50 protein-coding genes (2 of these 50 cut by a window edge) are annotated in these 56,809 nt (G+C 71.9%); 22 read left to right on the top strand and 28 right to left on the bottom strand.

The features are described 5' to 3' along the window. The 3 genes from AHOG_RS13440 to AHOG_RS13430 all read right to left on the bottom strand — a co-directional run. A protein-coding gene (locus AHOG_RS13440; protein ID WP_211290645.1) for an ABC transporter ATP-binding protein crosses the window boundary here: on the bottom strand, positions 1 to 1,269 show its 5' portion. It extends 633 nt beyond the left edge of the window; the window shows 1,269 of its 1,902 coding nt (coding positions 1-1,269); it begins with the start codon at positions 1,267 to 1,269; the stop codon falls past the left edge of the window. Between the two features lie 411 nt (positions 1,270 to 1,680). Next, positions 1,681 to 3,252, bottom strand: coding sequence for an MFS transporter (locus AHOG_RS13435; protein ID WP_093941659.1), 1,572 nt, complete (start codon positions 3,250 to 3,252; stop codon positions 1,681 to 1,683). 392 nt (positions 3,253 to 3,644) lie between these two features. After that, the gene (locus AHOG_RS13430) at positions 3,645 to 4,454 is read right to left on the bottom strand and encodes an isocitrate lyase/PEP mutase family protein (RefSeq protein WP_093941658.1); all 810 of its coding nucleotides are present in this window, start codon (positions 4,452 to 4,454) and stop codon (positions 3,645 to 3,647) included. A gap of 281 nt (positions 4,455 to 4,735) precedes the next feature. Here AHOG_RS13430 and AHOG_RS13425 point away from each other — a divergent pair, with 281 nt between their 5' ends. Next, positions 4,736 to 5,455: an ArsR/SmtB family transcription factor gene (locus AHOG_RS13425; protein WP_093941657.1), complete on the top strand. Its 720-nt coding sequence runs from the start codon at positions 4,736 to 4,738 to the stop codon at positions 5,453 to 5,455. 196 nt (positions 5,456 to 5,651) lie between these two features. Here AHOG_RS13425 and AHOG_RS13420 read toward each other — a convergent pair whose 3' ends face one another. Beyond that, positions 5,652 to 6,317 carry a winged helix-turn-helix domain-containing protein gene (locus AHOG_RS13420; RefSeq protein ID WP_093941656.1) on the bottom strand — a complete coding sequence of 222 codons (666 nt, stop codon included), beginning with the start codon at positions 6,315 to 6,317 and terminating at the stop codon, positions 5,652 to 5,654. A gap of 95 nt (positions 6,318 to 6,412) precedes the next feature. Here AHOG_RS13420 and def point away from each other — a divergent pair, with 95 nt between their 5' ends. After that, complete coding sequence (gene def / locus AHOG_RS13415; protein WP_093941655.1) at positions 6,413 to 7,078, top strand: peptide deformylase; 666 nt, start codon at positions 6,413 to 6,415, stop codon at positions 7,076 to 7,078. A 339-nt stretch (positions 7,079 to 7,417) separates the two neighbouring features. After that, positions 7,418 to 8,080: an endonuclease V gene (locus AHOG_RS13410; RefSeq protein WP_093941654.1), complete on the top strand. Its 663-nt coding sequence runs from the start codon at positions 7,418 to 7,420 to the stop codon at positions 8,078 to 8,080. Between the two features lie 199 nt (positions 8,081 to 8,279). Here AHOG_RS13410 and AHOG_RS13405 read toward each other — a convergent pair whose 3' ends face one another. Next, the gene (locus AHOG_RS13405) at positions 8,280 to 8,732 is read right to left on the bottom strand and encodes a GNAT family N-acetyltransferase (RefSeq protein WP_093944430.1); all 453 of its coding nucleotides are present in this window, start codon (positions 8,730 to 8,732) and stop codon (positions 8,280 to 8,282) included. Between the two features lie 116 nt (positions 8,733 to 8,848). Further along, a complete protein-coding gene (locus AHOG_RS13400) occupies positions 8,849 to 10,060 on the bottom strand; it encodes a citrate/2-methylcitrate synthase (RefSeq protein ID WP_093941653.1) in 1,212 nt (403 codons plus the stop codon). 90 nt (positions 10,061 to 10,150) lie between these two features. Between AHOG_RS13400 and AHOG_RS13395 the strand changes: the two genes are divergently transcribed. Both AHOG_RS13395 and AHOG_RS13390 read left to right on the top strand, forming a co-directional pair. Next, positions 10,151 to 11,314, top strand: coding sequence for a citrate/2-methylcitrate synthase (locus AHOG_RS13395; protein WP_093944429.1), 1,164 nt, complete (start codon positions 10,151 to 10,153; stop codon positions 11,312 to 11,314). A gap of 88 nt (positions 11,315 to 11,402) precedes the next feature. Continuing rightward, positions 11,403 to 12,209 (top strand): LLM class flavin-dependent oxidoreductase, encoded by an 807-nt coding sequence (locus AHOG_RS13390; protein WP_093941652.1) that lies wholly within the window; start codon positions 11,403 to 11,405, stop codon positions 12,207 to 12,209. An 80-nt stretch (positions 12,210 to 12,289) separates the two neighbouring features. Here the strand turns inward: AHOG_RS13390 and AHOG_RS13385 are convergent, their stop codons facing one another. Further along, positions 12,290 to 13,009, bottom strand: a complete 720-nt coding sequence (locus AHOG_RS13385) for an HAD family hydrolase (RefSeq protein WP_281258095.1) — start codon at positions 13,007 to 13,009, stop codon at positions 12,290 to 12,292. Positions 13,010 to 13,407: 398 nt separating this feature from the next. Next, complete coding sequence (metH, locus tag AHOG_RS13380; protein ID WP_093941651.1) at positions 13,408 to 16,971, bottom strand: methionine synthase; 3,564 nt, start codon at positions 16,969 to 16,971, stop codon at positions 13,408 to 13,410. A gap of 50 nt (positions 16,972 to 17,021) precedes the next feature. On the opposite strand from metH, the gene AHOG_RS13375 reads away from it, so the two are divergent. Then, entirely contained in the window at positions 17,022 to 17,927 is a 906-nt protein-coding gene (locus AHOG_RS13375) for a PAC2 family protein (RefSeq protein ID WP_093941650.1), read from the top strand. A 186-nt stretch (positions 17,928 to 18,113) separates the two neighbouring features. Here AHOG_RS13375 and AHOG_RS13370 read toward each other — a convergent pair whose 3' ends face one another. Together AHOG_RS13370 and AHOG_RS13365 are read right to left on the bottom strand one after the other, a co-directional pair. After that, positions 18,114 to 18,437, bottom strand: a complete 324-nt coding sequence (locus tag AHOG_RS13370) for a DMT family transporter (protein WP_093941649.1) — start codon at positions 18,435 to 18,437, stop codon at positions 18,114 to 18,116. A gap of 64 nt (positions 18,438 to 18,501) precedes the next feature. Next, positions 18,502 to 19,629, bottom strand: coding sequence for a carboxylate-amine ligase (locus AHOG_RS13365; protein ID WP_211290592.1), 1,128 nt, complete (start codon positions 19,627 to 19,629; stop codon positions 18,502 to 18,504). Between the two features lie 551 nt (positions 19,630 to 20,180). Between AHOG_RS13365 and AHOG_RS13360 the strand changes: the two genes are divergently transcribed. Next, on the top strand, positions 20,181 to 20,888 hold the full coding sequence (locus AHOG_RS13360; RefSeq protein WP_093941647.1) for a SanA/YdcF family protein: 708 nt from the start codon (positions 20,181 to 20,183) through the stop codon (positions 20,886 to 20,888). A gap of 175 nt (positions 20,889 to 21,063) precedes the next feature. Here AHOG_RS13360 and mshC read toward each other — a convergent pair whose 3' ends face one another. Continuing rightward, positions 21,064 to 22,302, bottom strand: a complete 1,239-nt coding sequence (gene mshC / locus AHOG_RS13355; protein WP_093941646.1) for a cysteine--1-D-myo-inosityl 2-amino-2-deoxy-alpha-D-glucopyranoside ligase — start codon at positions 22,300 to 22,302, stop codon at positions 21,064 to 21,066. Positions 22,303 to 22,773: 471 nt separating this feature from the next. Between mshC and AHOG_RS13345 the strand changes: the two genes are divergently transcribed. From AHOG_RS13345 to AHOG_RS13325, 5 genes are all read left to right on the top strand, one after another. Then, on the top strand, positions 22,774 to 22,983 hold the full coding sequence (locus AHOG_RS13345; RefSeq protein WP_157736802.1) for a hypothetical protein: 210 nt from the start codon (positions 22,774 to 22,776) through the stop codon (positions 22,981 to 22,983). A gap of 354 nt (positions 22,984 to 23,337) precedes the next feature. Further along, positions 23,338 to 24,336: a bile acid:sodium symporter gene (locus AHOG_RS13340; RefSeq protein WP_093941643.1), complete on the top strand. Its 999-nt coding sequence runs from the start codon at positions 23,338 to 23,340 to the stop codon at positions 24,334 to 24,336. Positions 24,337 to 24,612: 276 nt separating this feature from the next. Then, complete coding sequence (locus AHOG_RS13335) at positions 24,613 to 25,224, top strand: TetR/AcrR family transcriptional regulator (protein WP_169725859.1); 612 nt, start codon at positions 24,613 to 24,615, stop codon at positions 25,222 to 25,224. Between the two features lie 124 nt (positions 25,225 to 25,348). Then, the gene (locus AHOG_RS13330) at positions 25,349 to 27,031 is read left to right on the top strand and encodes an MDR family MFS transporter (RefSeq protein ID WP_245856733.1); all 1,683 of its coding nucleotides are present in this window, start codon (positions 25,349 to 25,351) and stop codon (positions 27,029 to 27,031) included. Between the two features lie 114 nt (positions 27,032 to 27,145). Then, on the top strand, positions 27,146 to 28,189 hold the full coding sequence (locus AHOG_RS13325; RefSeq protein WP_093941641.1) for a DUF6461 domain-containing protein: 1,044 nt from the start codon (positions 27,146 to 27,148) through the stop codon (positions 28,187 to 28,189). 176 nt (positions 28,190 to 28,365) lie between these two features. Here AHOG_RS13325 and AHOG_RS13320 read toward each other — a convergent pair whose 3' ends face one another. Beyond that, positions 28,366 to 28,845, bottom strand: a complete 480-nt coding sequence (locus AHOG_RS13320) for a hypothetical protein (RefSeq protein ID WP_093941640.1) — start codon at positions 28,843 to 28,845, stop codon at positions 28,366 to 28,368. A gap of 417 nt (positions 28,846 to 29,262) precedes the next feature. After that, positions 29,263 to 29,784 carry a nuclear transport factor 2 family protein gene (locus tag AHOG_RS13315; protein WP_093941639.1) on the bottom strand — a complete coding sequence of 174 codons (522 nt, stop codon included), beginning with the start codon at positions 29,782 to 29,784 and terminating at the stop codon, positions 29,263 to 29,265. 86 nt (positions 29,785 to 29,870) lie between these two features. Here AHOG_RS13315 and AHOG_RS13310 point away from each other — a divergent pair, with 86 nt between their 5' ends. Then, entirely contained in the window at positions 29,871 to 30,455 is a 585-nt protein-coding gene (locus AHOG_RS13310; RefSeq protein ID WP_093941638.1) for a TetR family transcriptional regulator, read from the top strand. A 380-nt stretch (positions 30,456 to 30,835) separates the two neighbouring features. Here the strand turns inward: AHOG_RS13310 and AHOG_RS13305 are convergent, their stop codons facing one another. Together AHOG_RS13305 and AHOG_RS13300 are read right to left on the bottom strand one after the other, a co-directional pair. Next, complete coding sequence (locus AHOG_RS13305) at positions 30,836 to 32,866, bottom strand: VWA domain-containing protein (RefSeq protein ID WP_169725858.1); 2,031 nt, start codon at positions 32,864 to 32,866, stop codon at positions 30,836 to 30,838. A 23-nt stretch (positions 32,867 to 32,889) separates the two neighbouring features. After that, positions 32,890 to 34,308, bottom strand: coding sequence for a sigma 54-interacting transcriptional regulator (locus tag AHOG_RS13300; protein ID WP_093941637.1), 1,419 nt, complete (start codon positions 34,306 to 34,308; stop codon positions 32,890 to 32,892). A gap of 227 nt (positions 34,309 to 34,535) precedes the next feature. On the opposite strand from AHOG_RS13300, the gene AHOG_RS13295 reads away from it, so the two are divergent. The 3 genes from AHOG_RS13295 (at position 34,536) to AHOG_RS13285 (ending at position 36,139) form a co-directional block, all read left to right on the top strand. Then, complete coding sequence (locus AHOG_RS13295; protein ID WP_169725857.1) at positions 34,536 to 35,294, top strand: HipA family kinase; 759 nt, start codon at positions 34,536 to 34,538, stop codon at positions 35,292 to 35,294. Next, entirely contained in the window at positions 35,291 to 35,674 is a 384-nt protein-coding gene (locus AHOG_RS13290) for a DUF3037 domain-containing protein (RefSeq protein WP_093941636.1), read from the top strand. The genes AHOG_RS13295 and AHOG_RS13290 overlap by 4 nt, the downstream gene beginning before the upstream one ends. Before the next feature lie 216 nt (positions 35,675 to 35,890). After that, a complete protein-coding gene (locus AHOG_RS13285; RefSeq protein ID WP_093941635.1) occupies positions 35,891 to 36,139 on the top strand; it encodes a hypothetical protein in 249 nt (82 codons plus the stop codon). A gap of 174 nt (positions 36,140 to 36,313) precedes the next feature. Here the strand turns inward: AHOG_RS13285 and AHOG_RS13280 are convergent, their stop codons facing one another. The 5 genes from AHOG_RS13280 to AHOG_RS13260 all read right to left on the bottom strand — a co-directional run bounded on the left by AHOG_RS13280 (position 36,314) and on the right by AHOG_RS13260 (position 39,971). After that, on the bottom strand, positions 36,314 to 37,114 hold the full coding sequence (locus AHOG_RS13280) for an SAM-dependent methyltransferase (RefSeq protein ID WP_245856731.1): 801 nt from the start codon (positions 37,112 to 37,114) through the stop codon (positions 36,314 to 36,316). Between the two features lie 256 nt (positions 37,115 to 37,370). Beyond that, complete coding sequence (locus AHOG_RS13275) at positions 37,371 to 37,838, bottom strand: cytidine/deoxycytidylate deaminase family protein (RefSeq protein ID WP_093944423.1); 468 nt, start codon at positions 37,836 to 37,838, stop codon at positions 37,371 to 37,373. 146 nt (positions 37,839 to 37,984) lie between these two features. Next, positions 37,985 to 38,371: a GNAT family N-acetyltransferase gene (locus tag AHOG_RS13270; protein ID WP_211290643.1), complete on the bottom strand. Its 387-nt coding sequence runs from the start codon at positions 38,369 to 38,371 to the stop codon at positions 37,985 to 37,987. 224 nt (positions 38,372 to 38,595) lie between these two features. Next, complete coding sequence (locus AHOG_RS13265) at positions 38,596 to 39,390, bottom strand: SCO1664 family protein (protein ID WP_093944422.1); 795 nt, start codon at positions 39,388 to 39,390, stop codon at positions 38,596 to 38,598. A gap of 14 nt (positions 39,391 to 39,404) precedes the next feature. Beyond that, positions 39,405 to 39,971, bottom strand: coding sequence for a DUF3090 domain-containing protein (locus AHOG_RS13260; RefSeq protein WP_075740638.1), 567 nt, complete (start codon positions 39,969 to 39,971; stop codon positions 39,405 to 39,407). Positions 39,972 to 40,086: 115 nt separating this feature from the next. On the opposite strand from AHOG_RS13260, the gene AHOG_RS13255 reads away from it, so the two are divergent. Further along, complete coding sequence (locus AHOG_RS13255) at positions 40,087 to 42,051, top strand: S9 family peptidase (RefSeq protein ID WP_093941633.1); 1,965 nt, start codon at positions 40,087 to 40,089, stop codon at positions 42,049 to 42,051. Then, positions 42,048 to 42,974: a S66 peptidase family protein gene (locus AHOG_RS13250; RefSeq protein WP_093941632.1), complete on the top strand. Its 927-nt coding sequence runs from the start codon at positions 42,048 to 42,050 to the stop codon at positions 42,972 to 42,974. Before AHOG_RS13255 ends, AHOG_RS13250 begins: the two co-directional genes overlap by 4 nt. 538 nt (positions 42,975 to 43,512) lie before the next feature. Here AHOG_RS13250 and AHOG_RS13245 read toward each other — a convergent pair. After that, positions 43,513 to 44,076 (bottom strand): TIGR03086 family metal-binding protein, encoded by a 564-nt coding sequence (locus AHOG_RS13245; RefSeq protein ID WP_093941631.1) that lies wholly within the window; start codon positions 44,074 to 44,076, stop codon positions 43,513 to 43,515. A gap of 238 nt (positions 44,077 to 44,314) precedes the next feature. Here AHOG_RS13245 and AHOG_RS13240 point away from each other — a divergent pair, with 238 nt between their 5' ends. Further along, positions 44,315 to 44,992 carry a class I SAM-dependent methyltransferase gene (locus tag AHOG_RS13240; protein ID WP_211290591.1) on the top strand — a complete coding sequence of 226 codons (678 nt, stop codon included), beginning with the start codon at positions 44,315 to 44,317 and terminating at the stop codon, positions 44,990 to 44,992. 78 nt (positions 44,993 to 45,070) lie between these two features. Here AHOG_RS13240 and AHOG_RS13235 read toward each other — a convergent pair whose 3' ends face one another. The 3 genes from AHOG_RS13235 to AHOG_RS13225 all read right to left on the bottom strand — a co-directional run bounded on the left by AHOG_RS13235 (position 45,071) and on the right by AHOG_RS13225 (position 46,675). After that, positions 45,071 to 45,454 (bottom strand): hypothetical protein, encoded by a 384-nt coding sequence (locus AHOG_RS13235; RefSeq protein WP_093941630.1) that lies wholly within the window; start codon positions 45,452 to 45,454, stop codon positions 45,071 to 45,073. Positions 45,455 to 45,736: 282 nt separating this feature from the next. Then, a complete protein-coding gene (locus AHOG_RS13230; protein ID WP_075743805.1) occupies positions 45,737 to 45,937 on the bottom strand; it encodes a cold-shock protein in 201 nt (66 codons plus the stop codon). Between the two features lie 291 nt (positions 45,938 to 46,228). Next, on the bottom strand, positions 46,229 to 46,675 hold the full coding sequence (locus tag AHOG_RS13225; protein ID WP_245856728.1) for a very short patch repair endonuclease: 447 nt from the start codon (positions 46,673 to 46,675) through the stop codon (positions 46,229 to 46,231). 412 nt (positions 46,676 to 47,087) lie between these two features. On the opposite strand from AHOG_RS13225, the gene AHOG_RS13220 reads away from it, so the two are divergent. Further along, positions 47,088 to 48,179, top strand: coding sequence for a DNA cytosine methyltransferase (locus AHOG_RS13220; RefSeq protein WP_093944419.1), 1,092 nt, complete (start codon positions 47,088 to 47,090; stop codon positions 48,177 to 48,179). Positions 48,180 to 48,570: 391 nt separating this feature from the next. Here AHOG_RS13220 and AHOG_RS13215 read toward each other — a convergent pair whose 3' ends face one another. Genes AHOG_RS13215 through AHOG_RS13200 form a run of 4 tightly spaced genes read right to left on the bottom strand, consistent with a single transcriptional unit; the run spans position 48,571 to position 54,492 of the window. Beyond that, on the bottom strand, positions 48,571 to 50,580 hold the full coding sequence (locus AHOG_RS13215) for an ATP-binding cassette domain-containing protein (protein ID WP_221438357.1): 2,010 nt from the start codon (positions 50,578 to 50,580) through the stop codon (positions 48,571 to 48,573). Between the two features lie 6 nt (positions 50,581 to 50,586). Next, entirely contained in the window at positions 50,587 to 51,615 is a 1,029-nt protein-coding gene (locus tag AHOG_RS13210) for an ABC transporter permease (RefSeq protein WP_169725855.1), read from the bottom strand. Beyond that, a complete protein-coding gene (locus tag AHOG_RS13205) occupies positions 51,612 to 52,664 on the bottom strand; it encodes an ABC transporter permease (RefSeq protein WP_093941629.1) in 1,053 nt (350 codons plus the stop codon). Before AHOG_RS13205 ends, AHOG_RS13210 begins: the two co-directional genes overlap by 4 nt. Before the next feature lie 4 nt (positions 52,665 to 52,668). Beyond that, positions 52,669 to 54,492 (bottom strand): ABC transporter substrate-binding protein, encoded by a 1,824-nt coding sequence (locus AHOG_RS13200; RefSeq protein ID WP_245856726.1) that lies wholly within the window; start codon positions 54,490 to 54,492, stop codon positions 52,669 to 52,671. A 352-nt stretch (positions 54,493 to 54,844) separates the two neighbouring features. Here AHOG_RS13200 and AHOG_RS13195 point away from each other — a divergent pair, with 352 nt between their 5' ends. Continuing rightward, on the top strand, positions 54,845 to 55,672 hold the full coding sequence (locus AHOG_RS13195) for a M55 family metallopeptidase (protein ID WP_093941628.1): 828 nt from the start codon (positions 54,845 to 54,847) through the stop codon (positions 55,670 to 55,672). Positions 55,673 to 56,448: 776 nt separating this feature from the next. Continuing rightward, positions 56,449 to 56,809, top strand: the 5' portion of a protein-coding gene (locus tag AHOG_RS13185; protein ID WP_169725854.1) for a DHA2 family efflux MFS transporter permease subunit. The gene runs 1,232 nt beyond the window's last position; the window shows 361 of its 1,593 coding nt (coding positions 1-361); the start codon lies at positions 56,449 to 56,451; its stop codon lies off the right edge, out of view.

Genomic DNA, 56,809 nt, shown 5'->3' with positions numbered 1-56,809 from the left:
GGCGATGGTGGACTTGCCCGCGCCGGAGGAACCGACCAGGGCGACCAGCTGCCCCGGCTCGACTCGGAAGGACACGTCGTGCAGCACCTGGACGCCGCCCCGGGAGTCGAGCGCGGCCACCTCCTCCAGTGACGCCAACGACACCTTGTCCGCCGCCGGATAGGCGAAGCCCACCTTGTCGAACTCCACCGACACCGGCCCCTCCGGCGCCGGGCGGGCGTCGGGCTTCTCGGCGATCAACGGCTTCAGGTCGAGCACCTCGAAGACCCGTTCGAAGCTGACCAGAGCGCTCATCACCTCGACACGGGCGCCCGCCAACGCGGTCAACGGGGCGTAGAGCCGGGTCAGCAGCATGGCGAGCGTGACGACGGCCCCCGCGTCCAGACTCCCCGCCAACGCGAGGTAGCCGCCGAGGCCGTAGACCAACGCCAATGCCAGCGCGGAGACCAGGGTCAGCGCGGTGACGAACACCGACTGCACCATCGCTCGTCGAACACCGATGTCCCGCACTCTGGCGGCACGGTCGGCGAACTCGCGTGACTCGTCGGCAGGCCTGCCGAACAGCTTCACCAGGGTGGCGCCCGGTGCCGAGAACCGTTCGGTCATCTGCGTGCTCATCGCCGAGTTGTGGGCCGCCGCCTCCCGCTGGAGTCTGGCCAGTCTGGCGCCCATCCGACGGGCCGGGATGACGAACACCGGAAGCAGCACCAGCGAGAGCAGGGTGATCTGCCAGGAGATGCCCAGCATCAGCACTAAGGTCAGCACCAGGGTCACCAGATTGCCGACGACCCCCGAGAGGGTGTCGCTGAACGCGCGCTGCGCGCCGATGACGTCGTTGTTCAGTCTGCTGACCAGGGCGCCGGTCCTGGTGCGCGTGAAGAAGGCCACCGGCATCCGCTGCACGTGGTCGAAGACGCTGGTGCGCAGATCGAGGATCAGACCCTCGCCGATGCTCGCCGACAGCCAGCGGACGACGAGCCGCAGCCCGGCCTCGGCGACGGCGATGCCCGCGATGAGCACCGCCAGCCACACGACGACGTCGGCGGGCTCGCTCCGCACGATGGCGTCCACGACTCGGCCCGCGAGCACGGGGGTCGCGACGGTGAGCACCGCGGTCACGATGCTGAGCACCAGGAACTGGACGAGGCGGCGGCGATGTCGTCGGGCGAAGCCGCCGATGCGACGCAGGGTGGCGGCGGAGAAGGGCTTGCGGTCGCTGCGCTCGGCTCTGGTCACGCTGTACAGCGAGTGCCAGGCCGTGGTCTCCATGCTCATGGCGGGCTCCTGATCGGTTCGGGGACGGTGATGGGTGATCGCTACGGTCGCGCTCGCCCGCGGCGGTGGTGGACTTGCAGGATCGCCTATCGCGCCGACAACGCACCCCGCGGCGGACGGGCCGTCGGAGTAGCGGAGAGCCGTCCGTGCCGGAGTCGGACGATCCGGAACGTATTCCGTCCGTCTGTACGAGTCCGATGTCCGGCCGTCTCGAAGGCCGGCGGGCGCGAGCCGGGCGTCCTGCCCGACGGGCGGATGCCTCCTCCATCTCGGACGGATCGGGCACCCGCGGGTCCGTGCCGCTCGTCGTCGGTCTGTCGGCTTCCCGGTGGCTTCCTGTCGGACTTCGCGGACTCCACGGGTGCGGCGGCGCCGTCCGGTCTGCGTCGCTCTCGCCGGGTGTGGTCAGGCCGGGTCCGGCTCCCGCTCGACGGCCTCCGACGCCTTCGGCTCGAGTGCGGGCGCCGCCGAGGCCGTACTACGACGGAGCAGGGCCCCCACCAGGACGGCGACGCCGATGATGATCACGCTGCTGGTCGTGGCGACCACGCGCAGCCCGTCGACGAAGGCTGTGCGAGCGGCCTCCAGCATCGCGGCCGCCTCGTCCCCGGACAGCAGTCCCGCCGAGGCGACCGCGCCGCCGAGCGTCTCCCGCGCCGGGTCCGCCGCCGACGCGGGAAGGCCGGCGGGCAGCCCGTCGGCGATCGCGGACCGATAGACGACGCCGCCGAGACTGCCGAGCACGGCGATTCCCAGCGCGCCGCCGAGTTCACCGCCGGTCTCGGAGATCGCCGAGGCGGCGCCGACGCGGCGAGCCGGCGCCGCGCCGATGATCTGATCGGTGGCGAGGGTCATCGTCGGTCCCAGGCCGAGCCCGATCAGCATGAAGCCGAGGACGTAGATCGACAGGCCTGCCGTGTCGATGCTCGCGAGCACCAGGCCGCCGATCCCGGCGAGGGCCAGCCCGGTCGCCATCACCGGTGCGGGCCGGGCGTGCCGGGTGATCACCGGGACGAGCAGCGTCCCCGCCGTCGAGGCGAGCACGGACGGCACCGTCCACAGCCCGGCCTGCAACGGCGAGAGTCCGAGCACGAGCTGGAGGTACTGCGCGCCGAGCAGCTGTACGCCCGACATCGCGAAGATCGCCAGGAACTGGGCGGTCACCGAGACCGAGAACGCCGGGACGCGGAAGAGCCTCGGGTCCAGCAGCGGGTCGGCGAGGCCGCGCTGGCGTCGCACGAAGACGATCGCCAGGGCGACGCCCGCCGTCGACGCGGCGAGCTGCGGCCAGCCGAGGCCGTCCTCGGCGAGCGCCTTCAGCCCTCCGACCACGAGCAGGATCGCGACCAGCGACAACGACGCGCTGATCAGATCGAGGCGTCCCGCTCCCCGGTCGCGCTGCTCGGGCAGGAGGAACGGCCCGACGGCGAGCAGCAGCACCATGACCGGCACACCGAGCAGGAACACCGAGCCCCACCAGAAGCTGTTCAGCAGCACACCGCCCGCGAGCGGGCCGATGGCCGTGCCCACCATGAAACAGGTCATCCACACGCCGATGGCCGCTCGCCGCTGCGCCGCGTCCTCGAACATGACTCGGATCAGCGACAACGTCGAGGGCATCAGGGTCGCGCCTGCCACGCCGAGCAGCGCCCTGGTCACGATGAGCATCTCGGCGCTGGTGGAGAACGCCGCCAGCACCGAGGCCAGCGCGAAGGCGGTGGCGCCGACGAGCAGGAGTCGCCGTCGACCGATGCGATCGCCGAGAGCGCCCATGGTGACCAGCAGGCCCGCGACGAGGAAGCCGTAGACGTCGATGATCCACAGCAGCTGCGCTCCGCTGGGGGCGAGGTCCGCGGTCAGGGCAGGCACCGCGAGATGCAGCACGGTCATGTCCATCGCTATGAGCAGCGTGGGCAGAGCGAGCACGGCGAGGCCGAGCCACTCCCGTGTGCCCGCCGACGGCGGTGCGTGCGTCATGACGTTCCCTTCGTCTCCGCGCGGACCGGTGCCGCGGCGTGGAGACCGACGCTAGAACCTCAACATTAATTCAGGTCAAGCGGCGTGGGCGGTTCGGGCGATCTCCGACGCTACAAGCGGGGACCGACATGATCACCGCCGTCGCCCGGCCGCGCCGAGCGACGGCGTGGTGGAAGCGCCCCGGCGGCTGTCACGCCCGGCACGTCATACCCGGTAGGGCTGCCCGGCGGTGAGGATCCGGAGACGACCGCGAGCCGATCCGCCCGCCGAGTCGTCGCCTGCGACTCCCACTCGGCATGTCGACGATCGCCGGACGACGACGCCTCGGCCGGTCGCACCCGCCCTCGCCGAGGACCGGGATACGCCGGCCGGCATCGAGCCCTGCGCGGTGATCACCGCTCGGGGCGGCCGCGCCGCGCCGCGAACCGATCGAGCGCGGCGTACGAGTAGGCCGCCGAGTCGATCGGCCTGCCCTCGCGCAGAGCCGTCGCCGTGTCGACGGCCGCCGCCACGGCGGTCCGGAAGAGCAGCGATCCGGTGCTGATCCTCCGCACGCCCAGCTTGGCGAGGCCGCTGACGTCGAGGCCGCCCGGTACGGCGAGCACGTTGAGCGGCACTGACAGTTCTCGGGCCAGCAGCGCGATGTCGGCGGGTTCGGTGATCCCCGGCACGAAGATCCCGTCGGCACCCGCCGCCACATAGCGGCGAGCCCTGCTCAATGCCGCCTCCACCGACGGCGGCTCGGCGACCAGCCAGTGCGTGTCGACGCGGGCATTGAGGAACAGGCCGGGGGCGCGGTCGGCGATCGCGGCGATCAGTGCGCACTGACTCTCCACGGCGGCGAGGCCCTCGGGGCGGCCGTCCTCCACGTTGATCCCCGCGATCCCCGATTCGGCCAGTTCGGCGGCCCAGTCCGCGACGTCGGACGCCTCCGTGTGCAGGCCCGCCTCGATGTCGACGCTGATCGGCACCGGCAGCTCCACGAGCACCGCGGCCAGCGCCGCGGTCTCGGCGAGGGTGTCGCCTCGGCCGTCCCGCAGCCCCGCCGAGGCGGCGACGCCGAGGCTGGTGGTGCCGACGGCGGAGAACCCGGCCGCGGTCAGCGCCGCGCCGGAGGCGTGGTCCCAGGCGTTGGGCAGCAGCAGCGGCGTCGGCCCGTGATGCAGGGCGCGGAACACCCGGAACGCCTCGCTGCCGTTCATGTCGCCTCCCGTGGTCTCGATTCCAAGCCGTTCCCGGCGCCGTGTCCGCCGAGGTTCGCCATCGAACCGCACGGCGCACGGCGGGATCCGCGGGAGTCTCGCCGCCCGCCTTCCTCCGGGACGACGCTCGGCCTGCCGACCACCGCCTTCGGCCGTGTCCGCGACGGCTGGTCCGCCGTGACCGGCGCGCGGTCGCCGTCCCGGCGATCCGCCGTCGATCACGCACACTATGGTCACGCGGGTTCGGCCGTCGCCGAAGCGTCGTCGAGCAGGATGGGGGCATGGACACGGCCCATCGTGGTCGCGCGCTCGCGGAGCTGACCGGGCTGCTGGCCGACCGCACTCGCGCGACCTTCTGCCTGGCGTTGTTGGACGGACGAGCGTGGACTCCTTCGGAGCTGGCGCGTCATGCCGGAGTCGCGCCGTCGACCACGACCGAACACCTGAACCGCCTGGTAGCGGGCGGGCTGCTCGTCGAACGGCGGCAGGGCAGGCATCGCTACGTCGAACTGGCGAGCCCTGCGACCGCCGCCCTGCTCGAAGACCTCGTCGCCTGGCTTCCGCCGCAGCCGGAACGGCCGAGCGGGCTGCGTGCGGTCCGGGCCGCGACGGCGACCGCCCTCGCCAGGACCTGCTACGACCATCTCGCGGGGACGCTCGGTGTGTCGATCACCGAGTCGATGCTCGACGCCCGGCTGCTCGACACCGCGGGCGGCCTCACCCTCACCCCGGCGGGCCGGGAGTTCCTGGTCGACGTCATGACGCTGCCCGAGGAGGCGCTGCGCCCCGGCCGCAGGCCCGTGGTGCGCGGGTGCCTGGACTGGACCGAGCGCCGCACCCATCTGGCGGGCGGTGCGGGCGCCGCCCTGTGCGGACGGCTGCTGGCACAGGGCTGGATACGGCGGGTCCGGCCGGGCCGCGCCGTGCGGCTGACCGCCGTCGGGGCAGCCGGACTGCACGACACGCTCGGGCTCGACGTCCACGCGCTGGGACTGTTCTGAACGCCGCGGACCGCGCACGCCGCAGGCGACTGCTCAGGAGCGGTCTCGGACTCGGGGCACTCGACTCGTCGCCGGTCCGCGGCGTCCGCGCCCTCTCGTCCGGACCAGCCGTCGGCCAGTCGGCCGGTACGCCGCGGTTGGGGTACGGCGCGGTCGTCGGCCGTCGGCCCGCGACGGCCCGACGCGCCGCGACCGGTCATGTGCCGGGGCCACCGATGTCGGGAGCACCCCCGTGCGCGGCACCCACCTCGACCTCCGCATCCGCGATCAGCGGGAACAGGCGCATCACGGCGGCCACCGGCACGGCCTCCTCCGGTCGCATCTCGGCGCGGGTGTCGCGCCCGCGGTACCGCGCGAGCAGCTGCCGGACGGCGTCACCCAGCTCGGCCAGCTCTTCCGGCGTCAGGTACACCACGGAGCTGAACGCCTCGTCGCGCTGCCAGTCCGGGGGCGCGGCCGCACGGTGCGCCAGCCACCGGCGGTGGCTCTCGTCCTCCAGTCCTCGGGCCAACTCGCCGAAGTCGCCGTCGGGCCGGTCCTCGGCGGCCGAGTCCTCGGCGGCCCGGGACGCCGCATCCGCCGAGGCGGGGCGGGGCGATCCGGCCCTGCCACGCAGTCGCCACGGGCGGGCACGGCCGCCCTCGTGGGGAGCCTCCTCGACATAACCGTGACGGGCGAGGCTCCGCAGGTGAAAAGAGCACAGCCCGGAGCTGTAGCCGAGTGCCTTGGCGGCCTCGGTCGCGGTGATCGTCTCGGCGTCCTTCAGCAGGTCGAGCAGCGCCACTCGCACGGCGTGCTCGGGAAGATCCTCGGCGGGTGCCGAGGCGACCGGACTGGAATCGAGGATGCCATCGCTGCTCATTTTGCAAAGTCTGCTACTTTGCAAAGCGTCCGGTCAACTTCTGCGGCCACTGGCACAGCACGCCGGGCCGCTCCCGCAGAGAGGGCTCTCGTCGTATGACCGTGGGTTCGGATCGTCCCCGCTCCGTCGATCGCCGAGTACGTGTGCTGGGCAAGCCGATCGACGGCGCCTTCCCGCGTCGGGCCCCCGAGGCCGACCGCGGTTCGGTGCTGCGGGTGACGGTCGTCGGTGAAGAGGTCCTGCACCGGCCCTGCCAGGACGTCGTCGACTTCGGCACGCCGGAACTGGCTCGCCTGATCGACGACATGTTCGCGACGATGTACGTCGCCGAGGGCGTCGGTCTCGCGGCGAACCAGGTCGGCGTCGACCTGCGACTGTTCGTGTACGACATCCCGGACCTCAGCGGTGTCCGCCACGTCGGCCACATCGCCAACCCGGTGGTCGAGGACATCCCCGCCGCGGAACGGCGACTGGCCGACGGCATGGAGGGCTGTCTGTCGGTGCCCGGCCCGTTCATGACGGTGGCCCGGCCGGATCGGGCCGTGGTGCACGGCCAGGACATGCATGGCGAGCCCCTCACGTTGACGGGGGACGACTTCTTCGCCCGCTGCCTCCAGCACGAGACGGACCACCTCGACGGCAGGCTCTACATCGACCGGCTGTCCGGCCGCGATCGTAAGACGGCACTGCGGGAGATGAACGAACGACGCGAGGAGATCTTCGCCGAGCGAGCCGCCCGCGCGGAGGCGTTGAAGGGCTGAGCCTCCCCGCCCGGGGTCCACGCGCGAACAGGGTCGACGCACCGGCCCCCGATCCGGCCGCCGTGCCGGAGGCCGTTCGGGCCGGACCGCGTCGCACCCGCCGGGCAGGGGTTGGTGTCCCGGTGAACGGGGCACGCCGATCGTCGCGGCCGAACGGCCTCGGCGCGGGCCCGGTCCGGCGGCCGCGATCACCTCGCCACGCCACCAGGGCACCCGGCCGCTCTCGCCGTCGGCGGCTTCGGCGTGCCGTCGACGCGCCGGATCGAGCTCCCGTCCACCGACCCGCGGCGGCGGCCACGCCGCGGTCGCGACGTCCGTTCACACACCTAGCATTCCCTGATGATCCGGGTTCGTGATCTCCACTCGTGGCCGTCGACGGAGGCCGAGGCGATCGCCGTGCAGGAACGCCTGCGGCCGCTGGTCCGGCAGACGGGCCTCGACCGCGCGCCTGCCACCGCCGCAGGCCTCGACGTCGCCTATGTCGGCGACGACGGGGCACTGGTCGCCGCCGTCACCGTGCTCGACGTCACGACGCTGACGGTGCTCGACAGCGCCGTGGTCCACGCCACGACGTCGTTTCCCTACGTGCCGGGGCTGTTCGCGTTCCGCGAGGCGCCCGCGCTGCTGCGGGCGCTGGAACGGCTGCGAGTGACGCCGAACGTGCTGGTGTGCGACGGCCAGGGCCTCGCCCACCCGCGTCGTTTCGGGCTGGCCTGTCATCTCGGTGTGCTCACGGACCTGCCGAGCATCGGCGTCGGCAAGAACTCTCTGGGCCCCTACGATCCACCCGGCCGGGAACGGGGCGAGTGGACGCCGCTGCGGCTGGACGGCGAGGTGGTCGGCCGGGCGCTGCGCACCAGGCCGGGGGTGAAGCCGGTGTTCGTCTCCGTCGGGCACCGCGTCGACGTCGAGTCGGCCTGCGCGCTGGTCCTGCGACTCACCCCGCGATACCGACTGCCGGAGACCACTCGCACGGCCGACCGCCTCGGCCGGGCAGGCTGATCACGAAAGCGACGGCCGACCCGCGATGGCCGCGCACGCGGACACGACGCCGGACGCCGCCCGCTCCCCGGTGGCCGGAGGCGTCGCAGGCGGTGGCCGCCTGCGACGTCGCGTTGCGCGCCGACCAGGGTCCGAGGCGCGACGACACCAGAGCCGACCGCCGCGGAGTCCCCGGCCGGGCCGCGGTGGCGGGGTCTCGTCAGTCCAGGAGGCGTTCGCCGACGACCTGCCCGTGGAACGTCTCCCCGGTCGGGGTGAAACCGATCCGGCGATAGAAGTCCTCGGGGCCTGCCGGATGGACCTCCCACATGACGGTGACGCGCCGCTGTCCACGTCGCCGTGCCTCGGCGCAGAGCTGTTCGACCGCGAAACGTCCGTAGCCCCGGCCCTGCCGACCCGCCGCGATGTTCAACCGCCAGACGCCGCAGCGGAACAGCTCCACCGGATTCTCCGGATCGAAGCCCGCCATCACGAAACCGACCAGGTCGTCGCCGTCGTAGACCAGGCGCGGCCAGGTCGTCTCCGGCTGTGCGTAGGCCTCGGCCAGCGAGACGGCGACGGGTGCGACGACGGCCTCCTGCTCGGGTGCGACGGCGAGCGCACAGGCCTCTCGCACGTTCTCGGGGGTGACACGGTCGAGTCGAAGGTTCATGGCGGCATCCTGCACGCGGGCACCGACGAGACCGGGCGCTCGACAGGACCGTCAGTGCCGAGACGACGATCGACACGGGCGTTCGCGCTCCGGCGAGAGTCGTGCGTCGTGGTTCCTCAGTGAGCGGGCCGGGCTCCGGTGTAGACGCCGACCGGTCGGAACCGCAGCGCGGGCTCGCGGTACTCCTCGATCGCGTGGGCCAGCCAGCCGACGGCCCGGGAGACGGCGAAGACGGCCTCACCGGCGTCGGGCCGCATGTCGTAGGCGTGCATCATCGCCGCGAGGGCGAGATCGATGTTGGGGAACGCCGACGGGTTCTGATCGCGCAGCCGCTCCGTGACGGCGTCCAGGGCACGCAGGGGCGTCTCCGCCTCCCCCGACTCGCGGAGCAGCGTGATCAGGAGCTCCGCCCGCGGATCGCGGCGCTGGTAGACCCGATGACCGAAGCCCGGCACGGTGCCCGAGGTGCGGAGCCGGTCCGACAGCGCGTCGATCGGATCGGACAGCGCCTCGCCCAGGAAACGGTAGGCGAGGCTGCTCGCCGCTCCGTGTCGGGGCCCGTCGAGGGCGCCGAGTCCCGCGGAGACGACCGCGTACGGGTTGGCCCGCGTGTTCGCCGCGATCCGCGCGGCGACCGTGGACACCGCGAGGTCGTGGTCGGCCAGCAGGATGAGGACCGCCGTGAGCAGTCGAGCCCGCACCGGCCGTGAGGTGAGGACCGGCCACACTCGCAGCGCGACCGTGTCGCCCTGGGGGGCGTGCGGCGCGTGCGCGGCGGCCAGGACGCCCAGCAGCGTCTCCCCCGCGCGGATCACCGATTCCGGGCTCAACGCGAAGCGCAGCGGGTCCAGCGCGCCCAGGGCGACGACGGCGACCCGCAGTCGGTCGGTCAGTCGCGCGGTCCTGGGCAGCACGGCGATGGCGGCCTCGGCGGACTCGACGAGATCGGCGGGCGCGGGGAACGGCGGCCGATCCGCGAGATCGCCGGTCCAGAGCAGGTGGGCGACGGACTCGACCGTGGTGGTCGTGGCGAGGTCGACCGCGCGATGCCCTCGGAAGTACAGCTCGTCGTCGGCGATCAGCGTCAGCTCGGTGCGGATCCGTTCGACCGCGCCGGAGGCCTGCCTGCCGTCGCGACGCCGGTCGGCGAGTCCCTCGACCTCGTCCTGCCGGAACACGCTTCCGCGTCCGCCTCTGGCTCGCACGCTGCGCAGCAGGCCTCTGCTGACATAGGCGTAGACCGTCGCCTCCTTGACGTCCAGGCGATGCGCCACCTCGGCGGTGGTCAAGTAACGCGAATCACCTTCGACGGCGGTGGAGTCGGCCATGACCTGCGATCCTCCCGTTCATATTGACTGCATCAATATTGACAATACAGGAGTGCCGAGTCGACAGTGCACACCACCAAGGAGGTGCACATGTCTGTCACTGTGGACGGATCGATCGAGGTTCCCGCAGGCCTTCGCGACGTCGTCGTCACGACCACCGAGATCGGCGACGTACGGGGAAGAGAAGGCTTCTACCACTACCGGCAGTACTCGGCGATCGACCTGGCCGCGTCGCGTTCCTTCGAGGAGACGTGGTTCCTGTTCGTCGAGGGCAGGCTGCCCGACCCGGCGGAGCTGACGCGCTTCGTCGCCGAGATCGCCCCCCTGCGGGTGCTGCCCGAGCGGCTGCGCGCCCTGCTGCCCTCGATCGCGGCGCTCGGGCCGTCCGCCGACCCGATGTCGGGGCTGCGGACGGCCCTGTCCGCGCTGGGCGCCGTGCACGATCTGCCCGCGCTGTGGGACGCGCCGCCGGAACGACGGCGGGCCGACGCGCTGCTCGTGTGCGCCGTGACGCCGACGATCCTCGCCGCCCTGCACCGACTTCGTGCCGGACTGGAGCCGATCGAGCCTCGCCCCGAACTGTCGCACGCCGCGAACTGGTTGGCGATGCTGGGGATCGAGGACCCCGCCCCCGCGCACGTTCGTGCCGTGGAGACCTACCTGATCGCGACCGTCGACCACGGTTTCAACGCCTCCACCTTCACCGCCAGGGTGGTGGCCTCGGCGGGCGCCGACGTCGTGTCGGCGGTCACCGCCGCGATCGGCGCCTTCACCGGTCCGCTCCACGGCGGAGCCCCGGATCGGGCGCTGGACTCCGTCGACGACATCGGCACGCCGGACCGCATCGACGACTGGGTCCGTGCGAAGGTCCTCGCGGGCGAACGCATCATGGGCTTCGGCCACGCCGTCTATCGGACGAACGATCCGAGGGCCGTGCTCCTCCGCGAGAAGGCCGCCGAGCTGGGCGGCCCGTTGGTCGACTTCGCGACGACCGTCGAACGTCGGGTGGTCGAGATCCTGGCGGAGCTGAAGCCGGGCCGCGAGTTGTACGCGAACGTGGAGTTCTACGCGGGCGTGGTGATGGAGCTGTGCGGCATCCCGCGCCCGCTGTTCACGCCGACCTTCGCGGTCAGTCGGGTGGTGGGCTGGACCGCCAACATCCTGGAGCAGGCCGAGGGCGGCCGCATCATCCGTCCCGCCGCGCGCTACGTCGGCCCGGACGCCCCGCAGCCGTTGCCGTTGCCGTTGCGCTGAGCAGGACCTTCGACGCGGCACCGGGCGGGCCCGGCCCGCCCGGTGGCGTCAAGGAATAATCCGGCGGAGACCACGGTTGCCACCCGGCATGATCTTAGAGATTGGCGTGATCCTCCCGTCCTCCACGCCATACCCTGATCAGCCGATATCCAACGAGATCGGTGCGAGCGCCCGTTTCGCCGAGGAGGTCGGGCTCGACTCCGTCTGGTCCACCGACCATCTGGTGGCGAGCGCCCCGATGCTGGACAGCACCGTGGTGCTGGCCACCGCGGCGGCGGTGACCGAGCGGATCACCATCGGATTCGGAGTGCTGCTGCCCGCCCTGCGGCAGCCTGCCTGGGCGGCGAAGCAGGTCAGCACCCTTCAGCTGTTGTCCGGCGGTCGCGTCGTGCTCGGCGTCGGCACCGGCAATCCCGCCCACGGCGACATCGGCTGGCGGGCCGCCGGGGTCTCCTTCAAGGACAGGGGGACTCGCACCGACGAGGCGTTGCGGGTGCTGCCCGGCCTGATCGGCGGCCTCCCGACCGTGCTGGCCGACGGGACGGAGGTGACGTTGACGCCCGGATCGGCCATGCCGCCCGTGTTGGTGGCGGGCGACGGCGACCGAGCCCTGCGCAGGGCGGCGGAGTTCGGCGACGGCTGGGTGTCGCTCGGGCTGCCCGCGACGGAGGTGGCCACACGGCTCACCAGACTGGCGGAGCTGGCCGCGGACCACGGGCGCCCGGTGCCTCGCGCGACGGTGGTGGCGCCCGCGCTGGACGCCGACCCCAAGCGGGCCGCGGCGCAGCTCGCCGCGTACGCCGATGCGGGCACGGAGCGGGTGATCCTGCCGCCGACCAGGGCCGGCTGGCGGCGGGACTACGAGTTCGCCGCGGCCCTGAAGGCCGCGAGCTAGCCCGGTCCCGTACCGACACGGACCGGCGCGGCGCGGGATACGGCCGGGTCGGCGGCCCGCGTGGGCCGGCGGGCTGCCGCTCAGACGGCGGGAGCGGGCAGCAGCCCGGCCAGGAAGGCCGGATCGACCCCGATGAGCGACTCCCGAAGCACCCGGCGTTCTCCCGATTCGACGGGCACCTCGCAGGGCACCACCAGCACCGTGCAGCCCGCGGCGACCGCCGAGGCGACGCCGACGGGCGAGTCCTCGACGGCGACGGTGTCGGCGGGGTTCACTCCGAGCGCGGCGGCGGCCTGGAGGTACGGCGCGGGGTGCGGCTTGTTGTGCGGCACCTCGTCACCGAAGACGGCGGTCGTGAAGAGTTCGGAGCCGATGGTCAGCAGCGCGACCTCGCCCAGGGACCGGATCGTGGAGGTCACGAGTGCCATCGGCACGCCGGTGTCGTGCACGGCGTGCAGGGCCTCCTGCGCGCCCGGACGCCAGAGCAGGTCGGTACGGAACAGCTCGCGGGTGAGATCGGCGACTCGGGCCCCGGCGGAGGCGACCGTGTCCGGTGTGACGGGGAGGCCCAGGTCGGCGAGCAGGATGCCCATGCTGTTGCTCATGTTGGAGCCCACCATCGCGGCTCGTGCCTCGGCGCTGATCACGCCGCCCAGTTCGGCGGCGGTCTCCTCCAGGGCGATGGCCCACAGCTTCTCGGAGTCGAGGAGGGTGCCGTCCATGTCCCAGAGGACGGCGGCGAGCCGCCCAAAGGAGTGAGCGGCGAGCCGCCCAGGGGAGCCGGCGGCGAGCCGCCTCACGGAACCGGTGGCGGGCCGCCCGAGAACGTCGGCGGCAGGCCGCCCGGCGGAATCAGCCGATGCAGCCGGGAGACTCCCGGACGAGGCCGCCGCAGTAGGCTTCGGCGGCCCGACGACGAGCGGGCTCGGCGAGGTGCCGTCGACGGCCGCCGCCTCGGTGACGCGGGACGAGGACGGCGCCGCGAGCGGGTCGGGCGCCCCGCCGGCGCTCGGCGCCTCGGCTTCGACGGGTCCGGCAGGGGTCTCGGCGGCGGTCCGCTCGGGGGCATCCGTGGCGGGCCTGGCTCGGCCGTCCTGCGGGGACGGTCGGGACACGTGTGCTCCTCTGGTCTCGATCCCCGCGCGGACGGCGGCGGGGGGCGGGAAGCAGCTCCTCGACCCCCGCACACCGCGCGGGATCAGGTGTTGAAGTAACCGGCCTCGGGATGGTGGGTGACGATCGCGTCGGTGGACTGCTCCGGGTGCAGCTGGAACTCCTCCGACAGCTTCACGCCGATCCGCTCCGCGTCGAGCAGCTCGACGATCTTGGCACGATCCTCCAGCTCGGGGCAGGCCCCGTAACCGAGGGAGAACCGGGCTCCACGGTAGGCGAGGCGGAAGTACTCCTCGACCTCGGCCGGGTCCTCGTCGGCGAGCGTGCCGCCCGACGACCAGTGCAGCTCCTCCCGAACCCGCCGATGCCAGTACTCGGCCAACGCCTCGGTGAGCTGGACGCCCAGGCCGTGGACCTCCAGATAATCGCGGTAGGAGTCGGTGGCGAACAGCTCGGCGGCGAAGTCGGCGATCGGCTGTCCCATGGTGACCAGGGTCAGCGGCAGGACGTCGACCACGCCCTCCTGGAGCGCGAGCTCCTTCGGTCGGAAGTAGTCGGCCAGGCAGAGTCTGCGGTCCTTGGCCTGCCGGGGGAAGGTGAATCGGAAGCGCTCCGGCGCGTCGGGGCTCGGCTCGGTCAGCACGACGACCGAGTCGCCGTCGGCGACGCACGGGAAGTAGCCGTAGACCACGGCGGCGTGCGCGAGAATGCCCTCCGTGGACAGCCGGTCCAGCCAGGCCCGCAGCCGGGGACGGCCCTCGGTCTCCACCAGCTCCTCGTAGCTGGGTCCGCCGCCGCCCTTGGCTCCGCGCAGGCCCCACTGCCCGAGGAAGGTGGCCCGTTCGTCGAGCATCGCCGCGTAGTTCGCCAGCGGGATGCCCTTGACCACCCGATTCCCCCAGAACGGCGGCGTCGGCACCGGGACGTCGGTGGCGACCTCGGAGCGCGCGGGCCGCACCACGTCGGCCTCCGCCTCGGCGGCCTTGGCCTTGCGTTCCTCGGCGATCCGCCGGGAGCGCTCGTGCCGGGCACGCCGTTCGGCGATCCTGGCCTCCTCCTCCGGGTCGGCGATCACCAGACCGCCCCGCTTCCTGGTCATGATCCGATCCATCAGCCGCAGGCCCTCGAAGGCGTCCCTGGCATAGCTGACGTGTCCCGAGTAGACCTCGGAGAGATCGTTCTCCACATAGGAGCGGGTGAGCGCGGCACCGCCCAGCAGGACGGGCCAGCGGTCCCCCACTCCCCTGGTGTTCATCTCCTGCAGGTTCTCCTTCATGATCACCGTCGACTTCACCAGCAGACCGGACATGCCGATGACGTCCACCCGGTGTTCCTCGGCGGCGTCGAGGATGGCGTTGATCGGCTGCTTGATGCCGAGGTTGACCACCTGATACCCGTTGTTGGACAGGATGATGTCGACCAGGTTCTTGCCGATGTCGTGCACATCGCCCTTGACGGTGGCCAGCACGATGCGGCCCTTGCCCTCGGAGTCGCTCTTCTCCATGTGCGGTTCGAGGTGGGCGACGGCGGTCTTCATCACCTCGGCGGACTGGAGCACGAACGGCAGCTGCATCTGGCCGGAGCCGAACAGCTCGCCGACCGTCTTCATCCCGGACAGCAGCGTGTCGTTGATGATCGCCAGCGCGGGCCGTTCGAGCAGCGCCGCGTCCAGGTCGGCCTCCAGGCCCTTGCGCTCGCCGTCCACGATGCGACGCTGAAGCCGGTCGAACAGCGGCAGCGCGGCCAGCTCCTCGGCTCGGGAGGCCCGCGCCGAGGACGCCGTGGCGCCCTCGAACAGCTCCATGAGTCGTTGAAGCGGGTCGTATCCCTCTCGCCTGCGGTCGTAGACCAGGTCGAGGGCGACCTCCCGGTGTTCGTCGGGAATACGGGCCATCGGCAGGATCTTCGAGGCATGGACGATCGCGGTGTCCAGGCCCGCGTCCACGCACTCGTGGAGGAAGACCGAGTTGAGGACCTGCCGGGCGGCGGCGTTGAGGCCGAAGGAGATGTTGGAGATGCCGAGCGTGGTCTGCACCGCGGGGTGCAGCCGCTTGAGTTCGCGGATGGCCTCGATGGTCTCCACGCCGTCGCGTCGGACCTCCTCCTGACCGGTGGAGATCGGGAAGGTGAGGCAGTCGACGACGACGTCCTCGATGCGCATCCCCCAGTTCGTGATCAGGTCGTCGATGATCCGGGTGGCGATCCGCACCTTGCCCTCGGCGGTGCGGGCCTGACCCTCCTCGTCGATGCACATGACCACGACCGCGGAGCCGTGCTCGGCGACCAGCTCCATGGTCCGATGGAAGCGGGACGTCGGCCCCGTGCCGTCCTCGTAGTTGACCGAGTTGACGACGCAGCGCCCGCCGAGACGTTCCAGCCCCGCGCGCAGCACCTCCGGCTCGGTGGAGTCGAGCATGATCGGCAGTGTGGAGGCGGTGGCGAGCCTGCCCGCGAGTTCGCTCATGTCCGCCGCTCCGTCGCGGCCGACATAGTCGACGCACAGGTCGAGCAGGTGCGCGCCCTCTCTGGTCTGCGCGCGACCGATCTCGACGCAGTCCTCGAAGCGGCCGTCGAGCATCGCCTCCCGGAAGGCCTTGGAGCCGTTGGCGTTGGTGCGCTCGGCCACCATCAGGACGCTGGCGTCCTGACGGAAGGGCACCGCCTGGTACAGCGAGGCGACTCCCGGTTCCGGGCGGGGTCTGCGCGGTGTCGGGGTGAGCCCGGCGACGGCGTCGACGACCGCGGTGATGTGCGCGCCGGTGGTGCCGCAGCAGCCGCCGACGAAGCCCACGCCGAACTCGGTCACGAAGCCCGCGAGAGCCTGGGCCAGCTCCTCGGGGCCCAGCGGGTATTCGGCGCCGTCGGGGCCGAGCTGGGGAAGTCCCGCGTTGGGCATCACCGAGAGCGGAATCCTGGCGTGCTGCGAGAGCTGCCGCAGGTGTTCGCTCATCTCGGCGGGCCCGGTGGCGCAGTTGAGCCCGATCAGATCGATTCCGAGCGGTTCCAGGGCGACCAGGGCGGCGGTGATCTCGCTGCCCAGGAGCATGGTCCCGGTGGTCTCCACCGTGACCTGCGCGATCACCGGGACGGTGATGCCCTCGGCGGCCATGGCCCGACGCGCGCCGAGCACGGCGGCCTTGGTCTGCAACAGATCCTGGCAGGTCTCGATCAGGATGACGTCGGAGCCGCCGGTGAGCAGCCCGCGCACCTGTTCGGCATAGGAGTCGCGCAGTGTCGCGTAGCCGACGTGCCCGAGGGTGGGCAGCTTGGTCCCCGGTCCGACCGACCCGAGGACGAACCTCGGCTTCTCCGTCGTGCTGAACTCGTCGGCGGTCTCCCGTGCCAGCGCGGCACCGGCATGCGCGAGTTCTCGAATACGGTCCGCAATGTCGTAATCAGCCAGATTAGCGAGGTTTGCCCCGAATGTATTGGTCTCGACGGCGTCGGAGCCTGCCTCGAGATATCCTCGATGCACGGAGCGAACGACGTCCGGCCGAGTGACGTTGAGGATTTCGTTGCAGCCTTCCAGGCCTGCGAAATCATCGAGTGTGAGCGGCCAGGACTGCAGCATCGTCCCCATCGCCCCGTCGGCAACCAGGACCCGGGCGGAGAGGGCGTCCAGAAACGGCGACGTGACACGATCCGACATGCGCCCAGCCTACGGTCTTCGGCGTCGGGCCAGGGTCGTAGTCTTGAGCGGTGACCGACCCGGAATTGAGCGCTGACGAGGCCGAGGCGACGTCGCCGACCCTGACCGACCCGGTACTCGTGGCCGCGTTCGAAGGGTGGAACGACGCTGGTGACGCGGCTAGTACCGCTATCGAGCACCTACAACTCGCCTGGGATGCCTCTCCCCTGTTCGAGCTCGATCCCGATGACTACTACGACTTCACGGTGACTCGACCGACCATCCACCTGGTGGACGGTGTCACCCGACGAGTTGAGTGGCCCACGACGAGAATGACTGTCTGTCGCCCTCCGGGTGCAGCCCGTGATGTCATCCTCCTCCACGGCATCGAGCCCAACATGCGCTGGCGCTCGTTCTGCACCCGGCTCGTCGAGGAGATCGAGAAGCTCGGCGTCACGACCGTCATCACCCTCGGCTCGCTCCTCGCCGACACGGCGCACACGCGGCCGGTGCCGATCACCGGCAGCGCCTACGACAGCGAGGCCGCCACCCGGTTCAACCTGGAGCGCTCCCGGTACGAGGGTGCCTCGGGCATCCTGGCGGTGTTCCACGACTACTGCGTGCAGGCGGGCGTGCCCGCCGTCTCCTTCTGGGCGGCCGTGCCGCACTACGTCTCCCAGGCACCCGCACCGAAGACGACGCTGGCCCTGCTCCGCCGTGTCGAAGACGTCCTGGACATCGAGGTGCCGGTCGGCAGCCTGCCGGAACAGACCGAGGAATGGGAGCAGACCGTCTCGGAGATGGCGGACGAGGACGAGGACGTCGCCAACTACGTGCGTGCCCTCGAGGAACGCGGCGACGAGATCACCCTGACCGAGGCCAACGGCGACGCCATCGCCGCCGAGTTCGAACGCTACCTCCGCAGGCGACACCGGGGCGGCTGGGGCACCGGCGGGAAGGGCGGCGGATCGGCCTGATCCCGGTCCGCCGCAGGCGCGGCGGTGCACCGGCCCCCAGGCGGCAGGCGAGGGCCTGCCGCCTGAAACGGTGCCCGCCGCCGCGGGCCGTCCTTCTCGTCGAGCCCTGGCGCACGGGCCTGCCGATCACACCGCCGCGTCGAATCCGCCCCGGCGCCGTGAGGGATCGCGTCCACCGCCCGGGTGCTAGTGCGCCGCGCCGAACTCCAGGGCGAGGACGCCGCCGATGATCGCCATGATCCCCAGGCTCTGCACCCAGGTCAGCCCGTCGCCGAGGAAGACCGCGCCGATCACCGCGACCAGGGCCACTCCCACGCCCGCCCAGATGCCGTAGGCGATGCCGAGGGGCACACCGTGGACGAGCGTCCTGGACAGCAGGAAGAAGGCCGTGGCATAGCCGATCACGGTGATGATCGACGGGACGAGCCTGGTGAACCCCTCCGACAGTCGCAGCGAGATCGTCGCCGTCACCTCGGTCACGATGGCGAAGGACAACAGCAGATAACCCACGGCGACACTCCGTCAGTACTGGACAGCTCGCCAGGACTCTAGCCTGTCGCCCGCACCGTGGTCCTCACTCCGATGCCGTTCCCGGCGGCACCGGGTCCAGCCGCGACGCGACGTGGGCGGCCAACAGCTCGACCACATCCGAGGCGGCGCCCCGCCTGCCGAACGCGGCACGCTGACGGGCGGCCGCCGATCCCCGCCGCCTGCTCGCGGCCAGCAGCCGCGACACGAGGACCTCGTCGCCCATCGCCACCAGGCCGGGCCGGGCCCAGGCGATCAACCGGTCGATCAGCAGGCTCGCAGGCAGCAGTCGTCCCGACACCGGGTCCAGACCCATGCCGTCCACCCCGTCACGGGCGGCACGCCAGAGTGCCAGCCGCAGCATCGAGTCGCCCGCGGCCGGGGCGGGAAGGCCTGCATCGACCCTGGCCAGCGCCGTCGCGGCCAGTCCCCGCACCACCAGGGCGAACAAGACCGCCTCCTCGACGGTCGGCATCACGTCGGCGACGCGGATCTCGATGGTCGGCAGGTGCGAGGAGGGCCGGATCATCCAGTAGACCATCCCCCGATCCAACGCGGCTCCCGAAGTCAGCAGGCCTCGAACCTCGGCCTGGTACTCCGCCGTCGAGCCGAACACCGGCGGCGGCCCCCCGGAGGGCACCTGCCGCCAGAGGATGCTCCGCCAGCTCGCGTACCCGGAGTCCCGTCCTCGGAAGAACGGCGAGTTGGCGCTCAGCGCGAGCAGTCCGGGTAGGAAGGCGCGAAGCTGATCGCTCACCGCGACGGCGTGGTCGAGGTCGGGCATACCGATGTGCACATGGCAGCCGCAGGTCAGCAGACTCTCCATCACACCGCCGAGCTCATGGGCGATACGTCGGTAGCGACGAGTCTCGGTGAGGGCGTACGGCAGGCTCGGCTCGTGAATCGGCACGCCGGACGCCAGTAACGTCTGTCCGGCACGCCGCGCGGCGACCGCCAGGCCCCGACGGCCCTGGTCGAGGCGGGTCGCCAGCTCGTCCGCCGTCCGGCATACCGGAGACACCGACTCGACCTGGAATTCCGTGATCTCGGCCGCGTACTCCACCTCGCAGGTGGGCGCGGTGCGCAACACGTCCGACGCCCCCGTCGTGCAACGCCCCGTCCGGCCGTCGACCAGAAAGAACTCCTCCTCGACGCCGAAGGTGAGCGGTTCCACCGACGGTGGTCGTTGAACAGGGAACCCACCCGGCAGGCCACCGGGGGAGCCAGTGGCGGGGGAAGCGCTCGGCCGGCCATCCGTTGTGAACGTCATCGCAGGTGAACCAACCCCTCGCTGAGCGACCTGATCGGCCGGGAGGATGAGCAGACGATCTCCATGGTCTGCCTGTGGTGCCGAGCCGGCTACGGTCGGCGATCGTTGTCACCCGGGTGACACGCCGCCTGCGGCCGGAAGCACCAGCGGCAGTCCGCTTACCGGTGGCTGCCCGCTGCGGCACCCGACACAAACCCCGCCCGGCGACGATGCCCTCGCACGGCACGCCCGGTGCGAGTCCGCGCTCGCCGACGGGCGGCCGACACGCCGTCGAATCCGCTCCCGACGGCAGCCTCCTCGCCTGACCGCCCCCACGTTCGTCGTCGACATGTCCGCGACGCGATCCGTGTCCGGACGGCCTGACCGAGATCGGGAAATGTCGTCGGGCACACAGAGCGCGGGGGGACCGCCATGGGTTTAATCGATCACGTAGGTCTTCGTGGAGGGGCGGGCACATGCGACGGCGTTGGCGATGGGCACTGGCGGGCACGGCCGCCCTCGCGGTGCTGCTGGGCACCCCGGCGGTCTGGGCCTACGGCAGCAGCGCGGGGCGGATCGTCGACTCCGACGATGCCCCTGACACCGATGTCGCGCTGGTCCTCGGGGCGGGCGTCCGGCCCGACGGCAGGCCGTCCCAGCTGCTCGCCGGGCGACTCGACGTGGCCGCGGGCCTCTACCACGAGGGCGTCGTCCGCGTGCTGCTGCTCAGCGGCAGTGTCGGACCCGGCGACTACGACGAGCCGGGCACGATGCGCGAGTACCTGGTCAGTCGCGGCGTGCCGACCGAGGCGATCGTCGAGGACGGTTCCGGCAACGACACCTGGGAGTCCTGCGTACGCACCCGTGACGTCTACGGAGTGCGGGAATTGATCGTCATCAGTCAGCGGTTCCACCTGCCGCGCGCGGTGGCGCTGTGCAGGTCCGCCGGCCTCGAGGTGCACGGCGTCCCCCACGAATCCGGACAGACGAATCCGAGCGGCACTCGCTTCGGCTATCTCCGGGAGACCGGCGCGCGGCTGCCCGCGATGATCACCGCGCTGTTCAAGAACCCGGAAGGCGCCATCGAGGCCGACCCGGACTCCTCAGTCGCCGACGCGCTGGCCGCCGGGTCTCCCGCTCCCGCCCCGCCCCCTGCCGCGGCGCGGCTCCGCGATCCGGAGTGAACGGCCGCCGTCGCCCACGGTGACAGGCGCCGGCCCCTGAGGAGCAGGCGCCGCCCGGCCGCCCCCGCTGTCACGAGCCCGCGCCGACTCCCTCAGCGCGGGCGGTCCGGAGCCGGAGCGGCCGAGGTCGCCGCCCCGGCCGCGCGGCACGGCAGGCCGCCCGCCGGCACCGGAGTCAGAGGGCGACCCCGAGCAGCGCGTCGACCGACCGCCGGATCAGCCCTGGTGCCGCCGGATCGGTGCCCCGCCTGGTCAACGCCTCCTCGGCCCAGGCGTCGAGGGCGGCCAGGGCCCTCGGCGTGTCGAGGTCGTCGGAGAGGTGGTCCCGCAGCCGGTCCAGGACGGGCTGTGCGGGCGGCCCCTCGGCGAGCGCGACCGCCGCACGCCAGCGCTCGGCCCGCGCCCGCCCCGTCGCCAACACCGCGTCGGTCCACATCCGGTCATCGCGGTAGTGCGAGTCCAACAGCGCCAGCCGCAGCGCCGCCATGTCGACGCCGTCGCCGCGAAGTCGGGAGACGAAGACCAGGTTGCCTCGCGACTTGGACATCTTCTCGCCATCCAGACCCACCATGCCCGTGTGGCAGTAGTGCCGGGCGAACGGCTGCTCCCCGGTCAACGCCTCGGCGTGGGCGGCGCTGTACTCGTGATGCGGGAAGATCAGGTCGGAGCCGCCGCCCTGGACGTCGAAGCCCATGCCGAGATGCCTGCGCGCGATCACCGAGCACTCGACGTGCCAACCAGGCCTGCCCGCCCCCAGCTCGGACTCCCAGGAGGGCTCACCGGGCCTGGCCTGCCGCCACAGCAGGGCGTCCAGCGGGTGCCGCTTGCCCTCGCGCTCCGGGTCGCCGCCACGCTCGGCGAAGAACTCGAGCATTCGTGCCTCGTCGTAATTCGACTCGTAGCCGAAACGGCCACTCGCACGATGGTCGAAGTAGACGTCGGGATAGTCGGCGTCGTCGACTCGGTAGGCCGCGCCCGAGGCGAGCAGCTCCGCCACCGCCGTCGCGATCTCGGGCACCGACTCCACGGCACCGATGTAGTGCCGGGGCGGCAGGACCCGCAGGGCCTCCATGTCCTCTCGGAACAGAGCGGTCTCCCGCATGGCGAGGACCACCCAGTCCGTCTGGTCCCGGTTCGCGCGCTCCAACAGCGGGTCGTCGACGTCGGTGACGTTCTGCACATAGTGCACGTCGTGGCCGTTGTCGAGCCAGATCCGATGAACCAGATCGAAGGTCAGATAGGTGGCGGCGTGACCGAGATGCGTCGCGTCGTACGGGGTGATGCCGCAGACGTACATCCGAGCGGTGGAGCCGGGCGCGGTGGGTCGCACCTGCGCCGAGGCGGTGTCGTAGAGCCGCAGGGGACGAGGTGTGCCGGGCAGGGCGGGCACCGGGGCCGACGACCAGGTTTCCATGCGCTCGACCCTATGCGCGACGGGCGACGACCAGGCTGCCGGGTCGCCCCTCGTCCCGCGATCCGGCCGTCGCCGTCCCCGACTCGGCCCGCCTGCCTCGGCAGGCGCCGACCGACCGCCGTGCCCCCACGCGGCCGGCCGGGAGCGACGGTCAGCAAAGCGAGCGGACCTCGGCGATCGACTCCGCCTGACGAGGGAAGCCACCGCCGTCGACCGCGAGACCGAATTCGTCGACGCCTGCCTCGGCATAGGCGGCGACCCGCTCGGCAGTCTCGAGGGACCGCCGGTGGTCGTGACCCGGCGGTCGTCTCCGGCGTCGCCTCGGGTGCCGCGCCGAGCCGTTCGAGCATCGCCGCCCGCTCCCCTGATGCGCGTCACCGTCGTCCAACACGATGTGCAGGCCGAGGTGGATTCGCGGCATCGGTCCGTCGCGCCGCGGCGGAGATGCCCTCCGCCGCCGTCGTCTCCTCCATGGCGGACAGCCCGACACCGATCTCGGTGCTCATCGCGCGGTTCTCCGATCCCTCCTTCGACTACAGCCCCGCCGACCGGTATGAGGTCTGGATCGGCGTTCAGGTCAGGCCGCCGAACCATGGAGTCGCTGCGGCGTGGGCGGCGGCCGGGCGGGACGTCCGGAAGCCGGCCGCGGGCACTTTCGATATTGATTTCATCTTTCACTGAAGAGATAGAGTGAATAATACGCGTGTATGCCGCTCGCTTCGCCGCGAACGCAGTCCGGGGTGACGCGGCCACGAACGATCTCGGCGTTCTACCCTCCACGAGGCCGTCCCGAACGGACGGGTCGGGCCCGACCGCGCGAGCGACCGATGCAGGCATCACGAGCGAGGCGGCCGCATCGCCAGGCCCGATCACCAGGCGATCGCGGCGAGCACCGATCGCCCATGTCGACGATCGACGTCGGCGCCCACCTCGGACGTCGACTCACGGCAGGGCGCCGCCGAGGGCGCTCGACCTCGGCCCCGGCGGCCGATCGAGTGCGGAGCGACGACCGGACGGCGAGCGAGGGGTCTCGACATGACACGAGGCGCGGCGGCACTGGCCGCCCGGCTGGAACGACACCAGGTCGCCGTCTATCTGGCGGCGATGGCGGCGGGCGCGATCGCGGGCTGGACCGTCCCCGCCGCGGGGCCCGCGCTCGAGCACGCGATCAACCCCGTGCTGGGCGCCCTGCTGTACGTGACGTTCCTCCAGGTACCCGCCGCGGACCTGGTGCGATCCTTCCGCGAGGGACGCTTCCTGGCCGCCACCCTGGCGGTGAACTTCGCGGTGGTCCCGCTGGTCGTGGCCGCCCTGTTCCTGCTGCTGCCCGCCGACCGGGCCGTCCGCCTCGGCGTGCTGCTGGTGCTGCTGACCCCGTGTGTGGACTACGTGATCGTGTTCTGCCGTCTGGCGGGCGGCAGCGGCCGACGGCTGCTCGCGGCGACGCCGCTGCTGCTCGTGTCGCAGATGGCACTGCTGCCGCTCTTCCTGCTGCTGTTCCTCGGCCCCGACCTGGCCGACGTGGTGGAGTTCGGACCCTTCGTGCGTGCGTTCGTCGTGTTGATCCTCATCCCGCTCACCGCGGCCTGGCTCACGCAGGCCTGGGCGGCCCGCGGACCCGCCGGACGGGCCGTCGCGACGGGAGCGGGCACCACGATGGTGCCGCTGATGGCGGGGACCCTGGCGACGGTGGTCGCCTCACAGGTCCCCGCCCTCGGCGGCGACGTCTCCGCCGTACTCGTCGTGGTGCCCTTCTACCTCGCCTTCCTCGTGGTGATGCCCTTCGCCGGACTCGGCATGGCCCGCCTCTTCCGGCTGGACGCGCGGGCAGGCCGTGCGGTCGTGTTCAGCGGGGCCACCCGCAACTCCCTCGTCGTGCTGCCGCTCGCGCTGGCCCTGCCCGACGCGCTGGCCGTCGCGGCGCTGGTCGTGGTCACGCAGACGCTGGTGGAGGTGGTGGGCATGGTGCTCTACGTCCGCGTGATCCCCCGGCTGCTGCCCCTCGCCGCATCGCCGCGGGACGAGCAGACCTGAGGTGCCCGTCGAGGTCGGCGGCCCGCTCGCCTGTGACCGGCGCGGCCCTCCACCGGCGCGGCCGTCGTCGAGAAGACTCGAACAAGACCGTGGGAGCCGAGCCCCGGCAGCACGGCTCGGCGCCCACCCGCCTGCGTTCACACAGCGTCACTTCTCTGCCCTGAACCGACCCTGGGTGCCGCCGAAGACGTGTCCACACTCACGCATCAGTGTGAGATTTGCAGGTTGTGCACGTTCTGCACGTCCTGCAAGATTAACCCCATGGGGGACAGCACCATGCCTTCGAGGGAAGGCGTCACGAGCGGGGGCCTGCGGGCTCGACGCCGACGTGAGACGAGTGATCGCATTCAGCAGACCGCGCTCGCCCTCGTCTCGGAGCACGGGCTCGACCACGTCACCGTCGAGCAGATCAGCACTCAGGCGGGCGTGTCCGTACGCACGTTCTTCAACTACTTCCCGAGCAAGGAGTCGGCGCTGGCAGACGGCCCGCCGCCGATCCCCGACCACGCCAGAGCCGCGTTCCTCGCGGGGACGGGGGACGTGCTGGCCGATCTGACGACGCTCTTCGTCGCTCATGGCATCGAGTTCGAGGCCCGCCGTAGCACGATGGAGTGTTTCCATCAGGTCCTGCGGGACAACCCGCGCCTCATGCCGCTGCAGCTCCAGCGATTCCACCAGTTCGAACTCGACGTCGCCGAGCTCATCGGCGCCCGTCTCGGCCTCGACGACGACGAGGACGACACGGCCCGGCTCGCCGCCGCCGTCGTCCTGGCCGCCGTCCGGGTAGGCATGGAGCGCTGGTCCCGAGACTTCGACGTCTCCCCCGCCGCCGAGGTGGGCCGTGCGCTGGCCAACCTCCGCTCGCTCTGGACCTCGCTCGTGGCCTGAAGCCCCATCGCCTCGCCGAACCCCACCGGGTTCACCCGTCCGCGCCGATGTCGCCGCGAGACCTGGATTCCTCGCGTCCGGTGATCCACCGGCGCGCCTCATCGTGCCCGAACAGGAGAGACTCGTGAGTCAGACCGTCGTGGAGCCCCCACCGCCGTCGCCGGCGGGCGGACCCGCACCGGACCGACCGGCCCAGGGCTTCGGCTGGGTCTACGCCGCGCTGATGGTCGTGATGCTGCTGGCCGCCCTGGACCAGACCATCGTCGCCACGGCACTGCCCACCATCGTCGGGGAGCTCGACGGCGTCAGCGCGATGGCGTGGGTGGTCACCGCCTACATCCTCGCCGTCACCATCGCGATGCCCGTCTACGGCAAGATGGGCGACCTGCTCGGCCGCCGGAACCTCTTCCTCGGCGCCATCATCCTGTTCGTCATCGGATCGGCGCTGTGCGGGTTCGCCCAGAACATGGGCCAGCTCATCGCCTTCCGCGGCCTCCAGGGCATCGGAGGCGGCGGGCTCATGATCATGTCGCAGGCGATCATCGCCGACCTGGTCCCCGCCCGACAGCGAGCCAAGTTCATGGCTCCGATGGGTGCGATCTTCGGTGTCTCGGCCGTCGTCGGCCCGCTGCTCGGCGGCTACTTCACCGACAGCTCGAGCTGGCGTTGGGCGTTCTGGATCAACCTGCCGCTGGGCATCGCGGCGCTCGTCATCTCCTGGCTGGGCATCCGCCTGCCCAAGCGGGACAACGCGGTCCGGGTGGACTTCCTCGGCATCGGCCTCATGGCGATCGCCGTGACCTGCCTGACGCTGTTCGCCAGCTGGGGCGGCACCCGTTACGACTGGGCTTCCCCGCAGATCCTGGGCCTCGCCGCGGGCACCGTCGTCGCGGCCGGCCTGTTCTGCCTCGCCGAACGGTTCGCCGCCGACCCGGTGATCCCGCTGCGGCTCTTCCGCAACGGCATCTTCACCGTCTCCACCCTCCTCGGTCTGCTGGTCGGCCTCGGGATGTTCGCCGCGATCAGCTACATCCCGACCTACCTGCAGATGGTCTACGGCGCCAGCGCGACCGAGTCGGGGCTGCTGGTCATCCCCATGGTCGTGGGCATGCTGGTCTCCGGCATCGGATCCGGATTCGCCATCAGCAGGACCGGGCGTTACAAGATCTTCCCTATCGCGGGCACCGCGATCACCACGGTGGCCCTGTTCCTGCTGTCGACGCTGCAGATCGACGACCCGGTGGCCCTGGTCTGCCTGTACCTGGCCGTCGTCGGCTTCGGCATCGGACTGGTGATGCAGGTCCTGGTCCTGGCCGTGCAGAACTCGGTGAGTCCCGCCGAGATCGGCACCGCGACCTCCAGCAACAACTTCTTCCGGGAGATCGGCGCCACGCTCGGCGTGTCGGTCGTGGGGTCGCTGTTCAGCAGCAGGCTCACGGCCCAGTTGGATCAGCGTCTTCCGCAGGGCGCCGAGATCGAGGTCCCGCATGTGGAGTCGATCACTCCGGCGATCGTGGCGGGGCTGCCCGCGCCACTGCGGGACGCCTTCGTGACGTCCTATGCCAACGCCCTCACGCCGGTGTTCCTGTACCTGGTTCCGGTGTTCCTCTTCGGCACCGTGCTGGCGCTGTTCCTGAAGGAGAAGCCGCTGGCCGCCACCGCTCCGGGCCTGCAGGGCGACCCCGCCGAGTCGACGACGGCCGCGGAGCCCACGGGCGCCGAGACACCGGCGGAGCCGACGACGGACGGTGGGGACGGCACCGTCACAGCCGCGGGCGAGAGGGCCGGGTCAGCTCGGTCGGAGTAGCCGGGGCCGACCCTCGGGCGCCGACGACGGCGTCCGACCGCACTATCCTCGCGCACGACCACGCCGAGCCGGGCCCGCACCGACCGGCCACCGCGATCCGGGGAGACCACACAGATGACCGATGAGATCAGGGCTCAGGCCGAACGCAGCTGGCCCGCCGGGGCAGGCGGCAGGCCGGGGTTCTGCTTCTCGTTCGTGCGGGAGACGCTGCCCGAGGACGCGCTGTGTCTGCTCGGCGGCGTCGAGGACGACGTCGTCGTGGCGACTCCGGAACGCGGCCTGGAGATGACCCGTTCCTTCGACCAGGGCTACCCCGAGGTGGCGCGGGCGGTCCGACTCGGCTCCTGGACCGTGCTCATGGAGATCGACGGCTTCCAGGGCACCCGGCGGGAGGTGCTGCGAAGCCTTTCGACCGGAGGCGAAGCCGTGTCGGTGTTCCGGGACGCAGGCGAGACCGGCCAGTTCACCCATGCGGTGGACGGGACCGTTCGGACCTGCTTCGACCAGCTCGCGCCGGAACGCCGCTGGGGCGCCGAGCCGGACGCTCTGCTCGACTCGATGATCTCGGCGGGCCTGCGAGGCGCCGAGGCGGTTCACGGGAAGCCCGCCGACGCCCCTTCCCCGCACGACGAGTCCGGGGCAGGGGCCCTCGCCGTCGATCCGGACTCGGCGGCGCTGACACTCGTCGAACTGATGACCGGGGTGCGTCTCAGGGAGGCGGACACCATCGGGCACCTGCTCACCGTCCCGTTCCACGCCCTGCTGCCCGACGCCCGGCCCGCGCTGCGGCTCGCCGCGCTCGAGCCGCACGCGCCGGAGGCGGCGGCGCGCCTCGCGGCGAAGAGCAGGCCGACTTCGCGACGAGAGCTGCTCGATCTGGTGCGCGGCCTCGCCGAGGGCGCGGGTGTGGCCGACTCCGAGGCCGTGCGCGCGGCTCTGGCCGAGGCCGAGGCTGGTCACGAGGTGCCGCTGGATCGGGGCTCGCCGGTGTACGAGCAGGTCATGGCGTGGCAGGTGGACCGGCAACGGGCGCACCGATCGAAAGGGCTGCCGGAGGAGACCCGGCTCGACGCCGCCGCCCGAGCCGGGATCGAAGCACGGCACGAGGTCGGCCTGGCCGTGCGAGACGCGATCGCGGTGCTCAACAAGGTGCGCTGAGGCGGCGGGACCCGGCTCGGCCACGCGGAGCCCGTCGAGGAGGACCACGACGGCGTTGAACGCGCGCCGTTCCGCTCGGGCACCGCGTCTTCCTCGAGGCACTACGGGGACCCGCCGGTCCCGGCAGCATGCGAGTCCGCCGCGCCGCCGTGCTCGCCCGCTCCTCGCCCCGCCGGTCAGCGACGCCGCGTGACGAAGGCATAGCACAACAGCGCCGCCAACGGCACGAAGGTGAACGTCAGGCTCGCGAGGTCCATGCCGAACAGCAGCACCCACCAGTCCTGCTCCTGCCCGCCCTGGACGGGGGAGAACAACGCGGTCAGCACGATCGACGTCTGCCGTACCAAGGCGAACGGCTGATCCTGATACATCATCAGGACCACCGCGGCCGAGAGGACCACGGCAGGGGCCGCTGGTGACGACGTCCCGAGGACGGGCTTCCGATTCTCCGTGTCTGCCCGGCTGGGAACCGCCGAGCCGACGTCCACGACACGCCGAGCAGACGTCGGACGCGACCGGGCGGCGGTGGCGTCCCGGTGCGGGTCCCATTCGACGGTCCCGCCCGGCCCCACCTGACGCCAGGCCCGTTCGGCGTGGTCCGCCGCAGCCGGGTCGTCCGTCGGCGCCGCCCCGGTGCACCGCGCCATCCCGATCATGTGTCGGCTCCCCTCGTCGACTCCAGGAGAACGCTAGAAGCACCACCGGGGCAGGGTCGATGACGACACCATCCCAAGAGGGGGTGGGGCTGGCACCACCCCCTCGGTGAAGCACACCGCCGTCCGGCTGTCGCCCGGAGGCAGGCGACGACGGCCGGTGAACACCATGAGGGATGGCGGCGGGTCGATCCACCGCGGCCGCGGGCGCCTCGTCGTGCGGACGATCGCACGACGACCACCGCGGGGACCGCAGGCGGCCGGGAACCGATGATCGGAGGCGGGATGCCTCCGATCATCGCCGTCCCGGCTCGGCGACGGCTCTTCGAGCCGACGGCAGACGGTCCACGGCACCACGAACCGGGCTGCGGTCGGCGGTGTCCGCCCAGCGGTCCGCCGTCGACCGGTCAGAGGGAGGGCTCAGCAGTCGGGATCGCCGAAGGTCTGACAGTAGGTGATCGGATTGCCGTATTCCTCGATCCGGACGAGGCGCCCCTCGTGCCAGTCCAGCCGGAAGACGTAGACGTTGCGATAGGGCCGCCCGTCCGCGGTGGTGAAGTCGCCGGTCGCCTGGAGGAACGAGGTCCTGCCGTCGGACGTCACGCTCACCCGCTCGTCGACGAAGGCGATGGCGGCCATGTTCGTGAACACCCCGGTGAGGTAGCCGAGGACCTCTGTCTCGCCGGCGAATCGGCCTGCCGGTTCCGGCTCTCCGGAGAACGACAGGGCCACCGTCAGTTCCACGTTCCGGTCGAGCATGGCGACGACGGCAGCCTGATCCTTCGCCTCCAGTGCAGTGACGAACGCGCGGGTCCGACGTTCGGTCTGCCGTTCGTCCGACGCCCCGGCCTCCGCCGCAGGCGTGCCGGGGTTGATCGAGAGGACGGCGGAGGTCAGGACTGCGAGGCCCGCGATCACCATCGTGATGCTGCGCCACTTCATAGGAACCCACCCTTCAGTTGATACTTGGTATCTGTTGATACTTAGTATCACAATTCCTCGCGCCGCGCCCGGATAGACTCCGGGACATGGCGCCGTCCGATCCACCGACACTGCGGGAGAGAAGACAGCAGCGAGTGCGTGAGTCGATCATCACTGCCGCGCGCGAGCTGTTCGCCGAACACGGCTTCGACCAGGTCACCGTCACCGACATCGCAGCCCGCGCCGAGGTAGGGCGCGCCACGTTCTTCCGCTACTTCGGCGACAAGCAGGAGGTCGTGTTCGCCGCCGAAGGCGGGAAGTCGATGACCGCCGAGGCGACACACACGCCCGCGCCCGAGGCGATCGGCGACTCACTCCCCGCCGCGCTCGCCTACGTCCGCCGCGTCGTCGTGGCCTTCACCGCGGAACTGGTCGAGGACCCCGAGGCGTACACCGAACACGAACGGCTCGTCGCCGAACAGCCCGAGCTGCTGGCGAGGAGCCTCACCAAGCAACGCAGGCACGTCACCGAGCTCGTGGAGCTGCTGACCGACAACGGCGCCGAGCCGGCGACCGCCTCGCTGGCCGCCGAACTCGGCATCGCCTGCTTCCATGCCGGTCGCACGGCCGCCGACGACGAACCGTCCCGCCTGACCGCAGCGGTCGACGCCGCCTTCGCCCGACTCGCCTGACTCACACGGGACGACGGAACGCCGGTGGCCGCGCAAGCGCGGCCGCACGCCGCCCCCTCCCCGACACGTGCTGCTCGGCGCCTGGGCGGCCGGCGAGGACGGTGCGGCACGGAGGGGAGACGGCCGCTGACGAACCCGTCCTCGGTGACACACCGCCAGGCGAGCCAGACGTCGAGAATCGGTCCAGGCGGAGAGGCAGACCCGATCCACGGGCTTCGTGCCGGCGGACACGACGCCACTCGACTTCCCTGTCGGCCGGCGGGTGTGATCGGACGAAGGCGCCGACCCGTGCCCGCCGTTCGAGTCGCCCCGCCGTTCGAGTCGCCCCGCCGGCACGAGCTCGGCCTCCGGGACGCCGTTGCCATCCGCCCCGGCCGACGTCACCGCCGCGAACGTCGCGTTCGCAGGTAGTCGCCGACCACGGCCGCGCCCAACCCGTCGAGGTCGGGGGCGAACACCCGTCCGCCTGCCCGACGTGCGAGCAGTTCGACGAAGGCGGTGAGACGCTCGTCGTCGCCGAGTCGGAAGACGCTCAACGCCGTGCCCGCCCTGGCCAGCGTCTCCACCTCGGCCAGTGTGGCCCGCAGCGTCCGCGGCCGCGGCGGATAGTCGAACACCGTCTCGCCGTCGGATTCCAGGTGCGCGGTGGGCTCACCGTCGGTGACCACCAGGACGACGGGCATCGCGTCCGGCCGCCTCCGCAGATGCCTGCCCGCGAGCAGGAGCGCGTGGTGCAGGTTCGTGCCCTGCTCCATCGTGGCCTCCAGCTCGGTGAGCCCCGCGATGTCCGTCGTCGCGGCATGCCTGCCGAAGGTGACGATCCGCAGATCGTCGCCCCGGAAGCGCGTGCTCACCAGGTGATGCAGGGCCAGCGCCGTGCGCTTCATCGGCGCCCATCGGCCGTCCTGCACCATGGACCAGGACACGTCCACGCACAACACCACCGCCGCGCGCGTGCGTGTCTCGGTCTCGGCGATCTCGATGTCGGACACCGCCAACGGGGGTCCGGGTAGGGCGGCGCGGCGCAACGCGGCATTGCGCGCGGTCGTGGCCGCGTCCCACGGCTCGGTGTCGCCGAACCGCCACGCCCTGGTCGACCCGGTCGGCTCGCCTGCCGCCCCCGTGCGGCGGGTGTCCCGCTCGCCGCGCCGGTCCCGCATCTCGTCCAGCACGTCGCGCAGCAGCTCTTGGCCCAGTGTGCGCAGGGCGCGCGGCGTGAGTCGCAGACCGCCGTCGGCGGCGCGGCGCAGGAGACCGCCCCGCGTCAACTCCTGTTCCAGCTCGACCAGGCCGCGCACGGCGATCCGCGCGTCGGGCCCGAGTCCGCGTTCCAGCGCCGCCAGGTCCACGTCCTCCAGGCGGGCGCCCGGATAGTCCTGGGCGAGCTGTTCGGCCAGCTCGTCGAGTTCACCCAGCTCCGTCATGACCTCGGCGGCCTCGGACAGCGACAAGGGCTGGTCGCCCCGAAACCGGCCGCTGCCCCGCCAGTCCTCTCCAGGCCGCAGAGCTCGCAATCGGGTGTCCAGCTCGCCGAGCGCCTCGGACAGCCGAGCATCGCCGAAGGCCTGTCTGGACAACTCGGTCAGCTCGGCGCGCTGCTCGGGCGAGAGCGAGTTGAGGGTCCTGGCCGCCGCGGCCGCGCGGGCCGCCAGGATGTCGATCAACTCCTCCACGTCACGGGGGCGCTCCGGGAAGAGGCGACCGTGCTCGGCCATGAAGGCGGCGAACCTCGCGGGCACGTCGGCCGCGCCCGAGGCATGCGCCGCGAGCAGAGCGTTGAGGTCGGCGAGCATCGCACGGACCTGTGCCGCCTGCTCCGGCCCGGCCTCGCGCATCGCCTGCCGCATCCCCTCGAAGCGGGCGTCGAGCAGCTGCTCGCCGAGGAGTTCCCGGATCCGCGCGTAGTCGGCCGCCGCCTGATCGGATCGCCACCGGTAGTCGCCCAGCTCCCGTACCGCCCGGCCCGGGTTGTTCGGCAGCGCGTCGAGCCGCATCTCACGGAACCGCGCGTCGTCGGTCGGCTCGGGGAACAGCACCCGTCGCTCCTCCGCCACGGCGCGGGCGAGCAGCTCACGGACCTCGGTCAGCGTCCCGTCGACCCGATGTCGCCGTTGCAGCCGCGAGCGCTGCTCCCAGACTCGCCTGGTCAGCTCGTCGAGCCCGGTGCGAGCGGGCAGTCCTCGTCGCAGCAGTTCCCGTAGCGCGGCCCTGGCCGACGAGCCGTCCATGACGTCCCGGCCCAACTCCGTCAGCGCCGCCCGCAGATCCAGCGGCGGCGCGAGCGGATCGGGGCCGCCGAGCCAGCGGACGTAGCGATAGCCCGCCGGGCCTGGACCCGCGGCACCTCTCCCCGCGTCGTCCCCGCCGAGGCCGGTCCGGCGTGACTCGCCGTCCTCTGTGCCGTCGTCCATCTCGTCCTCGTCTCCGTCCCGGGTCACACGCCGTAGACGGTCTGGTCGTCGTCGGTGTCCTTGCCGAGCCGTCGAGACAGATACAACAGTTCCAGCGCCAGCTCGACCGCGGAGGCGATCGGGCCCGCCGCGCCGGTCGGGTCGGCGCCCAGCCGCTTCGCGACCTCCGCCGTCACGGGCAGCTCGGGCAGCGTCCGCAGCAACGCCTCGGCCGTGACCCGCTCCCCCGTGGCGACCGGGGTGGTCGCGACTGCCTCGGCCAGCGGCCCGAGGTCGACGCCCGCGAGCAGCTGCCGGGCGGTGTCCGCGGTCGCCCGGCATAGCAGGTGGCCGAGCAGCTCCTCCTCGCGCCCCTCCTCTCCCGCTTCGAACTCGATCTTTCCGCGCAGCACGGGGACGACGCCGTCGAGATCGACCGGCCGGGCCACGGCATCGGCCTCACCGGTGCGGGCGGCGCGGCGCAGCGCGGCGGCCGCGACCGTCTCGGCGGCGGCCACCGCGAAGCGCGCCGACACGCCGGACCGCTGGTCCACCGACGTGGACTCCCGCAGACTCCGCACGAAGCGGGCCAGCACCTCCACCAGGTGATCGCCGACCTCCGCGACCAGGTCCGCCTCCTGCCGGACCAGCGCCGTCTCCGCCGCGATCTCCAGCGGGTAGTGCGTGCGGATCTCGGCTCCGAAACGATCCTTGAGCGGGGTGATGATCCGCCCGCGGTTCGTGTAGTCCTCCGGGTTCGCGGTGGCGGCGACCACGACGTCCAACGGCAGGCGCAACGTGTAGCCGCGTACCTGGACGTCGCGCTCCTCCATGACGTTGAGGAGGGCGACCTGGATGCGTTCGGCGAGGTCGGGCAGCTCGTTGATCGCCACGATGCCGCGGTGGGCACGCGGGACCAGGCCGAAGTGGATGGTCTCCGGGTCGCCGAGGCTGCGTCCCTCGGCGACCTTGACGGGGTCCACGTCGCCGATGAGGTCGCCGACCGAGGAGTCCGGCGTGGCCAGTTTCTCGGTGTAGCGGGCGGACCGGTGCACCCAGTCGATCGGCAGGTCCGCGCCGAGTTCGGCAGCTCGACGACGGCTCGCGGGAGTGATCGGGTCGAACGGATGCTCGGCCAGCTCGGCGCCGCGGATCACCGGAGCCCACTCGTCGAGCAGTCCGACGAGGGTGCGCAGCAGACGGGTCTTGCCCTGCCCTCGCTCGCCGAGCAGCACGATGTCGTGCCCGGCGAGCAGGGCGCGCTCGAGCTGCGGCAGGACGGTGCGGTCGAAGCCCACGATGCCCGGCCACGGGTCGATGCCCGCGCGCAGTGCCGCCAGCAGATTCTCCCGCAGCTCGTCCTTGACGCCGCGCAGTCGGTGTCCGGTGGCACGTAGTGCGCCGAGGGTCGCGGGCAGGTCGTCGGGGGTCGCGGGGGCGACGGACGTCGGAAGATCGCTCACGCCTCGACGCTACGCAGAATCGGCGCGCCCGACCACGTCGAGCGGCTCCAGGTCTCGTGCGGCCCGGAGCCTGCGGATCGCAAGGCTTAGGGCCGCGAACGTCCGGGCCGCCGGGCCCGCCGTCGCCGGGGTGCGCGGCACCACGCCGCAGGGCTGCCTGCTCGCTCTCCGGGTCGCGCATTACGGTGTGCTCGGCGACGCACGGGCGTCGCGGGAAGGCGGCCAGGGTGATCCCGACGGTGACCGGGACGCGGTACGTGACACCGCTCCGCGAGGGCGGCTCCCTCCCCGGCCTGGTCGAGGCCGACGACGAGGGCACCTACGTCGTGAAGTTCCGAGCGGCGGGCCAGGGGCCCAAGGTGTTGGCGGCGGAGATCATCGCGGGCGAGCTGGCACGCAGGCTCGGTTTCCGCGTCCCCGATCTCGTACTGGTCGAGATGGACCCGCGCATCGCGCGACACGAACCCGACGAGGAGGTCCAAGAGCTGCTGGCGGCCAGCAGCGGGCTGAACCTGGGCATGGACTTCCTGCCGGGCGCGTTCGGCTTCGATCCCGAGGCGTTCCCGCCGGACGCCGAGGAGGCGTCCCGAGTGCTGTGGTTCGACGCGCTGATCGACAACGTCGACCGCAGCTGGCGCAATCCGAACCTGTTGCGCTGGCATCGCGAGCTGTGGTTGATCGACCACGGCGCGGCTCTCTGGTTTCATCACGACTGGCCTCGGGCGGGGACGGCGGCGACTCGACCCTTCCGATCGGACGATCACGTGCTCGTGCGCCACGCGGCCGACCTCGCGGGCGTCCATCGCGAGCTGGCGCCCGCGGTGACCGAGTCGCTGCTCACCGAGGTCGTGGCCCTCGTGCCCGATCCGTGGTTGATCGACGCGGACGGCGGATCCGACGCCGCCGAACGCCGAGCGGCCTATGTGAGCCACTTCCTGCGTCGAATCGAGTCGGCTCCGCGCTGGCTTCCCGGAGGGACGACATGAGCGAGCTCGCCGTGTTCGAATACGCGACGCTGCGTGTGATGCCCCGCATCGAGCGCGCGGAGTCGATCAACGCCGGGGTCCTGCTGTACTGCGGCAGGCTCGACTTCCTCGGCGCCGCCGTCGAGCTGGACACCGATCGCCTCCGGGCACTCGACCGCGACGTCGACGTGGAGTCCGTCGTCGCGGCGCTGCGGTCCGTGGAACAGGTGTGCTCGGGCGCCGACCGACAGGTGCCCGCGTGTCAGACGAGCCTCGGGCAGCGCTTCCGTTGGCTGACCGCGCCGCGCAGCACGGTCGTGCAGACCGGTGCCGTCCACGCCGGACTGACCGACGACCCGGCGGTGGAGCTGGATCGGCTGATGATCGCATTGGTCCGGTGACCCGCTGATCGAGGGCAGGTTGCGGATCTACACCGATCGTGGCGTGTCGTCCTCGATGGGCCATTCCTGACCGCCGCGCGCCTACCATCGCGGGAGACGTGTCCCGATCTCGTCGAATTCGACGGGTCGGGCTCGACGGCCGGACCCGGCACAGGTCCGACTCGACACAGGTCCGAGAGACGCCGGCTTCTCGTCCCTCGGAGGAGAGGAAGCACGATGGACCGTTCCAGCACTCGCCATCGCATCGTGACCGCCCTGGTCTCCGCCGCCTTCATGACCGTGGTCTTCGCGCTGTTCGCCATGCCCGCGGGCATCCCGCTGACCGGACTCCCGCTGACCTATCTGGCCTTCTTCGGCCTGTGGGCCCTGGTCGCCTGGGCGGCGACGCCGCTGTTCGAGCGCTTCGACGCCTTCGCCGCGGAGAAGAGGCACCGGCTCGGCGGGCACGGGTCCGGCGAGGGCTGAGCGAAGCGCGGCCCGGCCCGATGCTCACCGTGCCGCGGTACCTCGTCGACCGGCGGCGTTCCTCGCTCGGCAGGCTCCCTCCTCGTCCGCCGATTCGTCCGCCCGCTTCCCGCCCCGGGCCGAGGAACCGAGCAGACTGCCGGGTGAGCGTCCGCCGACGTGCGTCGTGCAGCGCTACTCGACCACGGCGACCGCCGCGTAGAAGCCCACGTGTTCCGCGCCCGCCGCAGGAGTGCTGTGCCACTCCGTGGCATCCACCAGGCCGGGCGGAACCAGCGTGAAACCCGCCAGCATCGCCGCCAGCCGCTCCCGGCTCCTGGGCAGCACCGGGGTGTCGGCTCGTTGATAGACCCGCGCCGCCGCCTCGGCCTGCTCGGGATCGTGATCGCCGGTCACATGCGAGAGCACGAACCTGCTTCCCGGTGCCATCGCCCGGCGGTAGTCCGCGAGGATCTCCTCGGGTCGTCCCGCCTCGGGGACGAAGTGCAGCACCGCCACCGCCAGCACCGCCACCGGCTCGCTGAAGTCGATGAGCTCCCGCACCGTCGGCGCGGCAAGCACACGGGCGGGATCACGGAGGTCGGCCCGCGTGATGGTCGTCTGCGGGTCGGTCGCCAACAGCTGGCTGCTGTGGGCGACCGCCACCGCCTCGTTGTCGACGTAGGCGACCCGACAGCTCGGGTCCGCGGCCTGGGCGATCTCGTGCACGTTGCCGACCGTCGGGATGCCCGACCCCAGATCGAGGAACTGGCGGATGCCGTGCGCGACACAGTGACGCACCGCCCTGGCGAGGAACGATCGGTTCGCCGCCACCGCCTCCCGCATCCACGGCATGACCTGTACGGCCTGTTCGGCGAGATCCCGATCCGCCGCGAAGTTGAAGGCACCGCCGAGGTAGTAGTCGTACATCCGCGCCGCGTTGGGCCGGTCCAGATCGATCCCGGTGCCGGTCCAGTTCACGTCGGTCTCCATCATGCCGCTCCCGTCTCGAACGAACAGAGCGGGCGGGCCGGACCACGGCCGACGCCGCATCGGTCACCACACGATCGCGCAGCGTCATCGCCCCTGCGCAGCCTGGCCGCGTGATCGACCGCGGTCAAGTCGCCCGGCAGCGGGGATCTCGTCACCGCGCCGTCCGCCTGCCGAGCCTGCGGCACCGGACCCGACGGCCGCCGAGTCGGGGCCGCCCTCGCCGCGTCCCGAACGCGCCGTACCGATTCGTCGACCGACGTCAGCCGCCGAAGAGATGTGTGTTGGGGCGTCGCGCGAGGTCGGCGAACTCGGCCAGCTCCACCACCTCTCGGCCTGCCGCGCGAAGCTGCTCGGCCCCTTCGCAGTCCACGAAGATCGCGGGCTCCCGCCAGGCGAACACGACACGCGGGATCGGCGTGTCCAGGATCAGCCGGGTACAGCTCCTCGGACGCGAGGACCGGGTGCTGCACGGCTCCAACGAGCTGTAGATCGTCGCGGTCGCCAGCCGAGGATCGTCCGGAGCCACACGCGCCAGCGCGACCTCCTCGGCGTGATCATGGGAGTCGGTCTCCCGAGAGTAGCCGGTGGCGATGATCTCGCCCGCCGCGTCGGCGACGAGCGCGCCGACGGCGAAGGCCCCTGCGGAACGCGGGCACTTCTCGGCGAGGGCGACGGCCTGTCGCAGCAGGGCGCGGTCGCGGGAGGGCGGGACGACGGAAGTGGTCATGACCATCCAGTGTGCCCGTCGCAGGCCTGCGACCGTGAGTCGGCGAACGAAGTGCCCGACCGGATCACTCGGACGGCCCGATCGGTGACCTGTCCGGGAGCGGGCCGGTCGCCGAGTCGGCGCATCGTCGCGGTCGTCGCGGTGGCTCAGAGTGCGACGAGTCCGCCGGCGGTCGGCCGCAATCCGCAGGCCGTGAGATAGAAGTCGCTCAGGTCATCCGCGAAGTCGACGTGCAGCCACTCGCAGCCCGCCGCCGAGGCCTCCCGCGTGGCCACGGAGACCAGTCCCGTCCCCACTCCCCGGCGGCGGGCCGACCGGGCCACCACCGTGTCCACCAGGAAGGCATGTCCGGCACCGTCCCAGGCGACGTTGACGAAACCCACGAGCTCGGACCGCGACCACGCACACACCCAGCCGAGACTGTGTCGGCCGACCTGTCCTCGCCAGTCTCGCGAGCCGGGCTCGTGCCCGAAGCCCTCCGCGTGCAACGCCTCCACGGCCGCGCTGTCGAATTCGCCACGCCACCGGTACATGATCCCCACAGCCAGACCGTAACCGAGCGGGCGAGGACCCGGCCACGCTTCGGCGCTCCGGCCGCCCTACGGCTCGGCGGACCCGCCGACCGCCTCGTGCGGCCGGGCCCTCCTGTCCGGGCGGGCGCGGTTCCCGCGACGCCGTCGGGCCGGCCCCTGCCCGACAGGTACGGAACACGCCGGGGCCGTCTGGTCGGCCTCGGCCGGATGAGCGGGCGGTCGCCTCAGAACGCGGGCCACGGGATCGCGGGCCAGTCGTCGGAGGGCGCCGGATACACCCCGGCGGACGCCAGTCGATCGAGACGCAGGCCGAACGCCTCGACCTCCTTCCGGGTGAGGTGGTCGTGCAGCGCGTCACCGAGCGAGCCCGCCAGGCGGGCGCGCAGCGAGCCGAGCGTCTCCCGCGTCTCGTCGCCGAGGGACTCGCCGATCCAGCCCCACAACACCGTTCTGAGCTTGTCCTCGGCGTTGAGGCAGATGCCGTGATCGACGGCGTACACGGCGCCCTCGGCCGTGCTCAACACGTGCCCGCCCTTGCGGTCGGCGTTGTTGACCACGGCGTCGAGCACCGCCATCGTCCGCAGGCGCGGATGATCGGCGTGAACGAGCACGGCCGGCTCTCCCGCCCGGTCATGGGCGTGCAGCACCGGCCGCCAGCCGGTCGGGACGTCGTCGACACCCACGACGTCCACCAGCTCGGAGTCGGTGTCGGTGTCGATCCATAACTGGACCATGCCCGGTCCGAACGGCCCCGACCGCAGCACCGTCGGCGGCACCAGGTCCCAGCCCGCGGCCGCGCTGATCAGATAGGTCGCGACCTCCCGGCCCGCGAGCGTGCCGTCGGGGAAGTCCCACAACGGCTGCTCCCCCCGCACCGGCTTGTAGACGCAGTGCCCCTCGACGCCGTCCAGCTCGATCGAGCAGAACAGCGTGGCGTTGGAGGCCGCGACGAGCCGTCCCTCGATCTCGATGCCGCCTCGACGCAGGAACTCCAGGGCGGCGGGATCATCGGGCTGCACCGACACCGGCCGCCTCAGCCCTCGTCGCCGCGACGGTAGCCGTTCTGCCGGGGACAGATGTGCCCGGCGGGGTCCAACGGCTCACCACACAGCGGACACGGCTTGCGTCCGGCGTTGACCACCCGCTCCGCGCGCGCGGCGAACGCCCTGGCCTGGAGCGGCGTGAGGAACACTCGAAGCGCGTCCGGGCCCTCCTCGGTGTCGTCGAGGACGACCGACTCGTCGACCTCCTCCTCCGTCATCGCCAACAGCTCAATGACGACCGCGTGTGTCTCGGCGTCCCAACCCAGACCCATGGTTCCGACGCGGAACTCCTCCTCGACCGGCACGTCGAGTGGTTCCACGTCGATGACCGCCTCGGGCGCCGCACCGGGGACCTCGGTGTCGAAACGCAGCGCCACCTCCTCCAGGAGGGCGCCGATGCGTTCGGCGAGGACCGAGACCTGTTGTTTCTCCAGCTGAACGCTCACCTTGCGGACGTCCTCGGACGCCTGGAGGTAGAAGCTGCGCTCGCCGGGCTGCCCGACGGTCCCGGCGATGAACCGGTCGGGTTGACGGAATACATGAATGACACGAGCCATGACACCGACGACATTAGGCCACCGGGCTTCGCCGGGCAGCGCGCTCCCCCCGGTTCGCCCCGGAAATCCTTCTGCATCGGTGTTCCGGACGGACACTCACGGTTACGCTGCCCGGGTGGTGACGATCTCTCCTTACGGAACATGGACCTCGCCGATCGACGCGATCGACGCGGCGAGGTCCGGTGGCGGAGTCCTTGCGGCCGACCTCGCCTTCGGGCAGGCCTGGTGGACGGAGAGCCGCCCGGAGGAGGGCGGTCGGGTCGCCCTGATGCGCGAGACCGACGACGGGGCGCCCGCCGAGGTGCTGGCGGCGCCCTGGAACGTCCGCAACCGCGTGCATGAGTACGGCGGGAGGCCGTGGGCGGCGTTCGAGACCGACGGGCACAGACAGCTTGCCTTCACCCACTGGGATGACCAGCGCGTCTACCTGCTCGATCTCACGGAACCCGACGCCGTGCCCCGCCCCGTCAGCCCGATTCCGGACCGACCGCAGGGCGTCCGCTACGGCGAGCTGGTGGCCGGGCCCGGCGGCCGGGAGGTGTGGTGCGTACGGGAGACGGTCGTCGGCGACTCACGGGTCGACGTCCGGCGTGACCTCGTGGCGCTGCCCGTCTCCGGCGAGGCGGGCGAGGACGCCACGGCGGTGCGGACCCTGGCCGCGAGCCACCACTTCCTCACCGCACCCCGGCCGAGCCCGGACGGCAGGCACGCCGCCTGGATCGGCTGGGAGCACCCGGCCATGCCGTGGGACGGCACCGAACTCTGCGTGGCGAAGATCACCGAGGACGGTCTCGCGCCGCACCGAGTGCTCGCGGGTGGCGCGACCGAGGCCGTCTGCCAGGTTCGCTGGGCCGACGACGAGTCCGTCTACGCCCTCACCGACCCGACCGGGTGGTGGAACCCGCACCGCATCACGCTCGACGGTGCCGTCACACCGCTGCTGGCGGCCGAGGTCGAGATCGGCGGGCCGCTGTGGCAGCTCGGCGCGAGCTGGCTGGCCCCGCTGGGCGACGGCAGGCACGCGGTGCTCCGCGGCGGCGGGCTCGCCCTGCTCGACGAGGCCGAGGGCACGGTGAGGGACGTCGAGACCCCGCTGCCGAGCTGGCGGTCCACGCTGGCCTGCGACGGCAGGACGATCCTCGGCGTGGCCAGCGGGCCGAGGAGCAAGCCCGCCGTCGTCGCCGTGGACGTCGCCACCCTCACCTCCCGAGTGCTCACCGGGCAGCCCGCGGACCTGCCCGATCCGGCCTGGCTCCCGGTGCCCGCGACCCGGACCTTCACCGGACCGGACGGGCAGCGGATCCCGGCGCACGTGTACCCGCCCACCAACCCGGACTTCGCCGCCCCGGAGGGCGAACTGCCGCCCTTCCTCGTCCACGTCCACGGCGGTCCGACCGGGCAGAACACCGTCGTCCTCGATCCCACCATCGCGTACTTCACCAGCCGTGGCATCGGCGTGGTCGCCGTCGACTACGGCGGTTCCTCCGGTTACGGCCGGGCCTACCGGGAGCGGCTCCGGGAGTCCTGGGGCGTGGTGGACGTGGCCGACTGCGCCGCCGTCGCCGAGGCCCTCGCCGCCGAGGGGACCGCCGACCCGCGACGCCTGGCCGTCCGCGGCGGCAGCGCGGGAGGCTGGACGACGGCGGCGTCGCTGACCACGGTCTCGGTCTACCGCTGTGGCACGGCCATGTACCCGATCCTGGACCTCACCGGCTGGAGTTCCGGGGAGACCCATGACTTCGAGTCCCGCTATCTCGACAGCCTGGTCGGCCCGCTGCCCGAGACGGCGCGGCGGTACCGGGACCGGTCCCCGGTGAACAACGTCGACCGTCTCGCCGGGCCGATCCTGCTGTTGCAGGGGCTCGAGGACGAGATCTGTCCGCCGGAGCAGTGCGACCGGTTCGTCAACGCGCTCGCCGGCCGTGGGATCCCCTTCGCCTACCTGGCGTTCGAGGGCGAGCAGCACGGCTTCCGTCGAGCCGAGACGATCCGGACGGCGTTGGAGGCGGAGTTGTCCTTCTACGCGCAGGTCCTCGAATTCGAGGCTCCCGGCGTGCCGACCCTGGCGCTACGCCGATGACGGGCGCTCGACGACCCGGGCGGCTCGTCCCGGGCGACCGGGTCGCGATCGTCGCGCCCGCGGGTCCGGTCACCGCCACGATGCTCGAGGCGGGCGTGTCGATCTTGACGGGCTGGGGGCTGGACGTCGTGATCGGCGACCACGTCCTGGACCGGCATCCCGACTTCCCCTATCTGGCGGGTCGGGACGAGGACCGTGCCGCGGACCTCGCGAAGGCCTGGTCGGACCCCGACATCGCGGGCGTGCTCTGCGCGCGAGGCGGGTACGGCTGCACCAGGACGCTTCAGCGGCTCGACCTGGCCGCGCTCGCCGAGCTGCCGCCGAAGGTGTTCGCGGGATCCAGCGACGTGACGGCCCTGCATCAGGCCTTCGGCAGTCGGCTGGATCTGGTGACGCTGTTCTCGCCCATGGTGGGCAGCGCGCCCTTCGTCGAGCATCCCGGCGCCGTGGAGACCCTGCGGCGCACGCTGCTGGAGCCCGAGACCACCCTCGTACTGGGGCGGCCCGGCGCGGGCCCGCTGGTGTCCGGTCGGGCACGGGGGGTCAGCTGGGGCGGAAACCTCAGCCTGCTGGCCGCGGATCTCGGCACCGTCGACGCCTATCCGCCGCCACCGGGATCGATCGTGCTGCTAGAGGACGTCGGCGAGGACCTGTACCGCCTGGACCGGATGCTCACCCAGCTCGACCGGGCGGGCTGGTGGGCGAACGTGGCCGGTGTGGCGCTGGGATCGTGGACCGACTGCGGCCCGCTGGAGGCGGTCCGGACGCTGCTGCTCGACCGGCTGGGCGGGCTGGGCGTGCCGATCGGCTGGGAGCTCGGCTTCGGCCACTGTGATGATCAACTCACCGTTCCGCTGGGCGTGCCGGTCGAGCTGGACGCCGATGCGGGCACGCTGCGGCTCGACGAGCCCGCCCTGGACTGAGTCGGATCAAGCGTCCGCGCCCGATCCGAGTCCGAGCGGATCGGGCGCGCCGCCGAGAGACGGCGGGGGGCGAGGGCGACGGCCGCGACGCGGCAGACGCCGGATCGAGTCGCCGACGAGCACGACGAGGCGACCGTGCGGGCCGTCCCGGCGATTCGACGGGCGGGCCGGCTCCGACGGCGACTTCGACCGCTCGACCGGCGGGCCGGGGCGGCGACCACGGCAGGCGTACCCGTCCACGGGTCCGGCGGCCCGGCTCGACCCGGCAGGGCCGGATCGATGGAGGACGGGCCGGCCCGACCGACCTGACCGGCCGCGCGAGACGGGCCCGGCACAACCGTCCTGTCGGGCGGAGCTTTCGACGACGGACAGGGTCTGGACCGGGGACCTGCTCGGGCCGGGCCCTCGACCGGACGGGGCCGCCGAGAGACGGCCGCGGCGACGGCTCGCCCGGCCCTTCACCGCAGATGTGGGGGCCGTCCGGCCCCTCGACGATCGACGAGACCGAGACGGCGCGCCCGTCGCGTCGCGAGCCCGCTCAGACTCGCCTGCCCAGCCATGCCAGGAGCCGCTCCTGTTCGCTCGCGCCCTCCGGAGCGGGCTGCGGAGGCGCGAAGAGACCGGCGCCGCGCCAGTCCTCGACCTGCGGTCGCAGGTCGTCGTAGACGGCGGTGACCAGGTCGTCGTCCAGAGCGCCGTCCACGCCGATTCCCACCGCCAGGTCCCAGGCGTGCACGGTCAGGTCGTCGACCATCTGCCAGCCGTACTCCGCCGCCGGGATGAGCCCGGTGCTGACATGCACCATGCCCTCGGTCGCGCCGGGCTCCCGCCAGGCCTCCTCGGCGACTCGGGCCGCCGCCGACCAGGCCGCGACCGGATCGGAGCCGAGCTGGTCGCCGTCGAACCGATCGCCCACCTCGGCGACGGTGGCGCCGTCGAGGAGCAGCGGCACCCAGAGCTGTTCGACGACCAGATGATTCACCAGATCGTGGACGGTCCACTCGACGCACGGCGTGGCGGCCTCCCAGCGGTCCATGGGCACGGCACGTACTCGTCGGTCGAACTCGGCCATCGCCCTACGGTGGGCATCGAGCAGGTCCATCGGCTCCTCCTCGGTAGCGGGCGGCGGCCGGGCCGCCGAAGCGTCCTCGAAAGCCTAAGACGTGCGTCTGAATCCGCAGGAGGATCACGCCGTCCGCCCGCGGCGTCGAACAGCCCTCGGATCGGTCGTCTCGGTCGTGCGTCGGCACCCGGCGTCTCCTCGCGCGGGCCGCGCCGCCGGCCTCGGTTCGGGAGCCCCCGCCCGTCCGGATGCGGCGGCGGTGCACGAGGATCACGGCGTGCACGGCGAGGAACTCAGCACCGAGGCCCGAATCGACTTCATCCACGCGCAGACGACGATCGCGGCCACACCACTGGTGCCGGAGGTTCGACTTCGGCTGGCCGCCGAGGCGATCGAGCTGTGGGAGCGGATCGAGGACTCGTCCGGCGAGTCCGACACTCCCCCGCCGTTCTGGGCCTTCCCCTGGGCGGGCGGCCAGGCGTTGGCCCGCCATGTCCTCGATCACGACGAGCTGGTGGCGGGACGCCGGGTGCTGGATCTGGCGTCCGGTTCGGGCCTGGTCGCCATCGCCGCCGCGTTGGCGGGCGCCGAGGAGGTCGTCGCGGTCGACATCGATCGCTTCGCCGTCGCGGCGATCGGGATGAACGCGGCGATCAACGAGGTCGCGGTGGCCGCGAGCGTCGCGGACGTGCTCCACGGCGACGGACTCGGCGCCGAGGTCGTCCTGGCGGGCGACGTCTTCTATGAACGGGCGATGGCGGCCCGGATGCTGCCGATGCTGGCCAGGGCGCGTGCCAGAGGGGCGCTGGTCCTGGTGGGCGATCCGGGCCGGCGGTACCTGCCGCCCGGTCGTTTCGAGTCGCTCGCCGAGTACGACGTCCCCGTGGTGGCCGCTCTGGAGGACATGACGATCAAACGGACCACGGTGTGGCGGATGTCGGCGGACCGCGACTGAGCCGAGAAGCACCGTCGGACGTCCGCACCGGTGACCGAGCGCGAGGCGGACTTCAAGCGGTGTCGGCGGGCGGCTCGCTCAGCGGGTGATGGCGCGACGACCGGCGCGACGGTGGCCTCGATTGCTGAGCACCGTCATCAACAGGCTCGGATCGTCCACGCTCAGCGTCACGCGGCGGACCGCGATGCGCTTGCCGAGCCTGCGGGCATGGGCCGGGGCCTCCAGCAGGATCTGGACCAGCGCCGTACGCGCGCCCAGCAGGCGCACGCCGTCCGGCCCGACGTCCGCGCCGGGGACCCGGTGGTGCGGCAGGACGATCACCGAGGAGACGGAGCGGAGCGGGAAGGCGGTGCGGAAGAACCGCCCGGCGCGGATGACCACCTGATGGAGTCCCACGTCGACTCGGCAGCTGCGCGGCGTCGACCCGGTCAAGGTCAGCATGATCCGACGGAGCCAGTTCATCCGAAGTCGGAACCGGACCGCCCCTAGGTCGACCCTCCGTGTCACTGCACTTCTCCCTGTATCGCGCACCCGGGTGCGGCCGGACGATGAGGTCATCCGGTCTCCACGACGACTGCCCGGACCACCCGCTCCACGTTAACGGGCGCGCCGCCCGTCGAACAACGGATGCGCCGGAAGTCGACCTCGATCGGTGAACCACGCCCCATACACCCGAGGTGCCCCGACGAGCGGAACTCGCCGGGGCACCTCGTTCACACCTGGGTGTTCACACTTGGGTTCGGATCAGATGGGGCGAACCTGCTCCGCCTGGGGACCCTTGTTGCCCTGGGTGATGTTGAACTCCACGCGCTGGTTCTCCTCAAGCGTACGGAAGCCCTGAGTGTCGATGGAGGAGTAGTGGACGAACACGTCCGGTCCCCCGTCCTGCGCGATGAAGCCGAAGCCCTTCTCCGAGTTGAACCACTTGACGGTGCCCTGAGCCATGAACTGTGTCTCCTTGTAGGGACGATTCGGGACCCACACCTCGTGGGTCCCGGGTTCTGGTTCGTCGTCCCCCGTCATGGACCGGGGCCCACGTACAGAAAACGCCCGCTATGTGGCTCCGCGGGCGTCCAAGAACATGCGAGGAACTGCAACAGCAACCGGCGCAACCGTAGCACGATCGAGCTCGGTAGGTAGCGGCCCAATGGGCGAATCTCCCCCGGCGTGTCGCGGGGTGGTCTCGGCGCGTCCCACGACGCGCCCAAGATCGCCCGAAGCCGACGGGCGCGCCGGTCAAGCCGCGCCCGGAGGGATCGCACGACGCACCTCCGCCGCGATGCGCCGGGCCGCCTCGGTCACCGGCTCGTGCTCCCAGAGGCGCAGCGGCCGCCAGCCTGCCTCGATCAACAACCGGTCGGTCTCCCGGTCGCGCTCGCGGTTGCGGCGGACCTTCTCCGCCCAGTAGCCGGCGTTGGTCTTGGCGACCGTGTGATGTCGTGGGCAGCCGTGCCAGAAGCAGCCGTCGACGAAGACCGCCACCCTGGCCCGGGTGAAGACGAGGTCGGCCGTCCGGCGCAGGCCCGGGAGCGGGCGCGCCGAGACGCGATAGCGCAGTCCCATGGCGTGGACGGCACGGCGCACGGCCAGCTCCGGACGGGTGTCGCGACCCCGGTTGGCCCGCATGCCCGTGCGGACCCCCGGCGAGGAGGCCCAGGACTCCGTCTTCGCCGCACGCGCCATCCGGGCAGCCTAGCGATCGGCGGAACCGTCCCGGCGACATGTTCGGCGCGTGCCCGCGCGCGTGACCCCGTAGCGGGGCCTGTGATCGTCCAGGACGCCCGCGCGCGCCCGCCGAGCGCCGGAACGCCTCGGACGGTGCTGCCGACGACGACGCGGCGCCGACGGCCGACACCGAACGGGCCCACGCGAGTCGCCGTGGCCGGCTCCGCACCGTTCGCCGCGATCCGATCCTCGGCGGCCCTCGATCCTGCTGCTTCGGCACCGCCCGGAGAGGCCTGGCCGGTCTCGACACGATCGGCCCGACCGCCCCGAGGGGCCCGGTGGCGCGCCGACGAATGCCCGCGACACCACCGAAGGCGGGCCGACCACCGGGGTCGTCCGCCACCCGGCCTAGGATGACGCGGTGCCGACGATGATCGACCTGTTCGCGGGGTGCGGCGGGATGACCGGCGGGTTCGTCGCGGCAGGCTTCGACACCGCCCTGGCGGTGGAGGTCAACCCGTATGCCGCGGCGACCTACGCCGCCAACTTCGGTGAGGACCACGTACGGCCGGTCGACATCGCCACCGTCCCGGCGTCCGAGGTGCCGCCGGTGGACGTCGTGGTCGGCGGTCCGCCGTGTCAGGGCTTCTCCAGTCTCGGCAGCCGCGACCTCGCCGATCCCCGTAACCAGCTCTGGCGGGAGTACGTGCGCGTCGTACGGGCCGCCCATCCGAAGGTCTTCGTGATCGAGAACGTCGACCGCTTCCTCAGCAGCCCGGAGTTCGGCCTGCTGCGGGCGGAGGTCGACGGGGGAAGCCTCGCCGGGTACACGCTGACCTACGGCCATCTGAACGCCGCCGACTACGGCGTGGCACAGCGCAGGCGTCGCACGATCATCATCGGCTCCCGGATCGGCCCGGTGGCGCTGCCGAGCCCGACGCACGGCCGAGGCGAGGCCGGCGGACTCCCCGCGAGTCTGCTGCCCTGGGCCGACACGCGCAGTCGGATCGCGGAGCTTCCGGAGCGTCCGCACACCACCGAGCTGCCGAAGACGACGGCGACGTACTTCGGGCGAACCTTTCCCGGCGTGTTCAGCGGGTTGGACCTGCACCTGGGCAGGCGGCCGACGGAGCTGTCCCTGCGACGCTACGACTCCGTCCCGCCGGGCGGTGGCCGCTTCGACGTGCCACGAGAGCTGCTGCCGCGCTGTTGGCGGGACAAGCCCACCGGGACCACCGACGTGATGGGTCGGATGCGCTGGGACGCGCCCTCCCTGACCATCCGCACGGAGTTCTTCAAGCCGGAGAAGGGCCAGTACCTGCATCCACAGTGGGACGCGGACTCGCCCGACCGGCGGGTGAACCGGCCGATCACCCACTACGAGGCCGCGCTTCTTCAGGACTTCCCCGCCGATTTCCGCTGGTGCGGGACGAAGGCGGAGATCGCCAGGCAGATCGGCAATGCCGTACCGCTCGGGCTGGCGCGAGCGTTGGCGGGACAGGTCGCCACGGCACTGGCCTAGCGGGCAGGCCGGGCCGCGGCCGTCGTCCGCTCCGTCGCGTGCCTCGGGCAGCCTCGGGTGATCGGCTCACACCTGCGGGCGGGGGCTGCCAGCACGGCCCACGGCCCACGGAGCATCCGACACCTCGGCGTAGGCACGGCGCGAGGACGGTCGAGACCCGCCGCCGACACCCCGAGCGGGCAGCGGGGCGCGGCACCGAGGCCCCGGCGGCGACACGGCGAGCAGAGCGCGGGGTCGAGTGCTCGCGCCCCGTCGCGAGCGGTTCGACGCGCCCGCGTACTCACCGCCTGCCCGGCTGTGGCGGCCGCCGCCCGACGCCCGCAGGCGCGTCGGGGCGGTGCCGTCGGCGACCTCGGACCTGGTCCCCTCGTCTCTCGGCGGACAGTGGCGGTCAGGGACGCTCGGCCTCGCCGCCCGACGTCGGCTCGGCACCGCCCGTCGGGTCGCCGCCCGCGGGCCCCACCGCGGTCAGGTCGGCGGCGCCGGGCTCGCCGTCGATCGGATCGTCGCCCGCGGGCCGGGCGGCGACACGACGCGAGGTGTCGGCGACCACGCCTCCCGCCGCCGCGCCCGCGGCGGGCCTCGACTCCCGCTCCCCGTCCGGCGCCGCCGGATCGGTCACCGTGATGTCCTGCGCGGGCGTCCCGAGCAGATCCGGTCGATGACGCGCCAACGGAGCGGGGACGGCGGCGAGGAGCCGCCGGGTGTACTCGTGCCGCGGGTCGGACAGCACCTCCTCGACGGTGCCGGTCTCGACGATCCGACCCCGATACATCACGGCCACCCGATCCGCGATCGCCCAGGCCAGCCCGAGGTCGTGGGTGATGACGAGGGTGGACAGTCCCAGCCGGACGCGCAGGTTCAGCAGCAGCGCGAGGATCTCGCCGCGCACCGAGGCGTCCAGGGAGGCCACCGGCTCGTCGGCGACCAGGATCCTCGGGGACAGCGCCAGCGCCCCGGCGATCACGACCCGCTGCCGCTGGCCGCCGGAGAGCTCGTCGGGCAGCGCGGTGAAGAAGCGTTCCGCAGGACGGAGCTCGGCCTGCTCCAACGCGGCGGCCACCAGCTCCTGCTCGTCTCCGGGGACCTGGTGGATCCGCAGCCCCTCCGCCACCGACTCGTAGACGCTGTGGCGCGGGTTCAACGCCCCGGTCGGGTCCTGCAGGACGAGCTGGACCTGACGCCGGTAGTCCCGAAGGCCTCGCCCGCCGGTCGGCAGCGGTCTGCCCTCGAACAGCACCCGGCCCGCCGCCAACGGCTGAAGTCCCACCAGTGAGCGGGCCATGGTCGTCTTGCCGGACCCGGACTGTCCGACCAGGGCGACGATCTCGTCGCGTTCCACGTGCAGGTCGACGTCCTCGACCGCGCGGGTCCGGCCGCCGTGTCTGCCTCGGAAGACCACGGAGACGCCCGTGGCCGACAGCAGCGGACCGCGGCCCGCGTCGGTCGGCGGCAACGCCGCGTCACGGTCCGTCACCGGTCCGGCGGCAGGCTCGACGGTCGGTTCGATCTCGACCTCCGCACGGCCCGAGGTCAGCCGCGAGGCCGGGTCCCCGACCTCCGGGAACGCCGCCGCGAGCGCGCGGGTGTGGGCGTGCTCGGGTTGGGCGATCACGGTCTTGGCCGGACCTTCTTCGACGACTCGCCCGTCGTGCATCACCGCCAGTCGCTCACAGCAGGAGGCGAGCACCGAGAGGTCGTGGCTGATCATCATCAGGCCGAGGCCTCGATCCGCCACCAGCCTGCCCAGCAGTTCCAACACCTGGGCCTGCACGATGACGTCCAGTGCCGTGGTCGGCTCGTCCGCGATGATCAGCCGAGGCGAGCAGGCCAGGGCCATGGCGATCATCACTCGCTGCCGTTGGCCGCCGGACAGCTCGTGCGGGTATGCAGACGCCCGATGGGCGGGCAGCTCGACCTGGCCGAGCAGTTCGATCACCCGCCGATCGACCGTCGAGGCGTTCGGCCGGGTGGTCCCGCTCCCGGCCGTCGGACCGGCCGCCGAGGTCGAGCCGGTCCCCGGCGAGCCTGCCACGGAGGAGGCGTCGAGCCCGTGCAGCCGGATGGGCTCGGCGATCTGCTCTCCGATCGTGCGCACCGGGTTCAGCGCGTGCATGGCGCCCTGGAAGACGACCGAGGCCCCGGCCCAGCGCACCGCCCGAAGTCTGCTCCAGGACATGGTCCGCACGTCCTCGCCGTCGAGCAGCACCTCGCCGCCCAGTCGGGCCGTGCGCGGCAGCAGCCGCAGCACCGACATCGCCACGCTGCTCTTGCCGCAGCCGGACTCGCCCGCCAGACCGAGGGTCCGCCCCGCGTCCAGACTCAGGTTCACCCCGCGCACGGCGGGAACGGGTCCCCGCGTCGACTCGTAGTCGACCGTGAGGTCTCTCAGCTCGAGCAAGGTCACCTAACGCCCCCGCAAACGTGGATTGAGCACTGTCTCCAAGGCCCTGCCGCAGAGGGTGAAGGCCAGCACGACCGTGACGATCCCCAGTCCGGGCGGCAGCAGGTACCACCAGGCGCCGCCGGTGACCGCGCCGGTGTCCATCGCGGACTTCAGCATGGCGCCCCAGGACACCTGCGTGGGGTCGCCGAGACCGAGGAAGGACAGCGTGGACTCGGCGATCACGGCGCTCGCGACGGCCAGGGTGGTGTTGGCGAACACCAGCGGAAGCACGCCCGGCAGCACGTGGCTGCCGATGAGGTGACCGTGGCCCGCGCCCAGAGCCTTGGCCCGCTCGATGTACGGCCTGGCCTCCACCGCGAGGGTCTGGGCGCGGACGAGCCGCGCGGTGGTGGGCCACGCCGTGAGGCCGATCGCCAGCACGATGGTGCCCACACCCCTGGCCAGCACCGTGGACAGCGCGATCGCCAGGACGAGTGAGGGAACCACCAGGAAGAAGTCGGTGATCCGCATCAGCATCGCGGAGGTGACACCGCCGAAGTGCGCGGCGAGCACGCCGACGAGCGTGCCGATGCCCACGGACAGGACCGTGGCGGCCAGGCCGACGAGCAGGGAGATCCGGGCCCCCCACCAGGTGAGGAGCAGGACCGACCGGCCGTTCTCGTCCGTGCCGAGCCAGTACCGCATGCTCGGCGGCTCCAGCCGGTCCGCCGTGGCCTGTGTGACGTCCAGCCCGGAGGCGTCGGTCAGCAGCGGCGCCGCCACCGCCAGCAGGGCGATGACCGCCAGGGCGATCAGGCCGACCAGGCCCGCCCGTTGGCTCCGGAAGGACGCCCAGCCCTTGGCGAAGGCCTGCCCGCGGCGTGCCCAGGCGATGGCCCTCGGACCGCGGCGGCCCTCGCGGCTCCCCCCCGGCTGAGCACCGCCCGGCGCCGCACCGCCCTGCCTCACGCCACCCGAGGCGGCTCCGCCGGACCCGGCGGGCCTGCCCGCCGAGACGCCGTCGTCGCTGGGACTTCGCGTCTCGGTCATGAGGCACGCACCCTGGGGTCGAGGAATCGGTAGAGAAGGTCGGCGACCAGGTTCATCGCCACGACGGCACCCGCGAGGACGATGAACGTGCCCTGCAGCAACGGCAGGTCGGGCACGTCCAGCGCCTGGTAGGTCAGCAGGCCGAGACCCGGCCAGGAGAACACCGTCTCGACCATGATCGCGCCGGAGACCACGAGGCCGAGGTGCAGGAAGATCAGCGTCACCGTCGGCAGCATCGCGTTGGGCACGGCGTGCCTGCGTCGGACGAGGTCGTCCCGCAGGCCCTTGGCCCGCGCCGTGGTCAGATAGTCGGCGCCCATCTCCTCCAGCAGTGAGGAGCGCATCACCATCTGGTACTGGGCGAAGATCACCGCCACCATCGTGATGCAGGGCAGCACGAGGTGATGCGCCACGTCCAGCACATAGGGGATGACGCCCGGCGGGGTGTCCGGCGAGGTGATGCCGCCGGTGGGGAACATGCCGGGGATCGGACCGACGCCGACGGCGAACACCATCAGCACGATCAGGCCGAGCCAGAAGGTGGGCACCGACCAGAGGGTCAGCGCCACACCCGTCGCTGTCTTGTCGAACCGACTCCCGTGCCGCCAGGCGCTGCGCGTGCCCAGCCAGATGCCCAGCAGCACGGCCAGGATGGTGGCCGAGCCCGCGAGGAGCACCGTCGGCCAGAACCGCTCGGCGATCAGGTCGGAGACCGGCCTGCTGTAGAAGTACGACACTCCGAGGTCGCCGCGCAGCACGCCGAACAGATAGTCGAGGAACTGCTGCCACAGCGGCAGGTCGAGCCCGAAGCGTTCCCGCAGCTCCGCGATCTGCTCCGGACTGACCGCCCGGCCCCTGGTCATCGTCTGCACCGGATCTCCGGGCAGCACTCGGAACAGGAAGAACCCGAGCAGGATCACCAGGACCAGGCTCGTGATCGCACCCGCGATCTTGCTCGCCACATATCGGACGAGGCCGCCGCCCCCTGAACGCCCCTCCGAGTCCTGAGCGTCGCCCAGGGACTCGGAGGGGGCGAGCACATCACTCACCAGGTCACTCCCGATCGTCGGCCGTAGCGCGACGACGTCGGGCGATCAACACGGCCGCCCCGCCGCCGAGCACCACCACGGCGCCGATCCCGGCCAGGACCATGCCGGTGGACACACCGCCCTCGCCGCCGCCGGCGGCGCCGTCGGCGGGCTGGGCGCCGTAGTAGCCCCAGTATCCGTTCTGTTCCCGAATCACGCCGCCGGGATCGGGCTGCACCTGGAACGACGCGAACCGGTCGGACCGGTACGCCTCCAGCGCGTTCTCGTAGAAGAGGGTCATGGAGGAGGACTGCTCGTAGAACAGCTCCTGCATGTCGGCGACGAGCTGTCTGCGGGCCTCGGGGTCGAACTCCGCCAGCTGCGCGGCGTACAGCTCGTCGAACTCCTCATCGCAGAAGAAGGCGTCGGTCGTGCCGCCCGTGCCGTCGGCGCCGGGCCGCTGGCCACAGGTCTGGATGCCGAGCACGTAGTCGGGGTCGGGGTTGACCGCCCAGCCGCTGAACGCGAGGTCGTAGACGCCGTCACCGGTCAACTCGTTGAGCCGGGTCCCGGCCATGATCTGCAGGTCGACCTCGATGCCGATCTCACCCAGCCAGTTCCGGACGAACTCACCCGCCTGGGTGTCGAACGCGCGATCGCTGCGACCGTAGAGCCGGAAGGACAGCGGCCGGTCGTCGCCGTCGACACGGACGCCGTCGTCGCCCATCGGATAGCCCGCCTCGTCGAGCAGTTCGTTGGCGGCGTCGAGGTCGAAGTCCCAGCGCTGCTCGTCGGACGGCGTCCAGTGGTAGTCCTCGAACACCGGCGGGATGTAACCCGCGCCCGGCTCGCCGTATCCGCCCAGTACCCGGTCGACGAGCACGTCGCGGTCGATGGCCTGGTTGATCGCCTGCCGGACGCGGACGTCCTCCAGCGCGGGGTGGCCGTCGCCGATCGGGGTGCCGTCTCGGGTCGCGGCGCCGGGATTGGTGGCGAGCTCGTAGAATCGACGGCCCTGCGCCTCGTTGACGGCGATGCCCTCCACGTCCCGCAGCGCGTCCACCTGCGCGGGGGTGAGCCGGTTGACCAGGTCCACCTCGCCGGTCCGCAGGGCCTGCACGGCCGCGTCGGAGTTGCGGTAGAAGAGGAACTGAAGCTCGTCGATCTGCGCGGGTCCCCGGAAGTAGTCCGGGTTGGCCTCCATCCGGATGAACTGCTCGGCCCGGTACTCGGTCAGGATGAACGGGCCGCTGCCCACGACCGGCATCGTGTCGTTGGTGAAGGAGGCGATGTCGTCGACCTCCGACCAGATGTGCTCCGGGACGATGGGGATGTCCAGGGCGAGCATGGTGGCCTGCGGTGTCCGCGTCGTGATGACCAGGGTGTCCTCGTCCTCGGCGACGACGGACTCGAAGCTGCTGACGAAGTTGCCGTTGGCGGTGCGGGCGGCCTCGTCCTCCAGCATCAGGTTGTAGGTGAAGGCGACGTCGTCTGCGGTGACCGGCTCCTGGTCCGACCACTGGACGTCGTCTCGGATGGTGAAGGTCCAGGTCAGGTCGTCGTCCGAGGTCTCCCAGCTCTCGGCGAGTCCGCCGATCGGCGACTGGTCCTCGGCCGAGGGCAGCGTGACGAACTCGTACATGAGCCGCATCAGCTCGGTGGACGAGGCGAAGATCGCGATGAACGGGTTGAGCGAGTCGATGTTCTGTGTGACCGCCACCCGCAGCACGGTCGACGACTCCGCCGTCTCCGCCGTCTCCGCGCCCGCCACGCCCGGCGCGACGGCGGGTGCCGTCACGGCCGCGATCATCCCGACGGCTGCCGCCATGACGCCTGATCTGACTCTCATCCGGTGAGCCCCTTTCCACCCAGTGGGAGAAAACCAACCACCCTGACACCAGGCGAGTCAATGACTTCCGATCCACTTTCGTCTGCCCGCGCACAGCCGTGACCTGATCTTCGCCGCACCGGAATCAGGGCCGCCGCCTCGACTCGTTCGGCGGCCGGTCAGGCGACCGACACCGGGCGGGCGGACGAGATCTCGGGCGGTCGCGGCAGGCACGGCGGCGAGCGGACGCGACAGTGGGAATCCCTCTCCAGGGTGACCGTCCGCCGCGAGGCACAGGTGCTTTGCCCACGGACGTGGGCGCGGCGTGCGTCGGTGATCGGCCGCGGCGGAGCCGGTGCCTACGCTGTACGGCATGCGCATCCTGATCTCCGCCGACATGGAGGGCGCCACCGGCGTCACCTGGACCGACGACGTCCGCCCCGGCACCGAGCAGTGGCAGCGGTTCCGCCGTGTCTTCACCGGCGACGTCAACGCCTGTGTGGGCGGGCTGTACGCGGCGGGCGCCACCGAAGTCCTGGTGAACGAGGCTCATTCGTCGCAGCGCAACCTGCTGTTGGAGGATCTCGACGAGCGGGCGCGGCTGCTCACCGGGCGCCACAAGCCGCTGTCGATGATGCAGGGCATCGACTCCGGAATGGACGGAGTGGTGTTCCTCGGATACCACGCCGCGGCGGGCGCGGAAGGCGTGCTGTCCCACACCTATCTGGAGAACTCGATCACCGGGGTCTGGCTCGACGGCGTCCACGCGAGCGAGGGGCGACTGAACGCGGCGCTGGCCGCCGAGCACGGGGTGCCGGTCATCCTCGTCACCGGCGACGACCAGACGTGCATGGACGCGACGAGCTACGCGCCGTCGGCCGCGCTGGCGCCCGTGAAGGAGTGTGTGAGCCGGTATGCCGCGATCTGCCTGCCGCCCGCGGGCGCGCATGCCCTGATCGCCGCGCGGGCCGAGCACGGGATGGCCTCGGCCGGGCGGTCCGCGGGCGCGACGGCTCCGCATCGGATCGAGGTGGAGTTCGACGCCGCGCACCTGGCGGCGGCGACGGCGGTGATCCCGACGGTGGAGCAGCTCGACGTCCGCCGGGTCGGTTTCGACGCGCCGACGATGACCGAGGCCATGAAGTGCTTCAAGATCGTCACGGCGATCGCGGGAGGGGCGATCCAGGGCGTCTACGGCTGAGCCGACGGCGATCAGAGACCGGGTGCAGCCGTCGTCGGCTTCTCGTCAGGCGTGCACTCCGGCGTGCGGACACGGTAGAGGGAGACGTCTCCTCGTGCTCGACCGCGCGGGCGGACCCGTGGGGAGGACGGCGTCCCGTGCGGCAGACGACCAGGCTGCCCTCGGCCGTCCCGCCTTCGGCGGACGACACCATGCCGACTCCGTGGTGGCGAGACCTCGGGCGCTGCGGAAGTCGGCTGCTCGGCCGCACCCGCGAGGTCACGACCTCCGGTGAGCCGGCGCCCGGAGTGATCGGCGGGCGGCCCGGCGGGCGAACGGAGCGCGCGGCCGAGCGAAGTCGAGCAGCCGGCGGCGTCGCGCTCGATCTCCGTTCGAGTGGTGCCTTCTACGCTTCTCCGCGTAGCCGGTTCGACTCCGGCGCCCGCCGACGAAGGGCCGTTCGCGATGGCAGCTCGATCCACCACCGTCGCGGCCGGGCGGCTGCCGCACACCGGCACGGCCCGGCCCGGCAGACTCCGCCCCGGCGGATCTCCGTCGAGCAGACCTGATCCGTGCAGACCTGGCTTGGACGTACCGGGCATGGACGGCTCGTCCGGGCGCGGGCCGGGTGGAGTCGACCGGTTCGTCGCCTGTCGAGTCCTTCTCGCGGCAGGCGCACCGGCCGGAGGGCCCGCGTCAGCCGCCCCGGCGGTCCGGGTCCGCCGGGCATGGCGACTCCGGTCGTCCGGCACGGCCCGCGTCTCCGTCCCGGCGCCGAGGAGCCTCGGGGGCGGTCGATGACGACGGCGGAGATCACCGAGCCGAGCAGGCGAACCGTCAACGCCGTGGTCGCCGGGCTGATCCTCGGCGTGTTCCTCGCCGCGCTCGACGGGATGATCATGATGTCGGCGCTGCGCACCGTGGCCGACGAACTCGGCGGGCTGACCCTGCAGGCGTGGGTGACGACCGCCTACCTGATCACGATGACCGTCTCGACGCTGTTATACGGAAAGCTGTCGGACATCTTCGGCCGTCGACGCCTCTACCTGATCGCGATCAGCCTCTTCACCGTCGGCTCCCTGTTGTGCGCCGTCGCGCAGTCGATGTACCAGCTCGCCGTGTTCCGCGGCGTTCAGGGCCTCGGTGCGGGCGGTCTGC

Source organism: Actinoalloteichus hoggarensis, from assembly GCF_002234535.1.
Lineage (GTDB): Bacteria > Actinomycetota > Actinomycetes > Mycobacteriales > Pseudonocardiaceae > Actinoalloteichus_A > Actinoalloteichus_A hoggarensis.
Note: the sequence above shows the minus strand (reverse complement) of the source record. Positions and strands in the feature narration are given on the sequence as shown.

What these genes read in the sequence shown, in the direction of transcription:
- AHOG_RS13220 (WP_093944419.1), top strand. Translation starts at nt 47,088, where the DNA reads ATGATCGACCTGTTCGCGGGGTGCGGCGGGATGACCGGCGGGTTCGTC.
- AHOG_RS13200 (WP_245856726.1), bottom strand. Translation starts at nt 54,492, where the DNA reads ATGAGAGTCAGATCAGGCGTCATGGCGGCAGCCGTCGGGATGATCGCG.
- AHOG_RS13405 (WP_093944430.1), bottom strand. Translation starts at nt 8,732, where the DNA reads ATGAACCTTCGACTCGACCGTGTCACCCCCGAGAACGTGCGAGAGGCC.
- AHOG_RS13305 (WP_169725858.1), bottom strand. Translation starts at nt 32,866, where the DNA reads ATGGACGACGGCACAGAGGACGGCGAGTCACGCCGGACCGGCCTCGGC.
- AHOG_RS13270 (WP_211290643.1), bottom strand. Translation starts at nt 38,371, where the DNA reads ATGTACCGGTGGCGTGGCGAATTCGACAGCGCGGCCGTGGAGGCGTTG.
- AHOG_RS13395 (WP_093944429.1), top strand. Translation starts at nt 10,151, where the DNA reads ATGTCTGTCACTGTGGACGGATCGATCGAGGTTCCCGCAGGCCTTCGC.
- AHOG_RS13260 (WP_075740638.1), bottom strand. Translation starts at nt 39,971, where the DNA reads ATGGCTCGTGTCATTCATGTATTCCGTCAACCCGACCGGTTCATCGCC.
- mshC (WP_093941646.1), bottom strand. Translation starts at nt 22,302, where the DNA reads ATGGAAACCTGGTCGTCGGCCCCGGTGCCCGCCCTGCCCGGCACACCT.
- AHOG_RS13420 (WP_093941656.1), bottom strand. Translation starts at nt 6,317, where the DNA reads ATGAGCAGCGATGGCATCCTCGATTCCAGTCCGGTCGCCTCGGCACCC.
- AHOG_RS13250 (WP_093941632.1), top strand. Translation starts at nt 42,048, where the DNA reads ATGACGGGCGCTCGACGACCCGGGCGGCTCGTCCCGGGCGACCGGGTC.
- AHOG_RS13410 (WP_093941654.1), top strand. Translation starts at nt 7,418, where the DNA reads ATGATCCGGGTTCGTGATCTCCACTCGTGGCCGTCGACGGAGGCCGAG.
- AHOG_RS13285 (WP_093941635.1), top strand. Translation starts at nt 35,891, where the DNA reads ATGGACCGTTCCAGCACTCGCCATCGCATCGTGACCGCCCTGGTCTCC.
- AHOG_RS13340 (WP_093941643.1), top strand. Translation starts at nt 23,338, where the DNA reads ATGACACGAGGCGCGGCGGCACTGGCCGCCCGGCTGGAACGACACCAG.
- AHOG_RS13290 (WP_093941636.1), top strand. Translation starts at nt 35,291, where the DNA reads ATGAGCGAGCTCGCCGTGTTCGAATACGCGACGCTGCGTGTGATGCCC.
- metH (WP_093941651.1), bottom strand. Translation starts at nt 16,971, where the DNA reads ATGTCGGATCGTGTCACGTCGCCGTTTCTGGACGCCCTCTCCGCCCGG.
- AHOG_RS13245 (WP_093941631.1), bottom strand. Translation starts at nt 44,076, where the DNA reads ATGGACCTGCTCGATGCCCACCGTAGGGCGATGGCCGAGTTCGACCGA.
- AHOG_RS13360 (WP_093941647.1), top strand. Translation starts at nt 20,181, where the DNA reads ATGCGACGGCGTTGGCGATGGGCACTGGCGGGCACGGCCGCCCTCGCG.
- AHOG_RS13235 (WP_093941630.1), bottom strand. Translation starts at nt 45,454, where the DNA reads ATGAACTGGCTCCGTCGGATCATGCTGACCTTGACCGGGTCGACGCCG.
- AHOG_RS13430 (WP_093941658.1), bottom strand. Translation starts at nt 4,454, where the DNA reads ATGAACGGCAGCGAGGCGTTCCGGGTGTTCCGCGCCCTGCATCACGGG.
- AHOG_RS13210 (WP_169725855.1), bottom strand. Translation starts at nt 51,615, where the DNA reads ATGACCGAGACGCGAAGTCCCAGCGACGACGGCGTCTCGGCGGGCAGG.
- AHOG_RS13225 (WP_245856728.1), bottom strand. Translation starts at nt 46,675, where the DNA reads ATGGCGCGTGCGGCGAAGACGGAGTCCTGGGCCTCCTCGCCGGGGGTC.
- AHOG_RS13310 (WP_093941638.1), top strand. Translation starts at nt 29,871, where the DNA reads ATGGCGCCGTCCGATCCACCGACACTGCGGGAGAGAAGACAGCAGCGA.
- def (WP_093941655.1), top strand. Translation starts at nt 6,413, where the DNA reads ATGACCGTGGGTTCGGATCGTCCCCGCTCCGTCGATCGCCGAGTACGT.
- AHOG_RS13230 (WP_075743805.1), bottom strand. Translation starts at nt 45,937, where the DNA reads ATGGCTCAGGGCACCGTCAAGTGGTTCAACTCGGAGAAGGGCTTCGGC.
- AHOG_RS13435 (WP_093941659.1), bottom strand. Translation starts at nt 3,252, where the DNA reads ATGACGCACGCACCGCCGTCGGCGGGCACACGGGAGTGGCTCGGCCTC.
- AHOG_RS13400 (WP_093941653.1), bottom strand. Translation starts at nt 10,060, where the DNA reads ATGGCCGACTCCACCGCCGTCGAAGGTGATTCGCGTTACTTGACCACC.
- AHOG_RS13315 (WP_093941639.1), bottom strand. Translation starts at nt 29,784, where the DNA reads ATGAAGTGGCGCAGCATCACGATGGTGATCGCGGGCCTCGCAGTCCTG.
- AHOG_RS13425 (WP_093941657.1), top strand. Translation starts at nt 4,736, where the DNA reads ATGGACACGGCCCATCGTGGTCGCGCGCTCGCGGAGCTGACCGGGCTG.
- AHOG_RS13335 (WP_169725859.1), top strand. Translation starts at nt 24,613, where the DNA reads ATGCCTTCGAGGGAAGGCGTCACGAGCGGGGGCCTGCGGGCTCGACGC.
- AHOG_RS13195 (WP_093941628.1), top strand. Translation starts at nt 54,845, where the DNA reads ATGCGCATCCTGATCTCCGCCGACATGGAGGGCGCCACCGGCGTCACC.
- AHOG_RS13345 (WP_157736802.1), top strand. Translation starts at nt 22,774, where the DNA reads ATGGCGGACAGCCCGACACCGATCTCGGTGCTCATCGCGCGGTTCTCC.
- AHOG_RS13325 (WP_093941641.1), top strand. Translation starts at nt 27,146, where the DNA reads ATGACCGATGAGATCAGGGCTCAGGCCGAACGCAGCTGGCCCGCCGGG.
- AHOG_RS13280 (WP_245856731.1), bottom strand. Translation starts at nt 37,114, where the DNA reads ATGATGGAGACCGACGTGAACTGGACCGGCACCGGGATCGATCTGGAC.
- AHOG_RS13275 (WP_093944423.1), bottom strand. Translation starts at nt 37,838, where the DNA reads ATGACCACTTCCGTCGTCCCGCCCTCCCGCGACCGCGCCCTGCTGCGA.
- AHOG_RS13320 (WP_093941640.1), bottom strand. Translation starts at nt 28,845, where the DNA reads ATGATCGGGATGGCGCGGTGCACCGGGGCGGCGCCGACGGACGACCCG.
- AHOG_RS13390 (WP_093941652.1), top strand. Translation starts at nt 11,403, where the DNA reads ATGATCTTAGAGATTGGCGTGATCCTCCCGTCCTCCACGCCATACCCT.